Source organism: Blautia hominis, from assembly GCA_002270465.1.
Lineage (GTDB): Bacteria > Bacillota > Clostridia > Lachnospirales > Lachnospiraceae > Blautia > Blautia hominis.
The window spans coordinates 1,097,788-1,155,458 of record NQOF01000001.1; the positions used below are offsets into that span (position 1 = coordinate 1,097,788).

At 47.5% G+C, this 57,671-nt stretch carries 46 protein-coding genes (1 of these 46 running past the window's edge); 6 read left to right on the plus strand and 40 right to left on the minus strand.

Features of this window, described 5'->3' with window-relative positions:
• On the minus strand, positions 1-948 hold the 5' portion of the coding sequence (locus CI595_RS04940) for a thiamine pyrophosphate-dependent enzyme (RefSeq protein ID WP_205728109.1). Its footprint begins 1,278 nt before the window's first position; only the first 948 of its 2,226 coding nucleotides appear in the window; the start codon lies at positions 946-948; its stop codon lies beyond the left edge, outside the window.
• On the minus strand, positions 948-2,042 hold the full coding sequence (locus CI595_RS04945) for a 2-oxoacid:acceptor oxidoreductase family protein (protein WP_095172161.1): 1,095 nt from the start codon (positions 2,040-2,042) through the stop codon (positions 948-950). Before CI595_RS04945 ends, CI595_RS04940 begins: the two co-directional genes overlap by 1 nt.
• Before the next feature lie 136 nt (positions 2,043-2,178).
• On the opposite strand from CI595_RS04945, the gene CI595_RS04950 reads away from it, so the two are divergent.
• Positions 2,179-2,568: a desulfoferrodoxin family protein gene (locus tag CI595_RS04950; protein ID WP_095172162.1), complete on the plus strand. Its 390-nt coding sequence runs from the start codon at positions 2,179-2,181 to the stop codon at positions 2,566-2,568.
• A gap of 90 nt (positions 2,569-2,658) precedes the next feature.
• Here the strand turns inward: CI595_RS04950 and CI595_RS04955 are convergent, their stop codons facing one another.
• From CI595_RS04955 to rhaB, 7 genes are all read right to left on the minus strand, one after another.
• Positions 2,659-3,723: a GNAT family N-acetyltransferase gene (locus tag CI595_RS04955; protein ID WP_095172163.1), complete on the minus strand. Its 1,065-nt coding sequence runs from the start codon at positions 3,721-3,723 to the stop codon at positions 2,659-2,661.
• An 8-nt stretch (positions 3,724-3,731) separates the two neighbouring features.
• Complete coding sequence (locus CI595_RS04960; RefSeq protein ID WP_095172396.1) at positions 3,732-4,661, minus strand: DUF2156 domain-containing protein; 930 nt, start codon at positions 4,659-4,661, stop codon at positions 3,732-3,734.
• 217 nt (positions 4,662-4,878) lie between these two features.
• Positions 4,879-5,913 (minus strand): Gfo/Idh/MocA family protein, encoded by a 1,035-nt coding sequence (locus CI595_RS04965; protein ID WP_095172164.1) that lies wholly within the window; start codon positions 5,911-5,913, stop codon positions 4,879-4,881.
• A gap of 41 nt (positions 5,914-5,954) precedes the next feature.
• Positions 5,955-9,233, minus strand: a complete 3,279-nt coding sequence (locus CI595_RS04970) for a hybrid sensor histidine kinase/response regulator (protein WP_095172165.1) — start codon at positions 9,231-9,233, stop codon at positions 5,955-5,957.
• A 165-nt stretch (positions 9,234-9,398) separates the two neighbouring features.
• Complete coding sequence (rhaD, locus tag CI595_RS04975) at positions 9,399-10,226, minus strand: rhamnulose-1-phosphate aldolase (protein WP_095172166.1); 828 nt, start codon at positions 10,224-10,226, stop codon at positions 9,399-9,401.
• 68 nt (positions 10,227-10,294) lie between these two features.
• Complete coding sequence (locus CI595_RS04980) at positions 10,295-11,548, minus strand: L-rhamnose isomerase (protein WP_095172167.1); 1,254 nt, start codon at positions 11,546-11,548, stop codon at positions 10,295-10,297.
• Positions 11,549-11,594: 46 nt separating this feature from the next.
• Complete coding sequence (gene rhaB, locus CI595_RS04985) at positions 11,595-12,995, minus strand: rhamnulokinase (RefSeq protein ID WP_095172168.1); 1,401 nt, start codon at positions 12,993-12,995, stop codon at positions 11,595-11,597.
• A gap of 215 nt (positions 12,996-13,210) precedes the next feature.
• On the opposite strand from rhaB, the gene CI595_RS04990 reads away from it, so the two are divergent.
• A complete protein-coding gene (locus CI595_RS04990; RefSeq protein WP_095172169.1) occupies positions 13,211-14,185 on the plus strand; it encodes an AraC family transcriptional regulator in 975 nt (324 codons plus the stop codon).
• Positions 14,186-14,259: 74 nt separating this feature from the next.
• Here the strand turns inward: CI595_RS04990 and CI595_RS04995 are convergent, their stop codons facing one another.
• The 9 genes from CI595_RS04995 to CI595_RS05035 all read right to left on the minus strand — a co-directional run bounded on the left by CI595_RS04995 (position 14,260) and on the right by CI595_RS05035 (position 23,560).
• Complete coding sequence (locus tag CI595_RS04995) at positions 14,260-15,312, minus strand: HD-GYP domain-containing protein (RefSeq protein ID WP_095172170.1); 1,053 nt, start codon at positions 15,310-15,312, stop codon at positions 14,260-14,262.
• 216 nt (positions 15,313-15,528) lie between these two features.
• Complete coding sequence (locus tag CI595_RS05000) at positions 15,529-16,398, minus strand: DegV family protein (RefSeq protein ID WP_095172171.1); 870 nt, start codon at positions 16,396-16,398, stop codon at positions 15,529-15,531.
• A 60-nt stretch (positions 16,399-16,458) separates the two neighbouring features.
• Positions 16,459-17,640: a S41 family peptidase gene (locus CI595_RS05005; protein ID WP_095172172.1), complete on the minus strand. Its 1,182-nt coding sequence runs from the start codon at positions 17,638-17,640 to the stop codon at positions 16,459-16,461.
• A gap of 267 nt (positions 17,641-17,907) precedes the next feature.
• A complete protein-coding gene (gene ftsX / locus CI595_RS05010; RefSeq protein ID WP_095172173.1) occupies positions 17,908-18,819 on the minus strand; it encodes a permease-like cell division protein FtsX in 912 nt (303 codons plus the stop codon).
• Entirely contained in the window at positions 18,809-19,495 is a 687-nt protein-coding gene (ftsE, locus tag CI595_RS05015) for a cell division ATP-binding protein FtsE (protein WP_018595098.1), read from the minus strand. The genes ftsX and ftsE overlap by 11 nt, the downstream gene beginning before the upstream one ends.
• Positions 19,496-19,535: 40 nt before the next feature.
• Entirely contained in the window at positions 19,536-20,624 is a 1,089-nt protein-coding gene (locus tag CI595_RS05020) for a PucR family transcriptional regulator (protein WP_065544814.1), read from the minus strand.
• 225 nt (positions 20,625-20,849) lie between these two features.
• Positions 20,850-21,722, minus strand: coding sequence for a YitT family protein (locus tag CI595_RS05025; protein WP_095172174.1), 873 nt, complete (start codon positions 21,720-21,722; stop codon positions 20,850-20,852).
• Between the two features lies 1 nt (position 21,723).
• Positions 21,724-22,425: a WecB/TagA/CpsF family glycosyltransferase gene (locus CI595_RS05030; protein ID WP_095172175.1), complete on the minus strand. Its 702-nt coding sequence runs from the start codon at positions 22,423-22,425 to the stop codon at positions 21,724-21,726.
• 142 nt (positions 22,426-22,567) lie between these two features.
• On the minus strand, positions 22,568-23,560 hold the full coding sequence (locus tag CI595_RS05035; RefSeq protein ID WP_095172176.1) for an alpha/beta hydrolase: 993 nt from the start codon (positions 23,558-23,560) through the stop codon (positions 22,568-22,570).
• A gap of 201 nt (positions 23,561-23,761) precedes the next feature.
• Between CI595_RS05035 and CI595_RS05040 the strand changes: the two genes are divergently transcribed.
• Genes CI595_RS05040 through CI595_RS05050 form a run of 3 tightly spaced genes read left to right on the plus strand, consistent with a single transcriptional unit; the run spans position 23,762 to position 27,959 of the window.
• A complete protein-coding gene (locus tag CI595_RS05040; RefSeq protein WP_095172177.1) occupies positions 23,762-24,700 on the plus strand; it encodes an AAA family ATPase in 939 nt (312 codons plus the stop codon).
• Positions 24,697-25,785 (plus strand): DUF58 domain-containing protein, encoded by a 1,089-nt coding sequence (locus tag CI595_RS05045; protein ID WP_095172178.1) that lies wholly within the window; start codon positions 24,697-24,699, stop codon positions 25,783-25,785. Before CI595_RS05040 ends, CI595_RS05045 begins: the two co-directional genes overlap by 4 nt.
• A complete protein-coding gene (locus CI595_RS05050) occupies positions 25,782-27,959 on the plus strand; it encodes a transglutaminase TgpA family protein (RefSeq protein ID WP_095172179.1) in 2,178 nt (725 codons plus the stop codon). The genes CI595_RS05045 and CI595_RS05050 overlap by 4 nt, the downstream gene beginning before the upstream one ends.
• Before the next feature lie 21 nt (positions 27,960-27,980).
• On the opposite strand, the gene CI595_RS05055 is transcribed toward CI595_RS05050, so the two are convergent.
• The 4 genes from CI595_RS05055 to CI595_RS05070 all read right to left on the minus strand — a co-directional run bounded on the left by CI595_RS05055 (position 27,981) and on the right by CI595_RS05070 (position 37,256).
• Positions 27,981-30,482, minus strand: a complete 2,502-nt coding sequence (locus CI595_RS05055) for a sensor domain-containing diguanylate cyclase/phosphohydrolase (protein WP_162291811.1) — start codon at positions 30,480-30,482, stop codon at positions 27,981-27,983.
• A 2-nt stretch (positions 30,483-30,484) separates the two neighbouring features.
• Positions 30,485-31,120, minus strand: a complete 636-nt coding sequence (locus CI595_RS05060) for an endonuclease III domain-containing protein (protein WP_095172181.1) — start codon at positions 31,118-31,120, stop codon at positions 30,485-30,487.
• A gap of 88 nt (positions 31,121-31,208) precedes the next feature.
• Positions 31,209-33,260: a methyl-accepting chemotaxis protein gene (locus CI595_RS05065; RefSeq protein ID WP_095172182.1), complete on the minus strand. Its 2,052-nt coding sequence runs from the start codon at positions 33,258-33,260 to the stop codon at positions 31,209-31,211.
• A 126-nt stretch (positions 33,261-33,386) separates the two neighbouring features.
• Positions 33,387-37,256: an ATP-binding protein gene (locus CI595_RS05070; RefSeq protein WP_243135101.1), complete on the minus strand. Its 3,870-nt coding sequence runs from the start codon at positions 37,254-37,256 to the stop codon at positions 33,387-33,389.
• Positions 37,257-37,488: 232 nt separating this feature from the next.
• Between CI595_RS05070 and CI595_RS05075 the strand changes: the two genes are divergently transcribed.
• Positions 37,489-38,934, plus strand: a complete 1,446-nt coding sequence (locus CI595_RS05075) for a GntR family transcriptional regulator (protein ID WP_243135102.1) — start codon at positions 37,489-37,491, stop codon at positions 38,932-38,934.
• Here CI595_RS05075 and CI595_RS05080 read toward each other — a convergent pair.
• The 18 genes from CI595_RS05080 to rpmJ all read right to left on the minus strand — a co-directional run bounded on the left by CI595_RS05080 (position 38,928) and on the right by rpmJ (position 57,377).
• Positions 38,928-40,619 (minus strand): methyl-accepting chemotaxis protein, encoded by a 1,692-nt coding sequence (locus tag CI595_RS05080; protein WP_095172184.1) that lies wholly within the window; start codon positions 40,617-40,619, stop codon positions 38,928-38,930. The two genes, CI595_RS05075 and CI595_RS05080, sit on opposite strands and share 7 nt — an antisense overlap.
• Positions 40,620-40,770: 151 nt before the next feature.
• A complete protein-coding gene (locus CI595_RS27300) occupies positions 40,771-40,923 on the minus strand; it encodes a GNAT family N-acetyltransferase (protein ID WP_095172398.1) in 153 nt (50 codons plus the stop codon).
• A 78-nt stretch (positions 40,924-41,001) separates the two neighbouring features.
• Positions 41,002-41,433, minus strand: coding sequence for a GNAT family N-acetyltransferase (locus tag CI595_RS05090; RefSeq protein ID WP_095172185.1), 432 nt, complete (start codon positions 41,431-41,433; stop codon positions 41,002-41,004).
• A gap of 62 nt (positions 41,434-41,495) precedes the next feature.
• Positions 41,496-41,867 (minus strand): hypothetical protein, encoded by a 372-nt coding sequence (locus tag CI595_RS05095; protein ID WP_095172399.1) that lies wholly within the window; start codon positions 41,865-41,867, stop codon positions 41,496-41,498.
• 559 nt (positions 41,868-42,426) lie between these two features.
• Positions 42,427-43,434 carry a PDDEXK nuclease domain-containing protein gene (locus CI595_RS05100; RefSeq protein ID WP_095172186.1) on the minus strand — a complete coding sequence of 336 codons (1,008 nt, stop codon included), beginning with the start codon at positions 43,432-43,434 and terminating at the stop codon, positions 42,427-42,429.
• A 57-nt stretch (positions 43,435-43,491) separates the two neighbouring features.
• On the minus strand, positions 43,492-44,157 hold the full coding sequence (locus CI595_RS05105; RefSeq protein WP_095172187.1) for a hypothetical protein: 666 nt from the start codon (positions 44,155-44,157) through the stop codon (positions 43,492-43,494).
• Between the two features lie 652 nt (positions 44,158-44,809).
• Complete coding sequence (gene rlmD / locus CI595_RS05110) at positions 44,810-45,970, minus strand: 23S rRNA (uracil(1939)-C(5))-methyltransferase RlmD (RefSeq protein ID WP_095172400.1); 1,161 nt, start codon at positions 45,968-45,970, stop codon at positions 44,810-44,812.
• 146 nt (positions 45,971-46,116) lie between these two features.
• On the minus strand, positions 46,117-47,898 hold the full coding sequence (locus CI595_RS05115; protein ID WP_095172188.1) for a cobaltochelatase CobT-related protein: 1,782 nt from the start codon (positions 47,896-47,898) through the stop codon (positions 46,117-46,119).
• A complete protein-coding gene (locus CI595_RS05120; protein ID WP_095172189.1) occupies positions 47,895-48,815 on the minus strand; it encodes an AAA family ATPase in 921 nt (306 codons plus the stop codon). Before CI595_RS05120 ends, CI595_RS05115 begins: the two co-directional genes overlap by 4 nt.
• 279 nt (positions 48,816-49,094) lie before the next feature.
• Positions 49,095-51,209, minus strand: coding sequence for a glutamine synthetase III family protein (locus CI595_RS05125; RefSeq protein ID WP_095172190.1), 2,115 nt, complete (start codon positions 51,207-51,209; stop codon positions 49,095-49,097).
• A gap of 334 nt (positions 51,210-51,543) precedes the next feature.
• On the minus strand, positions 51,544-52,098 hold the full coding sequence (locus CI595_RS05130) for a manganese efflux pump MntP (RefSeq protein WP_065543173.1): 555 nt from the start codon (positions 52,096-52,098) through the stop codon (positions 51,544-51,546).
• Between the two features lie 61 nt (positions 52,099-52,159).
• Positions 52,160-53,080: a diacylglycerol/lipid kinase family protein gene (locus CI595_RS05135; RefSeq protein WP_095172191.1), complete on the minus strand. Its 921-nt coding sequence runs from the start codon at positions 53,078-53,080 to the stop codon at positions 52,160-52,162.
• A gap of 772 nt (positions 53,081-53,852) precedes the next feature.
• Positions 53,853-54,389, minus strand: coding sequence for a bL17 family ribosomal protein (locus CI595_RS05140; protein WP_095172192.1), 537 nt, complete (start codon positions 54,387-54,389; stop codon positions 53,853-53,855).
• A 91-nt stretch (positions 54,390-54,480) separates the two neighbouring features.
• Positions 54,481-55,440, minus strand: coding sequence for a DNA-directed RNA polymerase subunit alpha (locus CI595_RS05145; RefSeq protein WP_018595063.1), 960 nt, complete (start codon positions 55,438-55,440; stop codon positions 54,481-54,483).
• Between the two features lie 26 nt (positions 55,441-55,466).
• Entirely contained in the window at positions 55,467-56,060 is a 594-nt protein-coding gene (gene rpsD / locus CI595_RS05150; RefSeq protein WP_065543176.1) for a 30S ribosomal protein S4, read from the minus strand.
• Between the two features lie 18 nt (positions 56,061-56,078).
• Positions 56,079-56,471, minus strand: coding sequence for a 30S ribosomal protein S11 (rpsK, locus tag CI595_RS05155; RefSeq protein ID WP_018595061.1), 393 nt, complete (start codon positions 56,469-56,471; stop codon positions 56,079-56,081).
• Between the two features lie 97 nt (positions 56,472-56,568).
• Positions 56,569-56,940: a 30S ribosomal protein S13 gene (gene rpsM / locus CI595_RS05160; protein ID WP_095172193.1), complete on the minus strand. Its 372-nt coding sequence runs from the start codon at positions 56,938-56,940 to the stop codon at positions 56,569-56,571.
• Positions 56,941-57,263: 323 nt separating this feature from the next.
• A complete protein-coding gene (gene rpmJ / locus CI595_RS05165) occupies positions 57,264-57,377 on the minus strand; it encodes a 50S ribosomal protein L36 (protein ID WP_003022746.1) in 114 nt (37 codons plus the stop codon).
• Positions 57,378-57,671 lie beyond the last annotated feature (294 nt).

The window sequence follows — 57,671 nt, forward strand, 5'->3', positions numbered from 1 at the left end:
GGTCACTGCGCTTTTGCACAGCTCGTACAGTTCCTCTGCCGGGAACGGCCGCAGAGCGTGCAGGGTCACTACGCCTGCCTTGATGCCCTCCTCCCGCATCCGGTCAGCCGCGGTCTTGGCTGTGTGGTAGGAAGAACCCAGCAGAAATAAGATCACTTCCGCATCCTCATTTTTATATCCCTCTGCCAGAGGATATTTCCTTCCTGACAGGGCTTCATACTCTGCAAACACCTGGGGGATCACTGTACGTGCCTGTTCCATAGCCAGATGAAGCTGGTATTTATTGTTCAGAGTATCCGGTTCGTTCATATAGGAGCCGATGGATACCGGATGTTCCAAATCCAGAACGGAATATTCCGCATCATACGTCCCAATAAAATCCCCCACTGTTTTTTCATCCTCAAACACATAGCACTTCTTCTTCTGGTGGCTGGTAAAAAAGCCGTCAAATGCCACGATCACCGGAAGTCTGACTGCCTCTGCAATCCTGAGGGCACACAGGTTCATGTCATAGACAGCCTGTGGTGTATCCGCAAAAAGGATGATCCATCCCGTATTCAGTGTGTACATAATATCACTGTGGTCCCCTTTAATGGACAATGGACCGGACACGGTCCTGCAGGCCACGTTCAGCACCATAGGAAACCGGGTCCCTGACTGGACCGGAAGCTGTTCCAGCGCATACAAAAGACCATTGGCGCTGGTGGCATTGAAAACCCTCGCCCCCGCGGCTGACGCGCCATAGCAGATACCTGCCGCACTGTGCTCCCCCTCCGCTGCGATCAGGGAAATATCATGCTCCCCCTCCGCCTTCATCAGATCCAGGAACTCCGCGATCTGTGTGGACGGGGTAATGGGATAATACCCCATCACATGATAATTGATCTGTTTCGCCGCATAGGCAGCCAGTTCATTTCCGCTCTCAAATAATACTTTCTGCTTTTCCATCAAACCAGCCCTCCGTCTATTCTCCGCTCTTCCAGATAAGAATCACTTGTGACCCAGGAATTTGCCCCTGCATCCTCAAATTCCAGGTGGTCCACGATTAAATCCTTATTTCTCACAAACCATTTTTTGTCAGGATGCTCTCTCTCAATACCCTGTACAAGCGCATTCACCGGGCAGACATCCACACACCGCAGGCATCCCTTGCAGTGGTGATAATCAAGTCCCTTATTTACCATTGCCTCTTTCCCCCTATACTCTCCCTTCTCAAACCGGAAGACCATATCAGGGCATGTGGAATCACACAGGCCGCAGTTTATACATCTGTCCTGGATAAACAGGGGAATGTAGCCTTCTCTTGATGCGGAAAGGTCATTGGATACCGTGCTTCCATAACGGGTATTGACACCGCCGTAAGGAGCATTTTTATATCCCCACTGATTTTCAGCTTCCTTGTAGGGGACCTTTTCATATCTGCCGTCAGGTGCAAAATATTCTTCCTCGGCCGCCTCATATCCTCGCTTCACGCCCTCCAGATTCCGTTCCAAAAGCGCGGGATATTTCTTTCCTATGGTATCCCTTACCAGGTCATATGCCCGCTCAAGAGCTATGAACCCCGCAGCTTTTACAACCGCCCCCAGCATGACCATATTCACACGGCTTTTGCTCTCCATGGCGATCTTCAGGGCGTCCACTGCATAGATACTTCCCCCATAAAGCTTCAGCCTCTCTCTCAGGTCATTGGGGGAATCAGGGGAGTTGATCACGATCTTGGTCTCCTCCCACACACCAGCGGTAACCGGCAGCTTGCCTGCCAGCGCCTCATGAAAAAGCCCCAGGATGTGTGGCTTCTCCACCGGACTGCTGATGCGGATTTCCCTGTCAGGCTCACACCAGCGGATAAACGCTTTCACCGGTGAACCTCTTTTCTCAGAACCATAGCTGGAAAAACTGGATGCATTAAGCCCCAGATAGGATGCTCCCAGCTCTCCCAATAACTTTCCGCACAGGTTTGCTCCCAGACCGCCTATACTCTCCAGACGAATCTCAAAGCAGCCTTCCTCATTGACAATGGGCAGATTTATTTTTTCATCCATTTGCATTCTCTCCTTCATCTCTGTTACCATTTATTATCCATAAAATAAGAAAACTTATGCAGAGTATGTCCCGATATACACATAAACCTTACATTCTGTGGGAATGACTATAAGGCAGACAAGGAGGTAATAGATTATGAATGAACCGCGTTTTTACAGCAAAGAAGGATGCAGCACACTGATCGAAGTCATCAGCGCAGACCCGGGAGCAAGTTTTTCCTGCTGCGGCAAAGAGCTGACGGAATTGAAAGCCAACACATCGGAGGGTGCCTCTGAAAAACACCTCCCGGTTGTGGAACAGAATGGAAATACGGTCACAGTTAATGTAGGCAGCATTGCACATCCTATGACAGAGGAGCACAGCATTGGATTTATCTGCCTGGAGACGGAAAAAGGCCTGCAGAGAGTTCCCTTAAAAGCAGATGGAGACCCCAAAGCCTGCTTTGCCCTCACAGAGGGAGACAAGCCAGTTGCAGCCTATGCGTACTGCAACCTGCATGGATTCTGGAAGACAGAGATCCGCTAGACGATCATTCCTGCCGATGCAAAAACCTCCGATTCAAAAAGGACAACCCTTTTGAACCGGAGGTTTTATTATTGATAATTCCCATCACCGTCATACCACTTCATCCAGAAACACACCCTGAATGGGACGGATGAATTCTGCTGCAGCCGGAAGTTCTTCAGGCATACCATAGCCGAAAAGCCAGGCGGTCAGTCTCCGGATGTGAATATTTATCACCCCTGAGATCTCACCTTTTCTTTCTGCCTGTTCTCCCGCGGACACCTGTTCAAGCGCAGAGGAATGCCTGTCAACGGTCCAGTAAAACGCTCCTTGATTCTCCTCCAGCAGTTCGTCCTCAACTTTGATATAGAACGTCATACACTTTACAGGTGTCTCCTCTTTCAGTCGGATAGCCTTCATAAAATCCGGAAGGCTCACGATCCGCCCCATGACAGCCGGCTCTCCCCCGTCCTTTTCCCGGATCAGAGGCGGTTTTGAAAACAACAGCCGCTGCTCCTGCTTCTCAAGTCCCCATGTTCCCAGAAAACCGGCTGTTTTCCCATTCTTTCGGATCTCTTCCAGGATTCCGTTCTCACTCTCCATCTCTTTTAAAAGGCGCCTCAGATATTCTGTATCACGCTTGGCAAAAACTTCATATCTCTGCCTCAGCCAGGCATTCATCCATCCGGCTGCCCTCTCCACAACAGCCCCCGCATCCAGACTGCTGACCCGGCGGACTGCCAGCGTATTGTCCTGGGTACGCATCTCGGGCAGCTCCCATTTGGGCTGGTCAAAAATGTAGGTAAATCCAAAGGGAAGATAAATCGCTTCTGCCGCAGGCATGAGAAAACAAAAGGGCATCCCTTCTGCCCTCATATCTGACAAAGCTCTCTCCATAAGCCTGCGCATGTATCCTCTGCGGCGTCCCTCTTTTGCTGTGGCAACACCTACAATATAGTCGCATCTCCACATCCGGTCTCCCACACAGATATCATAGGGGTTTCTGTGGAGCATGGAAAGGATTTTTCTATCTTCCTCCAGGACCAGAATTTGGTTGTCCTTTGTTTTCTCTTTCATATAATACTCTAGAAAGGCCGGGGAATCCTCCGGGAAAGCATCCTCCCAAAGGCTTCGGCACCGTTCTTTCTCAGAACTGCTCAGATACCGTACTTCCATGGTACACCTCACACTTCCGGTTTGAAATCAATCTGTCTGACTTCGTATTTTCTGGCAAACCCCACAGGATTGTAGGACATCTTTGCTTTTCTCAGCCCTTCTATACCCAGGTCGTCCTCGCGGTTCACAAGAGCTGCCTGCGGAAACTCAGCCAGAAGGAACTGCTGGTTAATAAACTGATACAGTCCCCGAATCTCGGGATTGGCTTTTTCTATATGGATCACCGCCATATTTTCCAGCGGGTTAAAGCTTCCGATGGTAAACGCCTCCAGTTTATCATCAATATAGACACCGCCCATGCGGACCTGAAGGTTGGAGCAGTTTTTCAAGATTTCGTGTATGCCTTCCACCTCATAGTCAAGATGTTCCTCCACCTCTTCCCCTTTCTGTTCTCTCCAGTGATCCAGGAACTTCCACACATCACCTCTGTCGGAGCAGCAGAGACGGCGGTATTCATATCTGCCCTCATAGGCCCTCTTAAACCCATTGAGATGGTTTTTCTTTTTATGCAGTTTCTTTCCGGACAGGCTTCTCATGGCATCCCCGTCATAGAGATAATCCTTTAAATCTTCCTGTTCTGTCACAAGAAACCGCTCCTTCTGCTCCATTAATCCCAGAGCCAAAACTGCCTCCTCGTCGGCGAGATGGATATATAAAGGCTTTTGCAGCACGGTATTAAAATACTCTGTGATCTCATTGAAATAATGCTCCAAATCCTCCTGGCTGCAGATCGGCATGGCAGTCCCGGCCACACCTTCATTGTCCATGAGCCACTGGATCGCTTTGCCATCGCTGACAGCAAACTGTACGCCGTAAAGCTTGCTCCATATGAAACTGTCCAAAAACACACTGTCACAGGTCTTATTTGGCCGCCTGCAAAAAAGCGGGGTCAGTCTGTCTATATCTTCTGCTTCTACCGGTTTAAATTGTAAATTCATTCTGTCCTCCATATCTGAAATCTGTATCTCTGTCCATACATGAGACGGCACGCATGGTGTGCCTTTCACATAACGGTCCGGCAGGCCGGCACATTGAGCGCTGACCGTAAAATACACCGGATTGTTATCTTTTTATTATGCCATACTATTTATGGTATAACATTTTTTTCAGATTATATACTATATTCAGAAATATGGAAAGGGACTTCGTCACATTTTAATCATAATTCACGTCCACAGGCATTCCTTTTTCCGCTGATTCCATGATCGCCAGGATGGCTATAGCCGTTCTTCTGGCATCCTCCATGGAGACACGGAATTCCCTGCCATCCACCAGCCGGTCGATAAAATCCCGGATACTCTCATAAGACAATCCTTTACAGCGGTCAAACACACGGTTGGACACCAGAATGTCCGGGGTGCTGGTATTTACCTCTGTCACCTCCTGGATCAGGTTATGGCTGGACAGATCCATATTGATCATGCCTTTTGTGCAGAGAACACTGAATTTGTAATCATTCACATTGGTATTTCCATTTGGCGTGATCCATCCGTTTTCCATGTGTGCAATGCCCCCATGTGCAAACTCAATGGTAGTGAGGTAAATATCGTCCGTATCCACGCCCATTTCCTCCAGGATCCCTTTCCGCTTGACCGCATAGACACGTTTTACCTCATCTCCGAAGATCCACCGCAGGGTGTCAAGGCTGTGACTCCCCAAAAACCAGAGAATGGAAGACCGGGAAGCCCAGGAGAGCATATCGGTTGCCACCCATTTTACATCGCTGTGCCGGATATATCCGGTATATGGGGTGCCCAGTTTTCCGGATTCCACCTCCTGCTTTGCCGTGTTGAAGGGCGGGTTCCAGCGGTTGTGCAGGTCCACCATGCAGCGCACCTTATTTTCCCGGACAGCCTTACAGATCCTCTCAATATCTTCCCTGGTGGTTGCCAGTGGCTTTTCTATCAGAATGTCCTTGCCTGCATTTGCCATTGCCACCGCAATATCCGCATGGGCAAAATCCGGCGTCACGATGGCCACAGCGTCCACATCCGGGTCCGCGGCCAGACTGTGATAATCTGTGTAGACCTTCTCAATCCCATACTTGTCTGCGATCTCCCTGGCACGTTCCTCCCTGCTGTCGCAAATAGCCACCGGGCAGGCACAGACATGCTCCGCGTAAATGGATGCGTGTGTCTGTCCCCAGGTGCCAGCCCCTACAATACCCATTCTGATCTGCTTCATCTCCATAAATTTACCTCCTGTTTGATATGATCTTTATTCCTTCTGTTCTACTGCCATATTGCCTGCAGTTCCTCCAATAGAGCCTTTACTTCCAGCGGTTTCACCAGATATCCGGTCATTCCGGCTTCATAGGCCTGGGACTTGTCCTCGTCAAACGCATTTGCCGTCATCGCCAGGATCGGTGTCTCTCCCCCTGTCTTCTTTTCCAGACTCCGGATCCTTCTTGTGGCTTCCAGACCGTCCATGACAGGCATGCGGATATCCATCAGGACCGCGGAGTAATACCCTTTGGAAGCTTTTGCATACATATCCACAGCTTCGGCCCCGTTTTCTGCCGTATCTGTCCCAATCCCATGCATCTCCAGAAGGGACTGGGCGATCTCCCGGTTCAGGTCATTGTCCTCCACCAGGAGCACCCGGCGGTCCGCAAAGTCCTGCTTCTCCATCTCGGCTTCCCTGCCGGCCCCGCAGGCGGTTCCCAGCTTTGAAAACGTATCAAAGATAGTGGAGCGGAAAAGAGGTTTAGAGATAAAGAAATCAGCCCCTGCCTGTCTGGCCTCCTCCTCAATACTGCTCCAGTCATACGCTGATATGATGATGATCATGGTTTCCGTCCCGGTCAGCGCCCGGATGCGGCGGGTTGTCTCCACTCCGTCCATATCCGGCATCCGCCAGTCTATCATAGCCACATCTATGATCCTTCCCTCCGAGACAGCAGTCCGCACCTGCTCCACCGCCTCACGGCCGGATGTCACCCATATGGAATGGGCGCCTATCTCCTCCAATATGGCTGATGTCTGTTCACATACAAGTTCATCGTCATCCACCACCAGGACTTCCACATCCTTCATAAGCTCCCTTGTCTTCCGTCTGCACTCTTCCTCCTCGTCGTCCTCCATCAGGCCCAGCGGGATGGAAACCGTAAATCTGCTTCCCATATCCTTTTTACTCTCCACCCGGATCTTTCCGCCCATAAGCTGGACCAGATTATAGACAATGGAAAGTCCAAGACCGCTACCCACATTGTTCCTTGCACTCTCCACGCTTTCCTGTTCAAAAGGCTGGAAAATGCGATCCTGAAATTCCTCGGACATGCCAATCCCGTTATCCTCAACTGTAAGTCGCACATAGGCATATCCATTGGTGCGTTTTTCCTCCTGGGTATTTACCACGATCTTTCCCCCGGCAGGTGTGAATTTCAGGGCATTTGACAGTAAATTCATGAGGATCTGCTTTATCCTCAGGGCATCGCCCACATAATAATGTTCCATAGGCTCCGTCTGACGGGCTTCAAATTCAATCATAGCCTCCAAAGCCTGGGGATAGATGATGGAAGATATCTCCTCATACAGCTCGGCAAAATTAAATTTTCTGCTGTTGATCTCCATTTTTCCGGTCTCTATTCTGGACATGTCCAAAATATCGTTGATCAGGGAAAGCAGATATCTGGATGAGGCGTCTATTTTCCTGAAGCAGTCCTGCACCCTGGGTGTGTCCTCTAATTTCATCTGTCCGATGGTGCTCATTCCGATAATGGCATTCATGGGAGTCCTGATATCGTGGCTCATCCTGGAGAGGAAATCAGACTTGGCACTATTGGCCGCTTTTGCCGCCGCCAGAGCATCCCGCAGAAGCTGTTCCTGCCTGGCCAGTTCCGCCCTCTGGCTGTCCAGCACTTTTACCAGCTCGATGGCCAGCATGTCTGCTCCCACAGGATTGTCCACATAGATAAGCTGTATGGAGATCCAGTGGTATTTCCCGTCATAGCCTTTTTCCTGCAGCTCCATGTAAAGTTCCCGCTCACCGTTTTTAAATCTTTTCTTCATCTGTTCCCTGGAAACAAATCTTTCAAAATCCTCCCTGTAAGAAGGGTAGACGTCAGGCAGCGCCCTGCTCTGCATTTCATCGTAATTCCCGCGCCTCTCGTACGGAGATTTCTGCTCTTCAATAAAGCAGTTGTACGTGTTTTTCGTAAGATTGATGCTCATGATCAGGGGATACGCCGTACAGGTAGCTGCGCGCAGACACTGGTTTTCAATCCTCTGCTCCTGTTCCTGCGCAGCCTGCAGAAGATGCATCTGTGTCACATCCGTAAAGATAGCCTGCACCACATCTGCGCCGTCCGCGTTGACCAGACGTTCCATGATCACACTGATCCACATGGGGGCTCCATCCTTTTTCCTGCTCTGCCTTGTGTATGTGATGGTGCCGCTCCCCACATGCAGGCCCCGGATTTTTGCCTCGATCTGATCCCGCTCATGTTCCAGGACCATTATGAGAGGGTTCTGTATTTCGTCCCGAAACGTATTTTCTGAGGAAAACCCATAGAATTCCCAGACACTCCGGTTAAAATTCACAATGCGGTATGGGAATTTCGGCTCAAACTGAAGGATCCCGCAGGGTATGGAATCGTAGAGCTGGGTCAGAAAACGTGTCTGCCGGGCAGCTTCTCTTCCCGCCAGTTCTGCCTGCTGTTCCCGTTCCTTTTTCTCAGATATATCCGCAATGAAACAGTAGATCACTTCCTCCCCATCCTGGTCAATAACCTTTTTCCCCATATCCGATGCCCAGAACCAGGTGCCGTCCTTTCTGAGAACCCGGTACTCCACATAGTAGAGATCCCCCTCCCTCAGACTTTCTTCCGCCTGCACCTGCATCGCTGCATAATCCTCCGGAACTATAAAACCCCGGCAGCAGTTCCCGGTATATTCAACGTACTCCTCCGCACCTATATAGCCAAGAAGATGACTCAGGGTTTCACTGATCCATTTCGTAGAATACCGGTCATCTCTGCGGCAGATCATCATTCCGCCGGGAAGCTGGGACAGCATCAGTTCTATCTGCCTGTCTCTGTTGGCCAGGCTTTCCTCCAGTTTTTTGTATGCATCTTTTCCGGCCTGCACCGGAAAAAGTTCACCTTCCTGGATATCGGAAAAATCTACGGAATTATGGATATGAACCGTCTTCAGCGCATCCCCTGTCAGTCGGAAGATAAAAGTGATCCTCTGGTGTGTCTTAAAATACAGTCCGGTCTCCTCCCTGGGCTGGATCCAGCTGTCCCCCTCACACAAAAAACAGTCTCCCGAAAGCGCCCTGGTCACGTACTTCTCCCCATACATATGGCAGGGTGCCAAATCCTCCCTGCCCTCCAAAAAACAAGCCGCCACTGCCTCCTTCCCCTCTGCCTGCTGCTGAGGTCCTGCCCCCAGCCAGACGATATCCTCATCAAATGTAGATATGAGAAATTCCACGTCGGATTCACAAAAATATCTTCTCAGTATCAGGGAAGCAAACCCTTCCACTCTCTGCAGCATCTCTTTACACATATTATAATCTCCTTACAGAATCGGCACTTTGACTTGTCCCAATATCCCTATTGTTACTATTGTATCATTTAATTCTGCAGGATACCATAGAAAATCCGGCCCCGTTCGCCGATTTTACGGAAAACGAAGCCGGATCCCCGGTGCACAGACCTCTGCCCCCGCACCCTATTTCTCGTATAAAAACTTCTCCGGCAGATTCACATGAAAATCTACCGCCAAATCCCTGAAATTCTGCGCTGTGATGGTCTGCAGCTTATCCGGTCTCATGGACAGCATTTTCACAAGGATCTCCGCTGACTTTTCCACGGTATGCATCAGCCCAAACGTCAGATCGAAATCTTCCCCTGAACAGAACATGCCATGGTGCGCCCAAATTGCCACATCATACTTCTTCATCAGCTCACTGGTGGCAACCGCGATCTTACTTCCCCCCGGCACCATCCAGCCCACAACGCCCACACCATCCGGGAATACCACAGGACACTCTGTTGCCATTTCCCACAGCTCCCTTGTAAACACTTCATCCTTTAAGGGCAGGACAAAGGTGAGTGCAATGATATTGGTGGTATGCGCATGATATATCACCCGGTGCTTACCGCCTGTTGCCTGCATTTTCACCTCATGGTTCATCAGATGGGAGGGCAGCTCGCTGGTAGGTCTTCCGCCGTTTACCAGCCCCCAGCAGATGCGGTAGTTCTCCCCCTTGTGATCCAGTTCTATGATGGCAATAGAGTCTTCCGGGTCGCTCATGACATTGCGGAAGTATTTCCCGCTTCCTGTCACCAGAAAATACTCCCCGGCAAGGGCCGGTACCGCTGTGCCGATCTCCTTCCACGCGCCGTCTGCTGACAGATCTTCTCTGACAAGTTCCACCTCTTCTTTCTTTATACGGTAGGTCAGATTTCCGCCGTTTCTCTCGTGCCATCCCTGTTGCCAGCCGTCATCTGCCATTCTCATAAAACCCTGTACAAATTTTGCTTCCAAAACTCTCATTTTTTCTGTTCCTTTCTATCATCCCTTACGGATATCCATGTCTTCTGCAGCGTACCACGCGCTTTTTGCTATGCGCGTTTACTCAGCACCTCTTTTTCGTACTGCTGTACCTCTTTAAACCAGTCCTCTTTTTGGGGGACTTTGCACTGTTCACAGAAATAATTCCACACATCTCCAAACGGAAACAGCTTCAGCTCCTCCTGAAGCATCATAAGTTCTGTAAATTCACTGTTATTCTGCAGTTCTTTCAGTTTATCATTTGGCTGGAGAAGTGCAAACAGAAAAGCTTTCTGCATATTGCGCATTCCCACCACCCAGGCACTGATCCGGTTAATGCTGGCATCAAAGAAATCCAGTCCTAAGAATACCCGGTCAATGGCATCATTTCTCACAATTTCCTTTGCGATCTCTTTTGTCTCATCATCAAACAACACTACATGGTCGGAATCCCAGCGCACCGGTCTTGTCACGTGCAGAGCCAGTTTCTCATTAAATAAGAGCATAGCCGGGATCTTATCGGAAACCACCTCTGTGGGATGATAATGTCCATTGTCCATCAGACTCAAAATACCGTTATTGGCAGCATAATTAATACAGAATTCGCTGGACCCCACCGTGTAGGACTCCATGCCAATGCCAAACACCTTGGATTCCAGGCAGACATATACTTTTGACTTGTCATAGTCAATGGATAATATCTGATCCAGGGAGTCCTTGAACCTGGCCCTTGGCGCAAGACGGTCAGCCGGCACATCCTTATAGCCGTCGGGAATCCAGATATTCATCACACAGGGCTGTCCCAGCTCCTCTGCAAAATACTGGGAGATGCGGATGCAGGCCTGTCCATGGCGAATCCAGAACTGGCGGATCTCCTCATCCGGGCTTGAAAGTGTAAAGGTCTCTGCCTTCTCATGAGAGAAAAATGTGGGATTGAAATCAATTCCCATCCCCCTCTCTTTCGCAAACTCTGCCCATTTCCTGAAATGCACAGGCTCCAGGGCATCTCTGTCCGCAAACTGTCCCTCCTCAAAAATGGCGTAGTTTGCATGGAGATTCAGTTTATGCTTACCCGGGATCAGGCTTAGGGCTTTGTCAATGTCATCCATAAGCTCCTCCGGTGTCCCGGCTTTTCCCGGATAGTTGCCTGTTGTCTGGATCCCTCCGGATAATGGTCCCTCGTGGTCAAATCCCTGTACATCATCCCCCTGCCAGCAGTGCATGGAAATGTGGATGTCCTTCAGTGTTTCCACTGCTTTGTCTGTGTCAACCCCTATACTTTTGTAGATTTCCTTTGCGGATTCATATCTCTGCGCTGTAGTCATATTCTTTTCCTCCTGACTTTACATTTAATCCTTTTGCATCTCTTATTTACGGTTCGTATATTTTAATCTCAAATGAGTCATAGACGCACTGCCTGGCTGCCTCTAAGTCTGCCAGCACACCCTTTGCCATGAGCTGCACCATCAGGTTGCCGATGGCCGTGGCCTCTGTGGGACCTGCCAGGACTGTTTTTCCGGTACTGGCGGCTGTGAGCTGATTGAGATACGCTGCGTTTGCGCCGCCTCCCACCACGTGGAGATTTTTATACCGTACCCCTGTCATCGTCTCAATCTCCCGCACCGTTTTGCCGTAGCAGTCCGCAAGACTTCTATATATAACGCCTGCAAGCTGTGCCGGGGCTTCGGGCACCTGCTGCCCTGTCTCTTTACAGTATCCCTGCACTGCCTCTGTCATAGACTCCGGGGCCAGAAAACGGCTGTCATTACAGTCCACCAGGGAGGGGATCCTCTCCTGGGATGCCATTTCACATAGCTCCGCAAAAGAATACGCATCCTGCAGTTCTTTCTTGAGAGACTGTATCATCCACAGCCCCATAATATTTTTCAGATAACGGAACCGGTGATCATAGCCGCCCTCATTGGTAAAATTCAGCCTGCGGCTCTCCTCCGTACAGTCTGCCTCTTTTCGTTCCACTCCCATCAAAGACCAGGTCCCTGAGCTTATGTACAGGGCGTTTTCCTCGTTGGAAGGCACAGCCAAGACCGCGGAGCCTGTGTCATGGGTGGCAGGCAGAATGACCTGGCAGTCAAAGCCCACTTCCCTCCGGATTTCTTCCGTGAACGTCCCCAGCACGGTACCCGGTTTTTTAATAGGCTGAAAAATATGTTTCGGATACCCCAGCATTTCAATCAGTTCAAAATCCCAGTCCTTTGTTTTTGGACTTACAAGCTGAGTTGTGGTGGCATTGGTATACTCTGACGCCCTTTTACCGGTGAGCAAAAACTGAAAATAGTCCGGTACCATCAGCATGGCCTCTGCCTTTTCCAAATGATCGGGATGTTTTTCTTTTACAGCCATAAGCTGGTAAATGGTGTTAAATATCTGTTTCTGGATCCCGGTCCTTCCATACAGCTCTTTCTCGGGAATAACCCGGCGGACAAGCCTGTCCATCCCCTCTGTTCTTTTATCCCTGTATCCCACCGTGTTTCCAAGGACCTGATCGTTCCCGTCCAGAAGCACAAAATCCACAGCCCAGGTGTCAATCCCCATACTCACAGGTATCTTCCCGGCCTTTCCACACTTTTTAAGACCAATCTTGATCTCCTCAAACAGCTGTTCCAGGTCCCAGCAGGCTTCCCCGTCTTTTACGGTCAGTCCGTTATAGAAACGGTGCATCTCCTCCATCACCATGCGGCCCTGCTCCATATGTCCCAGAATGTGACGGCCGCTGGACGCGCCGATGTCCACCGCCAGATAATATTCTGTCATGATTTCCGACCTCCTTATATTCTCATCTTATCGGAAAAGAGGACAAAGAAAAAGTACACCGTTTGCATAATTTTATAACCTTATTTGCAGTCTGCCGATTGCATTATTTTCTCTGCCGTATTACTATAAATATAGCTGTTCAGTACCTTCACAGTTACCGAAAAACATAGAACTGCTCTCTATGGGCAGACAGCAGAAAAAAAACGGAGGAAACCATGAACCAGGAATTGTTAAGAGAATTGAAAAAAATTACGGCGGAGGAACAGGCCCTGCTGAACGGGCAGAAGCAGATCAATCCCTCCATTTACAATCTGGAACATTCCATGACCATTGACAACAAAAAACTTCTGGAGCACGGAAAACTCCTGCAGATCCGTCCTCACACCCGGTTCGTACATTTCCCAAAACACAACCACAATTACGTGGAAATGATCTATATGTGCTCAGGCAGCACCCGTCATATCATTAACGGCGCAGAAGTTCTGCTTGGCACCGGGGAGCTTCTCTTTTTAAGCCAGACTGCCACCCAGGAAATCTATCCTGCAGGGTACGATGATATCGCCGTCAATTTCATCATACTGCCTGAGTTTTTCGGGCAGCCCTTAGATATGATAGGCACAGAGGACAATATGCTGCGCACCTTCATCATTGAATGTCTGAAGACCGGCAGCCAGAATGTAAATTACCTTCATTTTAAAGTGGCAGACATTCTGCCCATCCAGAATCTGGTGGAAAATCTCATCTGGACTCTGCACAACAAACAGCCAAACAAACGCAGCTCCAATCAGGTCACCATGGGACTCCTCTTTCTGCAGCTCATGAATTACATCGACAAGGCTGAGATCGGCCAGGAAAACTATGAACAGGAACTGCTGCTCACGGTCTTCCGATACATAGAGGAACATTACAGTGACGGGGAACTGTCAGAGCTTGCAGGGGAACTGGGTTATGACCTTTATTGGCTGAGCCGTGTCATCAAGCGGCACACAGGGAAAAATTACAAGGACCTGCTGCAGGATAAAAGGCTGAATCAGGCTGCCTACCTGCTTCAAAATACTTCCCTGTCCGTAACAGATATCGGACTGAACGTGGGATATCATAATTTCAGTTATTTCTATAAGATATTCAAAGCCCGCTTCGGAATGTCCCCCCGCTGCTACCGCCTGACCAGAGAACCGGAATCCCGCTGACCTTACGGCAGCACTATCAAAAAAGGTGCATCCCCCGGCGTCCATTCATCCAACGCCGGTGCGGATGCACCTTTTTATCCTTCTCTCTTATAAAGAGCTTTCATCTTATCCTTTGCTCTGCTGAGTCCTTCCATCAGAAGGGGGCTGAAACAGCCGCATTCCCCATTCCGTATCATCTCATAGGCCGTGTCATGAGGATATGCCTTTTTGTATACACGGTCACTGACCAGGGCATCATAGACATCCGCCACAGACACGACCTGCGCCTGTATGGAGATCTCATCACCCTTCAGTCCGTCCGGATACCCGCGTCCGTCCCATCGCTCATGGTGATGACGGCAGATATCATACGCATATTTGTATACAGGGTTCTCACGGAACCGCGGTACACTGTCCAGAAGCTCACATCCCCGTACGGTGTGTGTCTTCATAATCTCAAATTCTTCAGCAGTAAGCCTGCCCGGCTTGTTGAGAATACCGTCAGGAATGGCAATCTTGCCAACGTCATGCATGACTGCCGCGTCTGCTATCATAGGCAGATCATTCTCCTCGATCCTGCAGGAGGGGTCCAGATCTTTGATGACATGCAAAAGGATCATGGTCAGATCCCGGATTCTGGTAACATGCTCCCCGGATTCGCAGTCTCTGAACTCAATGGCAGTGGAGAGGGTCTCAATGATGGAACTGTTCAGTTCCCTGATCTCCTGTGCCTGTTCCCTGAGCAGAGCTTCCTGTTCATTCACAATGTTGTTAAGCCGTATCACATTGCCGATACGCCGACGGATAAAGAAAGGAATGATAGGCTTTCCGATAATATCCACAACACCCAGTTCATATCCTCTCTTCAGAACCTCCTGAGAGTTCTCAGCTGTGATCAAAAAGACAGGGATCTTATGCGTAAGGTCCAGTTTCTGCATTTCTTCCAACACTTCAAACCCGTCCATAACCGGCATAACTACGTCAAGCAGTATGGCTGCAAGCCTGTCCTGCTGCTCCATGATAAACTCCATGGCCTGCTTTCCGTTCTCAGCTTCTAAAATTCTGTAATCTTCCGAAAAAGTAGCGTCCAGAATCGCACGATTCATTTCCACATCATCTACAATCAGAATTGTCTGTCTGCTGTTCATAAACGCCCCAATGCCTCCTCCCGAAAAATCCCAGAAGAACTCCCATGTCTATTCTCCATCGTGCATATATCCTTTCATACACTTTTTCCTTGGTAAATCCTTCACTTCTATCAGTTTAACTTCTCTTGCTAAAAACTGTCAAGCACTATCTCCAATATTACAAATTTTGTAACCGCACAAGTTACTGTACACAGGCCACTGTCCTTAACCGTAGGACTATCTGTACTCCCCAAGGAAAAACAGAGCTACCGTGCCCGGGCCGGCATGTGCGCCTATGGTGGCGCCTATGGGGTTCATCATCACATTGGTAATGCCAAATTTTTCCTCCACAAGCTTTGCCACGTACGCTGCATCTTCCTCACAGTCACCATGGCTGATCAGGACGATCTCATTTTTACCCCTGTAATCTCCAATCCGGTCCTCCATCATGGAAACCAGGGTTGCCAGTGATTTTTTACGTCCTCTGACCTTTCCCACAGGTATCAGTTTCCCTTCGTTATCCACATGGAGCATTGGTTTGATATTGGCCAGAGTCCCCAGTACCGCTGTGGCTTTTGAGACACGTCCGCCCCGGTAGAGATGGTTTAAATCATCTACGGTGAAGACATGGCAGGTGTGAAGGATGTTCTCCTTTACCCACTGTGCCACTTCCTCCATGGACCTGCCTTCCGCTTTCATCTTTGCGGCATACCATACAAGCAGGCCTTCCCCCATGGATGCAGCCAGGGTGTCAATCACCTCTATCTTTCTGTCAGGGTAAGATTCCCTTAACTCTTCTGCGGCAACGCGGCAGCTGTTATAGGTTCCGCTTAAGCCGGATGAAAATGCCAGATACAGAACATCTTTGCCCTCTTTGAGTACAGACTCAAAGATCTCCTCCGCTGCTGTGGGATTTACCTGTGATGTGGTGGGCATGGAGCCCGCTCTCATACGCCTGTAAAACTCTTTATCTTCTATAACATGCTCTTTGTCGTAGATTTCTCCGTCCATGTTACAGGACAGACAGAGATAATCCACCTGATGTTCCTTAAACCATGACAAGGGCATATCCACTGTATTATCCGTCATAATTACATATTCACTCATACGCTGTCTCCCTCACTTTCCCATTTTTAACAGTTTACCACGGATTGACCGTCTCTTCAACTACATTCCCTTTACCACTTCTATGGCCTTCTGAAGCTGATTGTCCTGGGATTTCTCTATTGTCACCTGCTGGCGGAGGCTGTCATCCAGCTCCACTTCCACATCCGGCTCGATTCCCGTACCGTGGATGTTGCGGCCATTCGGTGTATAATACTTGGCAATGGTGAGCTTTACTGCGCTTCCGTCTGTGAGGGGAATGGGCATCTGTACGATCCCTTTTCCGTAAGTGGTGGTGCCTACCAGTTTTCCGATTCCATAATCCTGTACTGCACCGGAAAAAATTTCCGCCGCACTGGCACTGTTGTCATTGACAAGCACTGTCAGCGGAATCTGCAGTTCATTTTCCCCGTCACAGGTGTATTCCTTTCTGTTCCCATTCTTATCTTCGGTATAAACGATCAGTCCTTTTGGCAGAATCTGCTCCAGGATATCACACACGGAGATGAGCAGACCGCCCGGATTATCACGCAGGTCCACGATCAGGCGCTCCATCCCCTGGCTCTGCAGATCCTGGAATGCGGATTCATACTGGGCAGCCGTCACCTCCGCAAATTCATAGATCTGGATATATCCGATATGGTCCTCCAGCATCTCATGCTCCACCATGGGCACTTCCACGTGTTCCAAAGGAATATCCAGGCTCACATAGTCACTCTCTCCTTCTCTGGCGATCTCCAGACGGACGGTCTCACCCTCTGAACCTTTGATCAATTTAACGATCTCTGACAATTCCTTATCTGTGGTCGTCTCCCCATTTACGGTGTAGATCACATCCCCCGGCAGAAGCCCTGCCTTGGCTCCTGGTGCTCCTTCGTAACATCTGGTGATGGTGACGATACCTGTTCTCGCCTCCTGCTGCAGCACCACGCCCACACCCAGATATTCACCTTCTGTGCTCTCGTTGAGCTTGGCGTACTCCTCAGAGGTGTAATATCCGGAATAAGGGTCACCCAGTCCTGCCACCAGTCCTTTATACAGATAGGATTCCAGTTCTTCCTCGTCAATGTCCTCCAGATAATACTCATCTATGATGTCCTCGATCACTTTTGCCTTCTTCACTGTAGAACCATTCAAGACACCTTGCTGGTCCTGAAACCACAGAAACCCCAGCACTCCGCCGCCTATGAGGGCTGTACAGAGAACACCCAGCAGAAAACCTTTGATATATTTCTTTCTGTCCACGCTTTCAGTTCCTTTCCGTAACTATTCAGTAGGTCTGCGCATTCACTGCGCTGGCCGTAAGAAAGTGTACCACGGCCAAGCAAAAATCCCATCGCCAAAGGCGATCTTGCATGGATTTTTGCCTGCAACTGTGAGGGTACTGAACAGTTACTCCTTTCCTTATAAAATTGTCTTTGTCAAAACAAAAAGAAGACACTGCCAAACAGATCCTCCCGCTAACGCGGGAGGAAACATACATTCAGCAGCATCTCTTCTGTACTTTATAACTTATACCCTTAAATGTTTCCTTACGGAAATCATACTACCAATGAAACCAATGCCGATACCAAGTCCCACACCTACCGGCAGCAGGATCTGGAACACATGGGATACATCCAAAAACTGAAGGAATCCTGACAGTAAATGGAATTTTGTCATTACAAACTCTATGACTCTGTTATAGAGCACATAGAGAATTCCCATAGGGATCGCTGCCCCTACAACACCCAGCAGAATACCCTCGATCACGAAAGGTGCTCTTACAAAGAAGTCGGTCGCTCCGATCAGTTTCATGATCCCGATTTCTTCCTGGCGTACAGAAATACCCATGGTGATGGTATTACTGATCAGGAAGAAGGCAACTGCCAGCAGGATAAATACAATTCCCAGAGACACATAACCGATCAGCTTATTAAATGTGGAGAGGGTCTTCTCGGCTGACTGTGACTGGCTGACACTGCGCACACCGTCAAGGGATTCAATATACTCTACAAGCTGGCTCTGCTCCTCAACATTTTTCAGATATACCTGATAGTTTGCTGAGTTGGCAAGAGGATTATCCTGGTTTCTGAATCCTTCTGCCAGTGCCTCGTCGCCGCCCAGATAGTCATCGCGGAACTCTTCCCATGCCTGGTCAGCAGAGATGTATTTTACTTCCGCAACCTCATCACGGGCCTGGATCTTCTTTCCGATATCATCAATCTGTTCCTGTTTTGTTCCCTCATCAAAATATACAACAACTGCTACGCCTTCCTCCGCTGTGTGGACGATATATCTGAAGTTCATTACCAGTGCAAGAAACAGTCCAAACAGGAATATACATGCGGACATGGTGGCGATAGAAGCAAGGGAGAATCTTAAATTTCTCCAGATGTTCTTCACACCCTGTTTTAATATGTATGCTATTGTACTAATTCTCATACTGATATCCACCTTCTTGTTCGTCGCTTACAATGACGCCTTTCTTCATGGTAATCACCCGCTTCTTGAATGCGTTTACGATTTCCCTGTTGTGTGTAACGACAAGAACGGTTGTACCGCGCTCGTTGATCTCTTCCAGCAGCTTCATGATCTCAAAAGAGTTCTTAGGGTCCAGATTACCGGTTGGCTCATCCGCAAGCAGGATGCTTGGCCGGTTCACCAGTGCCCTTGCCAGGGCAACCCTCTGCTGTTCACCGCCGGACAGCTGGTCCGGACGGGATTTGTATTTTTCAGCCAGGCCCACTAAGGTGAGCACCTCAGGCACGCGCTTTTTAATGACACGTGTGGGGCGCTCAATGACCCGCTGCGCAAATGCTACATTTTCATAGACATTCCTGTCACGAAGCAGACGGAAATCCTGGAACACAACACCGACTCCCCTGCGGTATTTTGCCACTTTTCTCCGTCTTAACTTATCCAGGCGCTGTCCGTTTACCGTGATGGACCCGCTTGTGGGATCCAGTTCCTTCAAAAGCAGCTTTATCAGAGTGGATTTACCCGAACCGCTGTTGCCCACGATAAAAACAAATTCACCCTTCTCTACGTGAAGCGACACATTGTTAAGAGCCGGCTGGCCCTTACTGTATGCTTTACTCACGCCCTTTAAATCAATCATAAATATCCTCCTGTGTTCCTGACACCCGCTTCCCCGGATATCAGTAATCAAGTGTCTCCATATACTTCATATATTTTACCACCATCAGGGCTATCTTAAATGTTATGGCATCTTCAAACACACGCAGGTCAAGGCCGGTACTCTTCTGGAGCTTATCCAGACGGTATACCAGAGTATTCCTGTGTATGTACAGCTGTCTTGATGTCTCTGAGACATTCAGGCTGTTTTCAAAGAATTTGTTGATGGTGGTCAGTGTTTCCTCATCAAAGTCATCCGGTGATTTTCCATCGAAAATTTCACGGATAAACATTTTACAAAGAGGAATCGGCAGCTGGTAGATCAAACGGCCGATGCCTAGGGAACTATAAGCGATCACTTCTCTGTCTCCAAAGAAAATCTTACCAACGTCCAGAGCCATGCGGGCTTCCTTGTAGGAGCGTGATACTTCCTTTAACTCCTTCACAATGGTACCGTAGGCAATGTGGGTCCTGCCGTCCTTCTCGATACCGAGAGTGGTCAGGATCATATTAGCGATCTTGTCCACCTGCGGATAATTATCCGTAGCAGTCAGCTCTTTCACAATGATAATACTCTTCTCATCTACAGCAGTGACAAAATCCCCGGTTTTGCCGCCCAATAGATTTTTAATATTTTCCAGGGAGCCGTAATCCTTATCCTGGTTTGTTTCCAGAATAAATACAACTCTGCGCACATCCACTTCGATATGCAGCTTTTTCGCGCGGTTATGGATATCCACCAAAAGCAGATTGTCCAAAAGCAGGTTCTTGATAAAGTTATCCTTATTGAACCGCTCTTTGTATGCGGTCAGCAGTCCCTGGATCTGGAAAACCACAAGCTTTCCAAGTGTATAGACATCGTCTCCGGCGCTATTGATAACCAGCACATACTCAAGCTGATGGTCATCGTAGATTTTAAAGAACTGATATCCTTTAATCACTTGACTGTCTGCCTGGGAATTTGCAAAAGCTAGGACTTCCTCCTGTGCACAAACATTCTCAGAAAAAGTAGATGCCATCACTTTCCCTTCCATGTCCGTGATGTAGAAGTCTGTTCTGGATATGCTTTTCAGCCCGTCCAGAGTGTTTTGTAGTACCTGGTTTGATATCATTCTCTTTCCTTCTTTCATTATATAGTGTTCTTCTCTGTTTCCATCCCATAAAAACAAAAAACCCTACACTATATACTAATACAGAATCGAAAAAAAATAAAGAGAAAATGTTAAATATTACATCTTTTTTTCAAAATGTAACATTTTGTTCACATTTTCCCTTTTCTTTTCACAACTCTGTTTACGCCCAAATCCCCCTGTGGAAGCGGCTTCTGGAAGGATTCCTTACATCTCCTCCCCGCTGTGGAATCCTTCCCCGATCACCTCACGGGCATCGGTCACGATAACAAAGGCTTTGGGGTCTGTCTTGGTCACCAGCTCTTTTAAGCGCACGATCTGCTTCTTACCGACCACGCAGAAGAGCATGGTTTTCTCCTCACCGGAATACATGCCTCTGGCAGATATGCCGGTCAGGCCCCTCTCCAGTTCCTCCATCAGGCTATTTGCCATCTCTGTGTGCAGGTCAGTGATGATAAATGCGATCTTGGCAAATTTCATACCTTCCAGGAAGCCGTCAGTCACTTTCGTGGTGACAAAAATAGCGATCACCGCGTAGAGTGCCCTCTGCAGCCCAAAGATAAACACGCCCAGTATGACGATAGCCCCATCCACCACCTGGAGGATCTGTGCAATGGAATAATGGCGCATCTTGTGCTGTATCAGCGCGGATACCATATCGGTTCCGCCTGTGGTACCCTGTCCCAGGAAAATAAAACCGATCCCCACGCCCATGATCACACCCCCGAACAAGGCTGCCAGCAGCATATCATCGGGTATGATGGGAAGTTCCGGTATCAGAAAAAGCCAGAGGGACAGAGCCAGGGCGCCGAAAATAGACTTTTTTGTAAATCCCCATCCCTTGATGCTCACCCCAAGGAAAAACAGGGGGACATTCAGTACCGCATTGGTGAGCCACAGGGGGATCCCGCCGGGCATCAGATTCTCAGTCAAAGATTTTATAATGATGGCTAAACCGGAAAAGCCCCCGGTCACCATCTGCATATGGTCGTAAATAGAAGTGATTGAGACGGCCATCACAGCCGTCCCAATCAGTATATACACATATGCCCGCCAATTTCCTTTTTTCTCAGCAAGCATGTTACTCTTCTCCTTTTCCCGAGTCCTCATTCTCCTCATTATACTGTGAGACCAGCTTTTTAAATGTACTCTTTTCCAAAAGTTTTCCCAGCCAGCCCTTTTTTAATCCGACTTCTTTCTGGATTTCCTGACGCTCCCCGAGACAGAACAGGATCTTTGTGTTCATCATCTTCCTGTTATCTGCCACAAAACGTTCGATCCCCATGTTTCTGGAACAAGTCAGGACCGCCTGGGGACTGAAAGAGTTGATCTCATTGATAATCCTGTCTACCTGGTCCGCATGAGCCTCCTCCAGACTGTCTTTTCCCAGTATCACAATATCAGGATACTTATCCTTCACATAATGATAGAATGTCTCCGTATCCTCCTCGGTCTCTCCGAGTAAAAAGACCTGGTTCTTATAATGGGACAAAAACCAGAACAGTGTGGAAAAGAAGCCATGCTTGGCAGCCTCCTCCTCAAGCCTTTGGTCCTCAACCCCTGCCGCTTTTAAAACCTCCGGCTCATCCACCACAGCCTTGTCCAGGATCCCAATATATTCTTTCAGCTTCTCATCCTCCTGGGCAGCCATGAGCAGCTTCATATTGATAACACCATAAGTGGAAAGCGTCTCGTTAAACCAGTTCTCATTGACGTATTCCATCACGTCCTCCACATAACATTTCTCCACGGAAATGCCCAGTACCTCTATTCTTTCATGCATAATATTTCTCCAGTAATCTTATTACAGTACCTTGTACAGCACCTCACACGCGCTTTATCTACCTACTATAGCAGACAGGCAGAGATTTTTCAAGCCGCACATCCAGGGATTCTTCCCTTCCCTTTTCCTACACTTTGTATTTTCAGCCAAAACCGGTCATTCCATGCGTTTCCAGAAAAGAAAATACGATTTCGTAGTATTCTTTTGGTGCCTTGTCGGGTGCCTGTGCATGGCCCGCGCCCTCCACGATCAGGATTTCTTTTTCACAGTCCGCCGCATCGTACAGTTCATAAGCCATCTCCACAGGTACAAATGCATCCTCCTCCCCATGAATGATCAAAAGGGGAATGGTGCTTTTTTTCACAGCTTCCAGGGCAGAGGCCTCTTTCAGACTATAGCCACCGCGCATCTGCAGCATGAGGCTGGCACCGTCCACCAGGGGAAATCCGGGGATATGGAACCAGTCCTTTAACTGCTTTTTAAAAATACTGTAAGCATCCGTATACGCACTGTCGGATACTGCCGCGATCACATGTTCCGAAAGCTCCTCCCCGGCCATCATCAGCGCGCAGGCACCTCCCATAGACTGTCCGTGTATGACTATCTGTGCACGCTCATCCATATCCAGGATCATCTCAAGCCACAGCTGATTATCCAGTCTGTCGGTCCATCCCATACCGATGAAATCGCCTTGGCTCTCACCGCTGCACCGCATATCCGGCACCAGGACCTGATATCCTCTTTTGGCATACTCATAGGCAATGGGGTACATCTCCTCTTTCCATCCGGTATAACCGTGGAGCAGCAGGACCCAGTTATGGCTCTCACCTTCCTGGTAAAACGCCCTGCTGATCAGACGGTATCCGTCTTGCGTTGTCACAGACAGCTCCTGGCTGTCAGATGTCTGCGCCCACTGGTTTGCTTTCTCCAGACTGGACATCCTGTTCTGTTCAATGTCATCTGTCTGGACAAGGGCTTCGTAACTGTCCTTGGTTATATCTTCAAAAGCCTGGGTCTGTTCCATCTTCTCCGGAACCAATGCCAGATCCACCACGATATTCGCTGCAAACACCAACAGCACAAGCAGTATGACCAACACAACAGCCCGTCTTTTTATCCATTTTTTCTTCCGCATATTTTTACTGTCACCTTGTAGTATTTTGTCATATTTTATACATTATACCTGTTTTTTTTCTGCTGCGCAATAACCATTGCGCTTCACAGGGCAGCCCGCGGACAATAAGCAATAATGGGCAGATAAAAGCTTTTTTAAACATTTACACTGTTCCTTTACTTTGTTATTATAATACTATACGAAAAACAAGGGGGATCTTATATGCCTCAGTCAGAAATATTGAAAAAGATCATGGACAACATGGAATCTGCCATTGTGGGGAAACGCAGGGTCATAGAACTGGCACTGGTCACCCTACTTTCCGACGGCCACCTTCTTCTGGAGGATGTACCCGGAGTGGGAAAGACAACCTTGGGAAAAGCGCTTGCCCAGTCTATTCAGTGCAGTTTTGCCAGAATCCAGTTTACCCCTGATACCCTGCCGGGGGACGTGACCGGCATGTCCATGTACCAGATGCAGACCGGGGAATTCCGTTATGTTCCCGGTGTTGTAATGAATGACATCCTGCTGGCCGACGAAATCAACCGCACCTCCCCCAAGACCCAGGCAAGTCTTCTGGAGGCCATGGAGGAACAGCAGGTCACAGTGGACGGCACCACATATGCACTGCCTGAGCTTTTCATGGTGATCGCCACACAGAATCCTGTGGAACAGCTTGGCACCTACCGTCTGCCGGAGGCACAGCTTGACCGGTTTATGATGAAGATCTCCATGGGATATCCTGAGACCCCTGCAGACGAGGCGGATATTGTGCGGCGCATGGTAAACGGAGAACCCCTGAAAAAGCTCGGCCCGGTCAGTACCAGGGAGGAACTTATAAGTATCAAAGAGGAGATCAAAACAGTCACCGTACACCATGATGTGATGGCTTACGCGGTAGAAATTGCCAGAAATACCAGAAAAAGCAGATATTTATCCCTGGGTGCAAGCCCCAGAGCCGCCATTGCCCTGGTGCGGGCTGCCAAAAGCCGTGCCTATCTGGAGGGGCGCATGTATACCACGCCTGAAGATATTGCGGCTCTGGCGCCTCCGGTGCTCCTGCATAGGCTGATCCTGTCTTCCGAGGCCAGGCTGGAGGGAAAAAAGGAAAAGGAGATGCTGCAGGAAGCCATGCGCGCAGCTCATGTACCTGTCCTGTGAAAAAAGCCGCCTATCTGCTTTTTCTCATAGGCAGCACCGTGCTGGTCAGCTTTCAGGGCAAGGCAGTTTCCTATCTGCTCTTCTACTTTGCCCTGCTGCTGCCGCTGCTGGCCCTGCTTTACTCTGCCTATGTGTATTACCGTTTTAAGATCGTCCAGGATGTATCACACCTTGTGGTAAAAGGAGAGAAAGTACCCTACCGCCTTATTCTCGGCAATGAGGACTTTCTGCCATTTACCGATATTACCCTGCACTTTTATACGGATATGGTCAGAATGCAGCATGACAGCTCAGAACAAAAAATGGACCATCTCTGTCTTCTCCCCCATACGCAGAAACAGATGGATACGAAAATGTACTGTAAATACAGAGGCACCTATCCCGTTGGTGTGAAAAGTGTCACCGTCACGGATTTTCTGGGTCTTTTTACCATCACTTATCCTATGATGTCCCAGGTCCGCCTGACCGCTAAACCACGCATTCTTCCTCTGGAGCGCCTGAATCTAGCACTGCAGAAAAAGGACCCGAAAAACACGCTGTTCCCCACCACGCGTCTGCAGAACCTGCCCGACTATGAAGTACGCCGCTATCAAAGCGGGGACTCCAAAAAATACATACACTGGAAAAATTCTGCCAGGACCGGAGAACTTCTTGTCCGAAAACAGATGCCGGAGGAGTTGTTTGAAACGATCGTTATACTGGACTTATATCCAATCCAAGGGGATACGGAAAAACGGCTGCAGACAGAGGACAATATACTGGAAGCTGCCCTCTCCTTTCTGCAGGACTGTTATCTGAAAAAGATCCCGGTCCGGGTGGTCTATATGGATTCGGAGCTCAGGGAATTACTCATAGATGTCCGCTCCGGTTTCGACGCCTTTTATGAAAAATGCGCAGATATGGCCTTTGAGTCCCCGCTTCCCCTTGAACAAGTGTGGAGCCGGTATGCCGCCCGCCTGGCAGGTACCGGGGCATACATTCTCATCACCGCCTCCCTGACACCGGCTCTTACAGAGGCTGCCCGGGAGAGCCGCCTGCTTGGAAACGAAGTGCTGTGTATTAATGCAGGAGAGTTGCGTTTATGAAAAGATACCGTGAATTGATTGGAAGATATCATGAAAGTCTCCATGGAGCCTGTCTCTGTACAGGCTTTCTTTTGCTGGCTGATTCTTTCTGGGATCTGAACTGGCCTTCACTGCTTTTGACTGTGTGTGCCGTACTTTTCTGTTTTCTTCTCCACTATGCGGTTCAGAAAGAGGCTGTCATTCCTGCCGGTCTTCTTCTGGTCATCCTGCATTTTGGGGTTCTGCTCTTTTTCCATTTCACCCACAGGGACCCGCAGTTTTTCCTGCCCTTCCTGGCAATGGAAACCGCCTGCATCGCCGCGTCCGTTTACTGTTATTTTGCAGTCCGCCGCCTGTATTTGGCCCTGCCTCTCCTTGCGTCAGAACTGGCCTGCCTTATTTATTACGGGGTCGAAGGAATTCCTTTGTCAAAGTGGACTATCTGCCTGGTATTTTTCTGCTGTATGTTGTTTCTGGCGGAAGCTGCAGGCCGGAAAAAGGGAGTGGGAAAACAGGATGTGTTTTTCCTTGCCCCGCTTTTTCTGGCATCTCTTCTTCTGCTCAGCCTGCTCCCTGTAAAGGATACCCCCATCCGCTGGGAGAGAATCCGCAATGCGGCGGACGCAGTACAGGAAAAAGCCGCTGCCCTGATCGTAAGCCTGGATTATCTCTTCTCCGGCACCTCAGGTACTTATTCCCTGGCCCATACCGGATACAGTTCTAAGGGAAACCTTGGCGGCAGTCTGGTCCAATCCAATAAAGCCCAGATCTCCGTTGCCGGGGACCGGACCAAATCGCCCCTGTACCTGAAGGGAACGGTCTACGACACTTACACGGGAACCTCCTGGGAACAAGGCCCCCTCTCCCCCAAAAACGGCACGAGAGAATACCGGGAACAATACAGGCAGATAAACGAAGCACTGACCACTTCCGGGCTGACAGATGAGGAGATCCGCTCTCTGACCCATCTGTGTACAGTGGAAATAAAATTCGAGGGACTGAAAACAAAAAGCCTGTTCCACGCGCCGAATACCTGGCGGTTTCATCTGCCGGACGCGCTGGAACCGGACACTTTTGGGGGCACCATTCTTCTTCCCAAAGCCAAAGGGGTTGGATTTACCTATGAAGTGCAGTTTCTGGAAATCAATTATGAAAGTGACGATTTCCGAAAACTACTGACAGAGGCCCCGGCCTCTCACAGCGATAGATCCTGTACTGCCCTTCCCGAAGACCTTCCTTTACGGGTTTACGATCTGGCCAAAGAGATCACCCGCGGCTGCGGGACCCCCTACGAAGAGCTGGAAGCCATCCGCACATACCTGAGCAGCTATCAATATACCACCACTGTGGACTCTCCTGAGGAGGGCAGGGATTTTGCAGATGTCTTTCTCTTTGACACAAAGACCGGCTACTGTACTTCCTTTGCCACAGCCATGGCCATACTTGGGCGCTGCCGCAGCATTCCCACCCGATACGTGGAGGGATTTGCCACAGACCGTACCTGTGACACGGAAAACACCCAGATACATCTTGGGGGGTCCAGTGCCCATGCCTGGGCCGAAGCTTATCTGGAGCCAATAGGCTGGGTGCCTTTTGACCCCACCCCCGGATATTCTTCGGACACGGCTTCCGGCTGGGAGGAACATGCCCCCGAGGACGCTTCTTCCCCTTCATCTCCAGGCACGCCCGGCAGTATGGATGGTTCCCCTGCACAGAACAGAGAAGAGGACACCCCTGCGGATGAGCCCCGGACAGCAGCAGGCCTATACAAAGGATTTCTGCGCACACTTTTAAAGCTCCTTCCCATTTTTATCCTTCTGGCTGCTGCCTGTGTTCTTGGGACTGCTGTTCTCCTGTTCCGGAAATTCATGCGGCACAGAGCCTATGCCTCTATGGATGACTACCAAAAGATACTTTTCCTCATGGATAAACTCTTCCGGCTTGGAAAACTGTCGAACCTGCCATTCCAGGAGGGAGAAACCCTTCTGGAATATGAAGAAAAGGCCGCCGGTGCCCTTGATGCGCCCGATGCAGCCTTGACTGATCTGTTCCGGATCTTCCGCCAAATCCGCTATGGAGGACAGAAGGCTTCACCGGAAACCGTCTTATATATGGAAGCCTATATCCGCTCCCTGGAAAAGCAGTATAAAAACAACTGCTCCCGCACAGGCCGGATGCTGTACCGCCTGCGGTAGGTACGGCATCCATCCGCTCACTCAGCGGATCTCAATGATACCGTCCCTGACACATCTGACAAAAACAGGCACAAGCCTGGGATCAAACTGTCTGCCGGATTCCTCCTCCAGATTGCGGAGGGCATCCTCCACCTCTATTCCGGGCTTGTAGCTTCTCACAGTGACCATGGCGTCAAAGGAATCCGCAACACACAGAATTCTGGCCATAAGGGGAATCTCTTCCCCTTTTATGCCTCGTGGATACCCTTTTCCGTCATATCTCTCATGATGGCCTATCACAGCCGGTATAACATAGTCCAGAGAGGGCAGGTGCCGGATAATGCCGATGGAAAGTTCCACATGGGATTTCACTTTCTCATATTCTTCGGGGGTAAGCCTGCCCGGCTTATTCAAAACGCTCTCCTCAATCCCAATCTTGCCGATATCGTGAAGAAGCCCTGCCTCATAGATGATCTTAAGCCCCTCCTCATTCATACCGTAAGCTCTCGCCAGTTCCCTTGCGTAATAAGCCACATTTTCCGAATGGCTGAAGGTATAGTGGTCCTTAGCATCAATGGCAGCTGTCAGCGCATAGATGGTCGGCGCGTAGTCGGAATAAACACCCGGCTGGTACCCCATCTGTGAAGGGCGCTCCCCGCCGTTGCCTTCCTTATAAATGACTGTCCTGTTTTTCCCGGCCTTCTTTGCATAATAGACCGCCGTGTCTGCATGGCCGATCAGATCGTGGAAATCGTGGATGGGACAGACCCCCAAAGCAATCCCGCAGCTCACGGTGAGGATCTTCATGGCATTTTCACCGGATGTAGAATTCATCTCCCGCACCTGCTCTGATATCCTGTCTGCAACCGCCTTTGCCTCCTCCTCCGTGGTCCCGGGAAGCATGACGGTAAAAACTTTACCGGAATATCTGGCCACCATTCCCTTTTTTCCCACCTCTGCCTGGATGATCTCTGCGATCCGCTTCAGGGCATCATCCCCCGCCCCCGTGCCGTAGAGTTGGTTGTACAGCTTAAAATCATCCACATCGATCATAATGATGGAGCCAAAGGCATAGGTCTGGCTCTCACAGCACTGTTCCAGCACCTCATAAAAATATTTGCGGTTGGCTGCTCCGGTCAGATAATCCCTCCTGGCCTCCTGATACGCTTTCTCATAAAGCCTGGAATTCTGTATGGCGATAAACGCTACTGAGCTAATTGATTCAAAGAAATTCAGGTCTCCGGCAGTGTATTTCTCCCCGTTCTTTTTCCCGGTCAGAAAGATCAGTCCCAGATATTGTTCATCATCTTTTATTCCGGCAATACACTCAATCTTATATTTGGGCATTTTTCTGCGTATCTCAGCCATGAATTTTTTATATTCCGGTGTATTCCTGTGCTCTCTTGAAAGAATGCATCCCCCGGATTCTCTCAGCAGGCCAAAAACCTTCTCATCCTTTGGTATGACACAGGATATTTCCTCTGTCTTTTGGTTTCCCTGTGTCAGCACATAATCCCCGGCTTCATCTTTCAGGAAAATAAGGACCGCCTCAGCCGGCACTGCTTTTTCTATGGTCTGCATCAGCTGTCCCAGGATCTCTCCCACATTTGTCAGATAGGAGACCCCTGTACTGAATTCTCCGATACACCTGGACTGCGTGATCTCATCCTTTTCAAAGACGGTATCAAGGGCTGCCTTGATGATAAAATAGATCAATACTGCTGCCAGGACCATACTGAGTGCTGCGACCATGGTAAGCTGCGTCTCTTTAAATCCAAAATATTTCTCTAAAGCCGCGTTATAATTCGGGATGAAACTATAAAAAATGAGCGTGGAGATCACAAAGGCTGCCACAAAACAGTTAGCCTTTGACACCAGAAGGTCAAGACGGAACAGGCGCTTCTGATATAACGCATAATACACACAGACCGCCATGACAATACCCGAACATATATCAATGGGAAAACCACGAAACACCGGAAGGGCAATCCCTATCTGTCCCAGTGCCAGCGCCCCGATCCCCAACCACACCGGCCTTAAACTTTTTCCTGCAAATTTATTTTCTCTGCTGTTCTCATATACCATGCGGCTGCATGCAAACAAAGCCCCGCCCTCCACCAGAAACGGGATCACCACCTGCCAGCGCAAATGGTAAACATAGGCATTACTGCCGTTTCCCAGGCTCAGGACCTCCGGGGGCTGCACAAAAATACTGTATTTGTAATTCACCAACAGCATGAGAATGATCGCTGCCGTCCAGAAATGGATATGGTACGACTTTTCAACACGCAGAAATCTTTTCAGAAAGCGGTAGAAAACAAGCGGAATCATCAAAAGCCCCGTGAGGGAAACATGAAACCAGAAACCCTCGGAGGGCCAATAGGCAAGCCTCATAAAGAGGGAACCGCTGGCCCATATGACCATGGTCAGCAAAAGTTCCATAAAAGCGTAGATCGCCGCATCCTTCTTTGCTGCCAAGAAGGATATCAGCAAAAATAGGTAACAGAACAGCGCAATGATCGGTACAATCGTAAAACTGCTCATCCTCACACACCATTCTTCTGACAGATATCCTGCAGGCAGCATTTTTCACAGTAAGGTTTTGTTCTGGCTGTACACACATCTCTGCCGTGGAACACCAGCCTGTGGCAGAAATCGCTGCCCTCCTCAGGGGGGATCAGCTTCCAAAGGGCCATCTCCACTTTCTTAGGGTCTTTTATGGCGTCCACAAGACCTATGCGGTTGACCAGGCGGATACAGTGGGTATCTGTCACGATCGCCGGTTCCCCGAACACATCCCCCATGATCAGATTGGCGCTTTTGCGCCCCACTCCCGGCAGTTTCAGAAGGGCATTAAAGTCAGAGGGCACCCTGCCGCTGTACTCATCCCTCAATATTTTCATGCAGGCACTGATATCCCTGGCTTTGCTCTTTCCCAAGCCGCAGGGCTTCACGATCCGCTCAATATCCTCCACATCTGCCTCCGCAAGTGCATTCACATCTGGATATTCTGCGTATAGATCCTGTACTACCACGTTGACTCTGGCATCTGTACACTGGGCTGCCAGACGGACACTGACAAGCAGCTTCCATGCCTGGTCATAATCCAGGGTGCATCCCACATCAGGGTATTCCTTTTTTAACCGTTCCACTACTTCCAGTGCCAGTTTCTCTTTCGTCATAGTCTCTTTTCCTTTCTAATCGTTGTTCAGGCTGCATAAGATGGGGCTATTTGAATAGTTTTTCCGCTTTTCTCCTTTTTCTGTTACGTTATTTTTTGATACTGAATTTTCCAATCAGTTCTTTTAAGATCTGCGCCTGGGCGGAAAGCTCCTCGCTGGCGGCAGCACTCTCCTCCGCGGTACCGGAGTTTACCTGGACCACGCCGGAAATCTGCTCTATCCCCTGTGATACCTGTTCTGCGGAATGGGCCTGCTCACCGGATGCCTCTGAGATCTTGTAAATGGCGTCAGCCACCCCGCCAACTCCTTCTACCACACGTTTCAGTGTCTTTGCGGTTTCGTCCGCAAGCACCGCTCCATTTTCCACGGCTCTCAAGGAACTCTCTATCAGCACCGTGGTGTTTCTGGATGCCTCCGCGCTCTTGTTGGCAAGGTTTCTCACCTCCCCTGCAACTACAGCAAATCCCCTGCCGCTCTCCCCGGCTCTGGCTGCCTCCACAGCGGCATTCAGCGCCAGTATATTGGTCTGGAACGCAATGTCCTCAATCGTCTTGACGATATTGCCTATTTCCCGTGAACATTCTCTCAGCTCCTGCATTGCCGCCAGCATTTCCTGCATACGGGTGTCGCTGGCAGCCGCCTCCCGGCCCACATCCGCAGCTCTTTGGCTGGCCTTTGCGGCGCTCTCCGCATTAGCGGCGATCTGTGCGGAGATCTCCCCGATACTCTCTGCCAGCTCTTCCACTGCGCCCGCCTGTTCCGACGCGCCCTGGGCAAGGGACTGGGCACCTTCTGAAACCTGCTCTGAACCACAGGACACCTGTTCCGCGGAGACATTGATCTGCCCCAGCGTTACATTCAGTGACTCAATGATCTGTTCCAGCGCCTCCCGGATGAACCGCAGATCACCGATGTAACTGCCATTTACCGTCACATCCAGATTGCCATGTGATATCTCACTCAAAATATGAGTGATATCATGTATCATTTCTTTCAGCGTACTGACAGAGGAACGGATGCTGCCAGCCATACGTCCAATCTCATCATTGCCGTATTCTTTGATCGTAACCTCCAGATTCCCGGCGGAAAACTCCTCCATATTGCTGCTGATCTCCGCAAGGGGCTTCATCATCCTGCTGGTAACGGCTATCACAATAACTGCCAGGAGTCCGAGTATGACAGCAGACAGCAGCACAAGTACAGCGATCAGATGATTCCGGGTTGCATTGACCTCTGACAAAGGCAGTGTGGCAGCGGCCAGCCAGCCTGTTGTTTCGCAGTTTCTGAACATGGAGATATAGGCAGTATCACTGTAATGAAAATCCACAACTCCATTGTAACTGCTTTTTACTTTTTCTTTGTAGTCATTGGATATATCCAGTTCCTCCACATTTTTTCCCATTGCTGTGGGGTCATCGCTGTATATGTAATCTGAATCGTCGGAGATCACCTCCAGATATCCCTCTTCCCCCACCTTTATCTCTGAGAGAAGCTGTGACAAACTGCTCACAAAGACATCGAAACCTGCATAACCTGCAATATCCACACCGTTTTCAGAAAAAACCGGCGAAACCACAGACACGATCGATTCTCCTGAGGCGGGATCCAGGTAAGGCTCTGACACCACAGTTTTCTTCCCGTCAAGCAGGGACTGGCGCCATATGACGTTTTCCAGATTTGCATCCACTGTCTCACCGCTTGAAAGAAAGTATCTGTCCGTCCTCTCGTCCGCAGACCATACCTGCATAACCATCTGGTCAGACATACGCTCCAATGCCCCTGATAGTTCTTTTATCACCACATCCCTACCCTCATACCGGTCGATATCTTCCGCCGTATGCACGGCTTCAAAGTAATCCTGTAAAACAGCATTCTCCTCAAACATACTGACTGACGCAATTTTACTGCTGAAAAAATCATCCACAACAGAAACCGCATAATCTGTCTGCACATCCAAAAGTTTTTCATTAAGGTCTGAGATAGCACCCGCTGCCATTATGCAGGAAATAACAATTAAAATAGCCAGTGACGGAGTCAGCACCAACAGCAGGCTCCTGATGATCTTCCCGGAAACAGATTTTTTTCTCTTTTTCACAGGCTCGTTACCATATTTATTTTCTCTACTTGAAATATCAGACATTGTTCTCCTCCAAGATCATGGCATCGGCCGGTCCTTCCGGACAGCAGCTCAATTCCAGTCAGAATATTTAACTTACATACAAAGTATTATACCATGTGCCCAACAAAAGGCCAATAGATTCCGGTGTCAATCCGTGTATTCCCCGTCATCGCCATAATGCCGGCTGAATGCTTCTGCCAATGCAGACTGCAGCATCTTCATGTCAATGGGCTTCGCCACATGGGCTGTCATCCCTGCCTCAAATGCCGCTTTGATGTCCTCCGCAAATGCATTGGCAGTCATGGCAATGATGGGAATTTTCTTTGCATCCGGATGGTCCAGATTCCGGATCGCGCGGGTGGCTTCATAGCCATTCATTTTCGGCATCCGGATATCCATCAGTACGGCGTCATAGGTTCCCGGCGCTGCCCGCCTGAATGCCTCCACTGTCTGAAGGCCATCCGGCTGCAGGTCAGAGGATGCTCCCTGCATCTGCAGAAGCTCACATAAAATTTCCGCGTTTATGTCATTATCCTCCGCGATCAGGAAATGACGTCCCTCAAATATCTTCGTCTTTCCCTTGCCTGAAAGCCCGGTTATCCTCTCCTCTTCTCCCCCAGCGTCTTCCGCCCTCTCAAATTCCAGGTCCACAACAAACTGAGACCCTTCCTCTTTCCTGCTCTTTACTGAAAGTCTGCCTTCCATTAAATCTACCAGGCGTTTTGTAATGCTGAGTCCCAGACCGGTCCCCTCCAGGTTTCCCACTGCCTGCTCACGGATAAACGGTTCAAAGATCCGGTCCAGAAATCCTTCTGTCATTCCAATCCCTGTATCTTTAACAGTAAACCGGTATCTGACATATCCTGGCTGCTTCTCAGGGCTACTCTCTTCTATGAGGAAATCTACGCTGCCCCCCGCCGGAGTAAATTTAACGGCATTTCCAAGCAGATTGATCAAAACCTGGTTGATCCGCAGGGGATCTCCATAGAAAAAAGTATGTACTATATTTTTCCGGCAGACGGATAAATGCACACCCTGCTCTCCGGCCTGGGGCATGATAATAGCTGTAAGCTGTTCCAGCAGATCAGATAAATGGATCTTCATACGGTTTAAGGTTATCTGGGATTGTTCGATCCGGCTCATATCCAAAACATCATTGATAAGGCTTAACAAATGCCTGCTGGAAACTGTGATCTTCTGCAGACAGTCCTCTATACGGCTGCGGTCATCCATATGTGCCTCTGCCAGAGTGGTCATGCCCACAATGGCGTTCATGGGTGTCCGGATATCATGGCTCATGGCGGACAGGAAATCACTTTTTGCCCGATTGGCCTCCTCCGCCAAACGCAGTGCTTCTTCCAGTTCTTTCTTTGTACTGCGCTCTGCTGCGATCATATCTGTCACATCTGCCCGGACCACACAGACTATACTGTGATTCTGGTTTCCCCAGAGTACATTAAACTGCTTATAGCGAATACTGCCGTCCATCTCATAGGAAGCCACAAAATCATAACCTGACGGTTCTCTTTCCAGACGGGCAAGGACGGAGGTCAGCCGAAGCTGTGTCTGCAGTGTCTCCTCGGATTCCTCCAAAACAGAGGAGCCGGCAAAAAGCGCAATGGCATCGGCATACTGTTCGATCACTTCCGGCGGCAGATTTTCCAAAACTGTTTTTCTGGTATACATGGTAAAACTGCCGCTGTTCACATCCAGAAATCCCATGAGTTCAAAGGTGTACGCAAGCATATTCAAAAGCCCCTGCTGTTCCCTGACGGAATCCGTTATGTCGGTACACACAAGACAGTAACGCTCCAGCCACGGCTCCACGGAAGCAGCCGTCATTCTCTTAATGCGGATATTTCCATTGCTGTCTGTTATAGAATAAGTAAAAGTATAAGGTCCCTCTTTCAGCGTCCTGCGGATCTCATCTGCCTTCAAAGCCTCCGCATATGATCTGCTGTCCTTTGGCAGTACCACCGATCCGGCCATATAGGCCACTCTCTCTGAATGGCAGCCGCTCAGTGCAGGGGCCCCCACAGCACCCTCTCTGCGTGTCAAAACGGTGTACGTGTCATGAAGAAGATCCACATCCATAACATAATCATAGCTTGTGACTGTGAGCTGCCGAAAGATCCGTTTGGAGATGGTTTCCTCTGTAATATCCGTAACCGTAAGAATCCCAATGACCTCTCCCCCATCCGGCCCAGACAGAAGGTTTACCTTAAACCGGACATAACGCCCGTGTTTTTCCTTTGGCAGACGGATAAAGCATTCCATGGTCTGCTCTGTCTTATTTTCCGCAAATGCGCGCAGCATTGCATCATTCCAAAAAAGGTTTAAAAATTCGCTTCGGTCCTTCTCCCTTATGATAAGCCCTGCAAGTCCCTGATAGAGTGCTTTCCTGGATGTTCCAAACCGCTTCAGGAGGGCGGAATCCGTGGAATCCCGTATCTCCACCACCTTGTCCTTGGATATAATGCTGTGGCCAAGGATCAGTTCATTGGCCCCCGGTTTGTGGTAATGCTCCAGAAGCTGTTCTTCATACTGGCGCTGCAGCCGCCCCTTTTCCTCCATGGTTTTGCTGATATCCGTATAAACAATGTATATTCTGCGGACATTGCCTTCCGATGGCAGCATTGACAGCGTACTGCTGACCCAGATATAGCTCCCATCCTTCCGCTCCATGCGGGCAATAAGTTCACAGGATTTTTCTTTTCCCGCTAAAAAGTGCTGCAGCCTGTCCCGGTTTTCTTTTATATCCTCAGGATAAATTCCCGCAAAGATATTCTCATCATACAGCGCTTTTGCCTCCTCCACTGTCCGCTGCATCATGGCAGCAAAACCGCGGGAGATAAATTCCAGCTTCATGGCACCGTCCGACTGATAGGTCATCATGGAGATACCTCCTGGAAATTGCTCCACCATGCTTCTGAAATAAAGGTCCAGGCGCTCTTTCTCTCTGCGTGTCTGAACAGACTCCGTAACATCCCGCATATATTTTACATAAGCGGGAATACCGTTCCAGTCTGTTTCCCGGTAGTATGCCTGAAAGATCTGCTCGGTCCCGTCTTCTTTTTTCTCATGCTCCTCCCCCTCCATCTTTCCTTTTGTCATACTGCAGAATTCACAGGGTGCATTTTTTTCATACAGTGCAGTGTAACATTTTTCCCCCAGACAGTTGGGCTTGTGTGAAAAAAGTCCCTCTGTTTCATTTATATAAAGGAGTTCATAGTTGTCTTTTGCTATAACATAAATGCCGTCTGCCGTCTCATTGGTAATATTCTGGAACAATCGGCTCTCGGAGGACATTCCGGTAAAGACCGCATAGAACCGGGTGCTGTCCGTACCCGTTCCCATGCGCCGGCCATTTAAATGGATCCAGATCAGACTGCCGTTTTTATGGCGCATCCGGTAAGATACATCTAAGACTTCCCCTGTCTCAAACGCCCGCAAGGCGGCTGAAAGCACCCGCTCCCTGTCAGCCTTATAAATGACATCCAACGCGTCATGCTTTATCATCTCTTCATATTCTTCCCTGGTATGACCTGAAATTTCCATAACACCATCTGAATAATAGAGAGGGATAAAACGGCTCCCCTTAATCTCGTAACTGGCAATCCCTCCGGGAATAGAATTGACCAGGTGGTCCAGCTCGCACTCCACCTGTTTCTGCCGGCTGATATCCGCAATATACTCAATATGCGCCGGACGTCCTGCCCAGTCAATATCCCTGCCCGTAAAACGATAGGTATGCCCATTCTCCGGAATCAACAGTTCACGGAGAATCGGTTCATCTCCCGCCATTCCCGCAGGACATGCTTTACAGGGCGTATCATAACCAAATGCCTGATAGCAGGTCATCCGCTTTCCTCTGTATTTGGGGGAAATCATGGTCCTGGCCGCCTGATTGGCATAGAGAAGCTCCCTGTCATCCAGGGCACTTATAATAACAGATGTGGGTGAGTTATCAAGTATGGACTCAAGCTGGCCCATGGAAAGAATCACATCTTCCGTCACAGCAGGATACCTCCTCGTCTAATCAAATAATATAATACTTATGCATCCTTTGTTCACATACATAAAAATACTATTGCAAGTATAACAAAATACGCGAAAAATAGCAATATTCCGGGGGGATGTGCACGGAATCTCTGCATGGCGCACAGCTTGATCCTGTGGTAAAATATTTATGTTCATGCTATACTGATTTAAAATACTGATGGAAACAAAAGGAAATGAGGTAAGACTTGTGAAAGATGATACAGAACTGTGCAACGTAGTTTATGGTGTGTTAAAAACACACATTCAATTCGGGGTCTACCATTATGGCGATGCGCTTCCCACAATGGAACATGCTGCAGGCAGCTTTTTTGTCTCACTGGATACCATACGCCGGGCTTATCTGCGCCTGCAGAAGGACGGCTATATTACCATCTCCCAGAATGTAGGGTCTGTGGTCATAAAGGATTACAGTGAACAGCAGATAGAAGACCATGTCCAGATCTTCTTTTCCCAGAGAAAAAATGCCCTGATCGATTTAAGTAAATCCATAGGACCGCTGACAGGTCATGCCCAGTGGCTCGGACTTAAAAATGCGCCTGCAAAGATGCTAAACAGTACGCCTTTGTCGGATGCCAACCATACATATCCTCCGACTTTTGCGTTCGACTACATTATGACAGCATATGCGTCTTTGGGAAATGATCTTCTCCTTCGGCTGCTGTGGCAGATCTTTACCTTCTTTGAGGCACCTTTTTTCAGTACACCCAAAAATCCTTGGCATATGTCAGTTGTCACGGAATATGCACCGCGCTCTTTAGAATTTTGCCTAAAAAAAGACTGGGATTCTCTGCGCGGATCCATCCGCAGCGCACAGGACTCCATTTCCCTGTCTCTATGCCGGTTTTATGAAGAGAGGATCACCATGCCCGGTCCGTCCCAGGAGATCCCGTTCACATGGAGCCCGTATAAAAAGGCATCACAAATATGCTACTCACTGGCAATGGACCTTCTCACATCCATCAGCCGGGGCCAGTATCCTGCAGACACCTTCCTCCCTTCTCTGAGTCAGCTTTCCAAAGAGAGAAATGTATCTGTGAGCACGGTCCGCAGGGCACTTTCCCTGCTCAACGGCGTAGGTGCCACCAAATCCTTCAAGCGGATTGGAACTAAAGTGCTGTCTTACAAGGAGACAGCGAAAAACTGTGATTTTACAAAACCTGCTGTCCGAAAACGGATGTTAGATATGGCACAAAGCCTGCAGATCCTGGCCTTATCCTGCAGGGATGTTTCGGAGATCACCATATCCTCGCTGGATACCGATGCCATACAGGATTGTCTGAAACGCTTGTCCGGACTGAAAGAACGTCAGCAGTATGAGCTGATCACTTATGCCACATTGGATATGCTGAGACAATATTCCCCTTATGAGGCTGTCCGTACCGTTTACACGGAGCTGCTGCAGCAGCTTTTCTGGGGATACACACTCTACAGTATATGGAAAAAGAGCGATGATAAAAAGGATCTGTATATTTCCTGCTTTGAAACCTTCAGCCGTTCCCTGAAAGAAGCAGATGCCGTCCGTTTTTCCGAGAAACTGGAAGAACTTTTGATGCATGAGTTTCATTTCACGATCAGCAATCTGGTCCGATCAGGAATAAAAGAAGCGGAAGAGCTTCTGATCCCTGATCACTGACAGGCGTCTGATTCCAGACGAAACTGTCCGGTCAGATCTTTCAGAAGCTGTGCCTGCGCTGACAGCTCTTCACTGGCAGCCGCACTTTCTTCCGCTGTAGCGGAATTCGTCTGCACCACCTCAGAGATCCGTTCAATTCCCTGTTCTACCTGAAGGATGGAATCTGCCTGTTCTATGGAGGACGCTGTGATCTGCCCAATGATCTCGGTCACAAGCCCGACACTTTCCAGCACCGCGTCAAGTGAGTTGGCTGTCTCATCCGCAATACGTGTACCGCTCTTGACGGTATTCAGGGAATTCTCGATCAATGCGGCAGTGTCTTTGGATGCTGCCGCTGACTTTGTGGCAAGATTGCGGACTTCCGCTGCAACCACGGAAAATCCTCTGCCTGCTTCCCCGGCCCTGGCTGCTTCCACTGACGCATTGAGTGCAAGGATATTGGTCTGGAACGCAATATCTTCAATTGTCTTAATGATCTTACCGATCTCTCTGGAACTGGTGCTTATATCCGCCATGGCTGATACCATATCCTGCATCCTGCGGTTACTCTCACCTGCCTCGCTCCCCGCCGCATTTGCCCGCTGGTTTGCCTCTTCCGCGTAGTCTGCATTATGTTTTACATGATTGGAAATGCCTCTGATGGTCTCCGCAAGTTCTTCGATGGAGGATGCCTGCTCTGCTGCCCCCTGCGAAAGAGCCTGTGCTCCTGATGACACCTGGTCAGCTCCCGATGATACCTGGTCAGAAGACAGATTGATCTGCATCAATGTATCGCTTAATGAAGTTTTGATCCGTTCAATAGATTCCAGCACTTTTCCAAAGTCCCCTACATACTTTTCCTCCGCTTTTGACCGCACATTAAAATTACCGTCTGCCATTTCTCCCAGCATGTTACCCTCATCCTGTATGATGGTCAAAAGTGAATCCACCACACTGCGCATACTGTCAGCCAAATGGCCCAGTTCGTCTTTTGCCGTATAACCGATAGCTGCAGCCCTCAGGTTTCCACGGGCCAGGTTATCCGCAGCCTGTTCCAGTTCCGAAACCGGCACAGTGATAGCCCTGGTAATATAACTGCCGAACAGAATACTGATCAAAATACTGCAGATTCCCAGAAAACTCAGCATAATTATAGCATTCCTCTGGTCTGCACGTATGTTTTCTATCAGCTCCTCTGCTTTGAGATCGCCATTCTCGATCAGAAGATCCAGTTCTTCCTGGGCCGCTTTTATGGTGGGAATATTGTTTGCCTCCATATACTCTGCCGCTTCCCTTGTTTTATTCTGAGATGCCAGTTCCAGGACCTGCTGTCTCATAGGGGCCAGCTTTGTGAACTGCGCCTCCAGCCTGGTTATGATCTGTTTGTCTCCAATAAAATGTTCCTTAACAATAGGAAGCTGTTCCTGTATTATCTTGGCTGACTCTTTGGCATTTTCTATGGCCTCACCGGTGATTGCCTCATCCTCATTGGCGATTGAACGGTACACCGCTTTCTGCATTCTCTCAAAATTGGAGTTGATCATATTCGCGCTGCCTTTTACAAGAAACGGCCCGTCATAAAATGACTCAATCTGTTTGCTGAAATCTACAAGATTCACAATACTGACGGCCATTCCTGTAATAAGGAACAGAAGTATAACAACATAAGATATAACCAACTTTTTACTGATTCTTAAGTTCTTCATTTTCACCTTCCCCGAGCTAAAAACAATTGTCCCCATCTTTGTTCATATACATAAATATTATTTTAAGTATAACAAACCATGGTAAAAATAGCAACATTTTACCATGGCTTCTGTTTGTTTCTTCTGTAGTTCCGGTTTGTTTTTCCTCCAATTATCGGAGAATATGTGATTCCATCGGCGTATATCTTATTCCGTGGGTGATTTGTTCCGAATCCGTATCTGTGAATCCCAGATGACGGTAGAAGCTCCTTAATAGGGTAGGTGAGGTTTGATCAGTGACGTAAAGATGTGGATACGGCTTAATGGCAGCTTAATGGATTCATTTAGATAAATCTTGTTTCTGTCCGGACCGCAAAGCTCCATGTTATGTAAATCTATGAAGCTACAGACGAAGTATTAGTTTCTGGCACGGATAATCGAATACTGTCAATTTTTCATCATCCGTAAACCCGCAGGCATGATAACAAGCTCTTGCAGGAATCCCTTTGGGATCTCCATCCTGAAATGTGATTACCTCAATGATATCTCCCGCTGTAAACCATCGTGACATTTCCGAAATCAGCCTTTTCGCCACACCCCTTTTTCTGTACTTGGGATGGACAGCAAGAAAAGTCAGTTCTTTTTCTTTTTTAGAACACATAAGCAGACCTGCTATCCTGCCGTCTTCCGTCTCCACGATTGCTTCCTCATTGCTGACAGCATTGTGTACTGCCTCTAAAAATTCCTTTTCTTTGTACCCGGCGAAGTCATCTTTTACCAGTTCCATCATGGATAATATTTGACTTTCATCGCTCTTTACCGCATATCTGATCATTTTCTTACCTGCTTTCTGATTCTGCTGCTGAGTGATACGCAGCAAGCTGTATGTAGTATATTTTACTTTACTTTGTAGACTTTGATTTTGAATTTTCCGGTAAAATTATTACACTGTGCATTTAATGTATAGATATCTGTTTTTTCCAGGGTGTAAAACGTTTCTAATTCTTTTGCCTTATCTAATCGGTATACTTCCCTGCCCCCAGAATCATGCAGGATCATTTCCAATTCCCCCTCCTTTACATTAGATGCCAAGGAGAATTTTATTTTATCCCCTGCCTTCCCTGAAAATGAAATGGTGGAAGTTATGGTTTCCTGCTCTGTATAATTGCCATTTATGTTGCCTAATGATTTCGGGCGGGTCAGTAGGTAAATGCCTGTTATAAGAATAATTATACATATAGTGCTTATGGTTATGATTTTCTTTTTCAATTTTTTATACCTCATTTATGAATCATAGCTTTTACATAGAATTATTATCTTCCAGATTGCTCAATCCTCTTTAATATCACGACATGAATCAATAAAATCTTTACTCAATCCATGCTGCTGAAACAAAGTCAGTATTTTTTCATCTCTCAGTAAAGCATCCCTTATCAAATTGTATGTGCACTGATATTCGGGGGAATTATCATTTACCAAACCGTATTGTGATTGAATCAGTTCAAAATATGAGTGACCTTCGTTTAAAATTTTGCGCAGTTTTTCTCTATCATCTTGAATAATTTGTTAAAACACAACTCCATTTTCTCCAAACAACCCCGCAAAAATCAAGGCTTCCGCACGAGAAGCACGGCGGTTTCAACGTGCGGTGGAACGTATATTTTATACTACATGGCAAAAGTATTTCCATTACATAATGGTGGGATAAATTTCTTCATCAATTTTACCCCTCTTACCCCTTTTGAACGAAAATCACCCCTTTATTAATAAATTTGTCCCTTTCAATAACCCTCCCACAAAAATCACACTTTCTTTAAGTAAAGTAAAGTTATTTTGATTTTTCTTTATCATATTCCAATGCTCTGTACTCTCTTTGCAATTCCTGTAACAGCTCTTCTTCGCTTGGAAGGTATAGCTTATACTTTGACGCAAAAATCTGTATTTCATTTTCTGGCAATGTATACTTTACTACAGATTCACTTTTATCCGCACAAAGTACAATTCCTATCGGTGGATTATCCCCCTCATTCATCAATTCACGTTCGTAATAATGGACATACATCTGCATTTGTCCCAAATCCTGATGTGTCAAATCTCCGATTTTTAAATCAATTAATACAAAACATTTCAAAATATAATTATAAAAAACAAGATCTATTCGGAAATGCCGGCCATCAAATGTAATCCTCTTCTGTCTGGCAACAAAAGAAAATCCTCTCCCCAATTCTAAGAGAAACTTTTGCAAATGCGTTATCAATGCTTCTTCAAGATCACTCTCATAAAAATCGTCTTTTGGATTCAATCCCAGAAACTCTAAGACGTATGGATCGCGGATAATATCCTCTAGTACTTTTGCAGACTCCAATTTCTGGATTTCTTCCGAAACTTTTTCTTTATTTTGGCTGGATAACAGCCTTTCATAAAAGAAAGAATTAATTTGCCTTTCCAACTGCCGTGTACTCCAATTTGACTTTATTGCCTCTTCTATATAGAACTGGCGCGCGTTTTTATTTTCCACACGCATAAGCAGACGATAATGTGTCCAACTCAATTCGTCACGCAGTGCGTGACTATTTGGAAATGTCAGATAAAACTGTCTCATGTATTTAAGATTAGTCGGTGTAAAACCTTTACCAAAATCTACAGTCATTTGTTTGGATAATTCCGCTATTAATCTACTCCCATATTCTGCTTTTTCATAGCCATCCTGCTGTTCCACGATACTTTTCCCTATATTCCAATATGCTTCCACCATTGCAAAGTTTGCTGTTTGATATACTTTGTTTCTGGCTTCTAAAAGAATTTTTTTAATTTGTTCATAGAATTGTTGTTCCATGGCTTCTCCTTTTATCAAACTCTATCTTTATTCTTTGTATAAGATATGATAAACTCTCTAAAAATAAATTGCAAAATGGAAACAGTCTTTCTCATTTCCTAAAAACATACAATTATATTCTTCTTTTTTATAACCTATAGGACTATATGGGAGTTTTTGATAAGCCAATCCATAATTGTATTCCAAATCAGAACTATAGGTGGGAATCTTTGGTCTATGTAAAAAAGGAAAATAGCATAATCTGCTTTCATTTACAAGAGGATGTCCTCCACTTCCGATACCGAGTTGGATTATTTTTGAAATTGAACTCACACAATTAAACCATCCTAAGATAAACGCCACTTTCCCCTTATTACCATTATCAATTTCAGTTAATAACCAATCAAAATCATCTTGATATTCCTTCCATCTCTTACTTGCAGAATATTTACCCGAAGTCCCCTTCCAATTTTTCAAATATTTTACTTCTATCTTAAATTTTTTTGTCTCAATGCATAAATCATGGTTAACTTTTTTTGAAATACCTTTACATCCTTCTCCAACAGTGTAATGCACCATTTGCTTAAATGGATATCCAATCCTTACAATTATATCCATCTCATTAAATTTCGTATCAGCAATTTCTTTTAAATCCTTCTTACTATAATTTTGATATGAAGTATTTAAATCATCTATAATAAATAAACATGTTGATAATAAATACTGGTCAATATGTGGTTCCACCCTATTTATCCCCCTTTGCCTTATATGTTCTATTTATTACCTCTATTGTTTACACAATTCAAACTTCTAGGCATTAAAATATAGCGTTTAATATTTTATCTGAATTAACACAAAGAAATATTCTACATCAAGCCAAGATGTTAGAAATCTAATTATTATCAAATGATAATGAAGATGCCTGATATTATTATCACAATAATAGATCAGGCAACTATCCTCATTCAATATAAATAAAACTATTTTTTCAATCCACAGGGGTATGGGTATTTCTCCTGACATTTTTTATTATATCACTTTCACAATAAAATTCAATAGGTTTAATAGTTTTATATATAAACATTTGTGATGTTTTTCTGTTTAGAGAAATTGAAATATTCTAGCAAATCAATGAACGACTATAAGTAAATACAGATTTATTAAAAGAACACTTTTTATACCTCCCACCTTTTCTTTTTGATTTTATTTGCTATACAGTTTGTTCTTTTGCCAAATAGTAAAGGTTCTGCCGGATTGTATCTTATGTCCAACAAAACCCTCATTTTCAAACTCTCCGGCGTTATCCTCGTCCCCACTTATGGGGAAACTTATCCATCTCACTTCCCGTAAAAACACAATTCCATTTTCTCATATAATCCCGCACCCCCGCCTAGAATCAACCTTTCCGCACGAGAAGCACGGCGGTTTCCACATGCTCCGTCCAAGCAAACATATCATAAGGCACCGCCCTCACCGCCTCATACCCCTTCCTTACCAAATACCGCAGATCCCTTGCCAGAGTCTCCGGATTGCAGGAGATATACACCACCTTTTCCGGCCCCAGTTTCACCACAGAAGACAGAAAGGCTTCATCACTGCCAGCTCTGGGCGGGTCCATGAAAACCACGTCCGCCCGCTTTCCTTCTGCGGCCATCTGCACCATGAATGCCCCGGCATCTCCTTGGAATACCTTGAAATTTTTACTGCCATTTCTCTTTGCATTGATTCCCGCGTCGCGCACTGCATCCTTATTTAATTCCACACCGATCACTTCCTTCGCATGTTTAGATGCGATCAGGCCGATGGTACCAATACCGCAGTATGCGTCAATCACCCGCTCTTTGCCTGTAAGGCCCGCAAATTCCACAGCTTTCCCATACAGTTTTTCCGTCTGCACAGGATTCACCTGATAAAAAGAAGAAGGCGAGATGCGGAAAATACAGCCGCAGAGCTCATCCTCAATATATCCCTTTCCGTAAATGGTAATGTTCCTCTCCCCCAGCACCATGCTTGTCCGCCTATCATTCACATTCAAAATAACCGTTGTGATCTCCGGATGCAGTTTTCTCAGAGCCTTCACAAAATTATTCTTTGATGGAAAAATAGGTGAGACCAATACTAAAACCACCATAATTTCCCCACTTGTAAATCCCCTGCGCACCATGACATGCCGCAGAAGCCCGTATCCGCTGTCCTCATTATAAATCTTGATCTTAAATGACCTCAGAAGCCCCCGGATATCCCTCACAATGGCGTCTGCTTTCTCATCTTCGATGAGACAGTCATCCACAGGCACGACTCTGTGGGTTCCCTCCGCGTATTTTCCGGAAACAACACTTCCGTCCCGAAGATGCGCAAACGCAGCATGTATCTTATTCCTGTAATGATAAGGATTCTCCATCCCCACAATAGGCTCCACTTTGCAGATTCCTTTTAAAAGTTTCCGCACCTGTTTTTCTTTCATATCTGTCTGTTCTTTATAAGAAGTCCCCTTGCAGCTGCATCCTCCGCATTTTTTCACTACAGGACATTTTTTGATCTCCAATTTATTTGCCATACATAATAACCTTTCTTTCCTTTGCTTTTTCACCACGCAGTTCACATCCCTGCTGCTTTCCATCTATTATATCTGTTAATCTTGCCCGCGTCCATATAAAACAACGGCAGATTCCTCCGTATCACCGAAGGCCCCTGCCGTCTGCACTACTCCTCTTTCTCCAGCTGCCGTATCAGATATCTTCCCACAACTTTTGAAAATCCGTTCACATCATGGATATAAGCAAAATCCTTTCCAAAGATTTTCTTCTCTGCCGGCAAATCTTTTTCTTCCCCGGCAAAAACACCGAGAACACACACACCCTGGTTCCTCAGCCTCCGCACCTCAAAAGCGGTATCCGATATGGCGTATTTTCCCTGGTATGGCTGCGGATTTCTGGCGTTTGGGCGGTTCAGGATCACATCGTATGGCCGCCCGTCACTTAACACGATCAGTACCTTATGCTCCTCATCCCGGTTCAGCAATTCGTGACCCGCGGCTTTCAGAGCCAGACCGTCCCTGTTGTTGGAGGATGTAATATATTCAAAAATGTTGCTGTTTGCACTCCTGTCATCTTCATAACTGCGGAAACGCTGCATAATAGTGTAGTCCCAAAAAGTACAGAAACTCATGACCCGGTGAGGAATATTCACATTACTCAGTGCTTCGCTTAAAATGTAAGCCTGCATGGCAACCTGTCCCTGCCTGCTTCTCTGAGACCCGCTGGCGTCAATCAACACATCTACCACAAAATCACTGTTATCCTGCTTCAGCTCCCGCACAAAAAATTTTGCGTCCTGTGTCCTGCCGATCCGCCACAGACGGGAGGGAATGATCTTTCCTCTGTCTGAAAGCACTTCATCTGTTTCATCCCGCATGGTAAATGCCTTTTTCAGCATATCGGTGAGTGTCCAGATATTATTCTTCACCATCCTGTGATTGTTGTGGTAAGCATATAGATTTTTATCTTTCTGCTTTTTGGCGTATTCATATTGGTAATTGCGGAGAACGGGATTCTTTAAAACCCCCTCCGTAAAATACAGGCTGCAGTCCGCGTGGATACCTCTGCACAATAAATAATTCAGGCGTTTTTCCTCCGGCTCGGTCAAATAGGTCTTCCCGTAATTTCTCTGTACATAACTGTACATACGTTCCAGGGCTTTTTCGTCAACCAGCAGAATCTTTTTCTTATTGGTGCTCTCCTCTTCCCTGTCCTCCTCCTGTTCCTGTTGTTTTGCCTGCTCCATCATGTCCAGGTTTGTCATGCTTTCCGTCACTTTATCCAGATAAGCGGAAAAGGTCTCCTCCAAAGCCTCCTCCTCCAGATAATCTTTCCAGGAAAACTCTGTCAATTCCTCCAAAGTGACTGCCAGCACGCGCTCCAGAGAACCGTGCTGCTTTACAAACTGAGGGTCCACAATCTCATTATAAAGAAAATCCACTATCCGTATGACTTCCATGGTGTCCACAGCATTTTTCAGCTCATAAACTCTCTCCATAAAACCCCGAAGTCTGTTTGTGGCCGGTTCCTCCCCATTCAGAGCTTCCTTAAAAAGGGATATTTTCAGCCGGCCTGCCTCATACCCCACTAATTGGGAAAAATCCAGCTCCAAGGTGTCCTCAAAAGCTTTTGTCCTGATCTCCCCTACGCCTTCCCTCTCCTCCATGATGCGGTCACAGACCGCCCACTCAATACAAAGCTGTGCAAGGCTGATCAATTCCCCTTCCTGGGCGTGAAGGTATATTTTCTTAACCAGATACAGGGAAAGCTCTTCCCGGTCAAAATAGCGGGCAAAGGCGCCCTGTTTGATGCCGTCATAAAGGGCGATATACCTGGAACGCCGGAAACTCTCCAAATCCGGTTTTACATCCAGGGTATAGTCCCCGCTTACCGTCCACATCAGGTTGCGTATTCTGTTTTCCAGCTCCAGCTCAAACTCTTCTCTCATTGAAATACATCCCCTGTGGTCCAGGATTCCGGTATCCGTGTCATGACCACATCCTGGACAATCTCTTTTTCAAACACATCAAAACATTTGTTAACTACACCCATGCGCACCGCAAGCGCCGGATGGAGTCCACAGGAAACTGCCTTCAATGCTCCCAGCATTCCCCGCAGATCCAAAGACTTTGTGGTGATCTCACTGTTGCCTGCCTTTGTCTGTAAATCCATGAAAAGTCCGATCCACTGCTTCAGCGCATTTTCTTTGATCTGTGGAAATTTTCTGCGGAATATATATTCCAGGGTCTCCTCATTCTGAGGCGGCATGTCGATCACAAGGAAACGGGAAACCAGCGCCTCGTTCAACTCTTTTGTACCTGCATATCCGTAATTCATGGTTCCGATAAAACGTGCGGCGTCATGCAGATCTATCTTGTCATATCCCGGCACATCAATACAGCGCCTGTAATCCAAAGAAGCGTGAAGAACAGAAACCGCATCATTCTTTGCCATGTTGATCTCATCCAAAACCCCAAAGCCGCCGAATTCCGCGCATCGGTAAATACTTCCCTTGCGCAGTTCCACTTCATTATTCACAAAGGTGTCTGTGCCGATCAGATCACCGCTGTTGGTATTTACATGGAAGGAAACATTGTATACCGGCCTGGCGAAAATCCATGCCAGATTCTCTGCCAGCATATTTTTCCCTGTAGCCTTAGGACCTGTCAGAAGCAGGTTCTCCCCCTCCAAAAGTGCGGCAATACCCATTTCCAGCACTTCTCTGCCGTAAAATGGCATGTCCGGGCAGATCACGCGCCCTTTCGCCTCCTCCGCCACGTCATACCTTGACCGAAATTCCTCCACCCCGTCAATGAGGCCGCGGTCCACACCCTGTTCCCGTAAAAATTCCAATTCTTTATCCATTTTCAATTCCTCTCGTCTGCTCATTCTTCTCTTGCTTACTCTGCCCAAAGCGCAGCTTTTATAAATAATAACTCATTCTTGCTGTTCACTGACACGATCCCGGTTTCTCTTAACACGCATTCGCATCATTATCAAACACTTCCTATATCTAATATGGCACCTTCACTTTTATCTGATTATAGCATTTCATCTAACAGCCGTCTGTTGCATCTGCAACACCGCATTTTTATTATAACACAAAAGGTGCTCCGAATCTGCATCCGGAACACCTTTTCTGAATTATACATCAAACAGCAAATCCCCATAAGAAGGCATTGGCCACATATCTTTATCCACGATCATTTCCAGCTCATCCACCGGACGGCGCAGAGCCTCCATTGCGGGCATTACTTTCTCCCGGTAATAGAAGGCACGTTCTTTTCCTTCCTCCATGGCTGCGGCTGTTTTTGCCACCTCTTTTAAATGATTCAGAGCATCCCTGGTATCCTTCAGAAGGGCAGATGTATCCCTGAGCAGCTCTGTCTGCACATCCACATCCAGGATTCCTGCGGAAACCACGGCATTGATGGAATCTGCCAGATTCTTTGTATATCTGATCACTGCGGGGATGATCTGCTTACTGGCAATATCTATCATAGTCCTGGCCTCAATATTGATGGCTTTGGAATATGTCTCGTATTTAATCTCTTTTCTGGACTCCAGCTCTGCCTTTGTAAAGACGCCAAACTCCTCGAACAGACTCACAGACTCCTCATAAGTCAGAGCCTCCACAGCTTCCACCATGCATCCGATATTTGGAAGGCCTCTCTTTGCTGCCTCTTCCACCCATTCCTCAGAATATCCGTTGCCGTTAAACACGATTCTCTGATGCTGGGTGAAGTTCCTCTTGATCAGGTCATGGACCGCCATATCGAAGTCTTCCGCCTTTTCAAGCACATCACAGGCTTCCTTGAAGGACTGGGCCACAATGGTATTCAGCACCATATTGGCAGGGGCAATGGAATCCCTGGAACCAACCATACGGAATTCAAACTTATTACCGGTAAATGCAAAGGGTGAGGTCCTGTTCCTGTCTGTGGTATCACGCATAAACTCAGGAATAGATTTCACGCCTGTCTCCAGCTTCTCACTCTCAATACTGTGGTCAGCCATACCTGTTGTGATCAACTGATTCATAACATCCGTAAGCTGGTCACCCAAAAATACCGAGATAATAGCCGGGGGAGCCTCATTTGCCCCCAGACGATGGTCATTTCCCACATCCGCAGCAGATTCCCGAAGCAGAGCAGCGTGTCTGTCCACAGCCTTTAACACACAGCTTAAAACAAGAAGAAACTGGATATTCTGGTGGGGCGTAATGCCCGGGTCCAGCAGATTCACTCCGGTATCTGTAGTCAGAGACCAGTTGTTGTGCTTACCTGAACCATTCACACCGGCAAAAGGCTTCTCATGGAGCAGGCATTTCATTCCGTGCTGGGAAGCGATGCGCTTCAATGTCTGCATAATGATCTGATTGTGGTCAACTTCCACATTGACTTCCGCATAGATAGGTGCCAGCTCATGCTGTGCCGGAGCTGCCTCGTTATGCTGTGTCTTGGACGTAACACCCAGTTTCCACAGTTCCTCATTTACGTGCTTCATGTATGCAGATATTTTCTGCCGGATGGTTCCCAGATAATGGTCATCCATCTCCTGCCCCTTCGGAGGCATAGCGCCGAAAAGCGTGCGTCCCGTAAAGGTCAGGTCCTTTCTCTGCATAAAATTCTTATCACTCACCAGAAAATATTCCTGCTCCGCTCCCACGGAGGGGGTAACTTTCTTGGCCGTTGTATCACCGAAAAGGCGGATCAGGCGCAGTGCCTGTTTATTAATAGCCTGCATAGAACGCAGCAGCGGGGTTTTCTGATCAAGGGCTTCCCCTGTATAGGAACAGAACGCTGTAGGAATACAGAGTGTGGCACCTGCCGCATCATGCCTTACAAACGCCGGAGAAGTACAGTCCCAAACCGTATATCCTCTGGCCTCAAAGGTGGCGCGCAGTCCGCCGGACGGGAAGGAAGACGCGTCCGGTTCCCCTTTGATCAACTCTTTGCCTGAAAAACTCATCAGGACTTTCCCGCTAGGAAGCGGCGCAGTAATAAAAGAATCATGTTTCTCAGCAGTCACGCCCGTCAGCGGCTGAAACCAGTGAGTATAATGTGTTGCCCCTTTTTCCATAGCCCATTCTTTCATCTCATGGGCAATCACATCCGCGATCTCAGGGGACAGTTCTTTTCCCTCCAGGATTGCCTGTTTCAAATCCTTGTAAACCTTTTTCGGAAGACGCTGCTGCATGACCGTGTCATTAAACACATCCTCTCCGAAAATTTCAGCTACGTTTGTATACTCGCTCATATGTTTTTCCTTTCCTTACTGTGTTGCCCCATACTACATCTCTCCCAGGCCCCATATTTTTTCCCTTATAAGCCATACATCCCCGCACCTGAGAGCCGCGGAGATACCTAGTACAGCGTTGCATAAGTTCCAGTGATATAGCACCCGCTATTTACGCCAGTGCCGCGTTGCCGAAGCTAGTCGTAGGAACCGCGCTACGCCATCGCTTCGGCGCCTTACACTGACGAAAATATCAGGCACTCTATCACCGAAACTTACGCAATGCTGTACTAGTCATTGAAACTGTTTCTACGATACCGCAAAAACAGCCAAAAATCAAGAAAAAATTTATGATTTAGCCACGCAGGGAGCCAATAGCCAGCAAAAGAAGACACACTCCGCTGAGCCAGGACAAATCCCGGTTCAAAATGTGCCGGGTTCCGTGCCCAAGCATCCAGCCGGCCTCCATCACAACAATACCTGCCAGAAAAGAGCCAATAACCAGCAGCACCTGCCCGGACTGCACCAGCCCGGTCCCAATCCCCACTGCAATACTGTCAAGGGACAATATAAAAGCAAGCCCCAGACCTTCCAGCAGATTCAGCGCCTTCACCTTTTCCGACTCCGCTTCCCCTTTCTTCAAAAAATAGGAGAAAAGCCTGTAACATCCAATACCAAACAGCAGAAGAAACCCAAGCCTCCCCGTAACTCCTTCCGGAAGCAGCGAAGCCAGACGGCTTCCCATAAAAATGGCTGTACCTAAGATCGTACTCATCAGCAGGTTCATACAAACCACAATACCCAAAGGCATTTTAGTCTTACTAACCCCATAAGCAAAACTGACCACGAAAGAATCCATGGTCAGTGCAAGAATCAACAATATACCCTTTAAAACAGCTAGAGAATTCATTGCACACCTGATTAGTTTCTGTTTCTATTATAGTATTCCGGTGTGTGCAGAAATGGTATCCCTATACCTGCGTATTGATCAGAGGAACCGTATCATCCTCCGCGATCATGATCTGTACCGCATGTTTCATATTTGTAATCTCCACCTCCCTGTGTTCGCCTCCAAATTCCCCATCCAGAGTCCAGGAAACAGGTCCCTCGCAGGAAATTTTCAGTGATGACGTCTTAAACGACTCGATCAGCTTTGTATCCGCTCCTCCCAGCAGAGATGCAATGATCTCATTCAGTTCCAATATATTTTTAGGTCTGTGTACCAGCATAACCTCAAACACCCCGTCATCCAGCATCACATCCGGCCCTGTCAGCTTCCGGAATCCGCCCACGGAGGTAGCATTACTCACCATCCCAAAAATAAACTCCCCATCCATGGCACATTCCCGGCTTTCAATCCTCATATTATAAGATCTGATATTAAACAACCTCTGCGTTCCTTCTAATATATAAGCCGCATGTCCCAAAATATTCTTCAGATCCTGGTTCGTCTCATAAGAAACATCTGTAAACAGCCCAAACGCCGCAATATACACAAAAAAGTCATCATTAAACTTCCCCACATCAAAAGCGTGAGCCCTTCCCTCCACAATATCCACAGCCGCCTCCAGCATATTTTTAGACACATGCAGGCTGTTAGCAAAGTCATTCGTACTCCCCGCAGGAATATACCCCACCGGCGTAGAATGCCCCCCTTCCATGATCCCCGTCACGATCTCATCCAAGGTCCCATCTCCTCCGCTGGTAACCAGCAGATCATACTCCCCGCCCTTACGCCGGGCCACTCTCTGTCCATCCCTGTAAGCCTGCGTAGGATGCACGGTCACCTCATACCCAGCCTTCACAAATATATCTAAAATATCCACCAGCCGGTTCTTAATACTCCCCTTCCCAGCCCTAGGATTAAAAATAAACAACATCCTCTTACCCATAACCAATCCTCCCTTTCCATCTCAGCTTATTTTACTACCGAACCCCCAAATATACAACCCACATTTCCCACCACCATCTTTTCCCTCCCCCAACTTTTCCCCAACACGACGCTCTTTCAACATCTATTCCTCCCGCACGATGCTCTTTCAACATTTCTTACCCAACACGACGCCCTTTCAACATCTATTCCCCCGCACGACGCTCTTTCAACATTTCTTCTCCAACACGACACCCTTTCAACATCTATTCCCCTGCACGACGCTCTTTCAACATTTCTTACCCAACACGACACCCTTTCAACATCTATTCCTTCCGCACGACGCTCTTTCAACATTTCTTCCCTAACACGACGCCCTTTCAACATCTATTCCCCCCGCATGACGCTCTTTAACCATCTCTTCCCCAACACGACGCCCTCTCTACATCTGTTTCCCCCGCATGACCCTCTTTCAACATTTCTTCCCCAACACGACACCCTTTCAACATCTATTCCCCCCGCGCGACGCTCTCAGGGGAACCCGCGGCAGGGTGTGGCAGAGGTAATATCCTGTGAACGGTGTTCACGGAGCGCCTGGGAGATCCACCTGCCTCAGTCGCTTAATGAGGAAGCCATTGCTGACGAGTTTAGCGAATGAGAGCAGGTTAGCTCCCTGGCAAGCGCAGTGCACCGTTCACAGGATATTACCTCTGCCACACCCTGCCGCGGGTTCCCCGTCCCCCCCACACACAAAAAAAGACCCCCAGGTTCCCCCAGAGGCCCAAAAATCCATATTAAACTAATTCCAATACAACTTCCATAGCAGCATCGCCCTTACGCGGTCCGATCTTAACGATTCTGGTATAACCACCATTACGATCAACATACTTCGGAGCAATCTCAGTAAACATTTTCTCAACCATGTCCACATTCTTGGTATTCTTCTTCTTACCAGCAGCTGCAGCCGGAACTTCCTTTACAGGATAGAAAACTTTTAACATCTGTCTTCTTGCATGTAATCTGGAAGGAGCATCTTTTTTGATCTCCTTTTCCACTTCGTCATATACGGTAACTTTCTTACCGTCAACAACTTCTTTTACTCTCTTTCCGTCAGCATCTTTGCGCGGAACCTTTGCCATAACTTTAACTGTCTCAAAGTTGTCTTTTTCTTTCACTGCCATAGCGATCAATCCGTCAGCAATCTTGCGAACTTCTTTCGCTCTGGTCTCAGTGGTAACGATTTTTCCGTGGTATAACAGGTTTGTCACCTGATTTCTCAGTAATGCTTTTCTCTGATCAGATGTCTTGCCTAATTTTCTATATTTTGCCATCTCAATATTTCCTCCATTTGTGGAACAATATGCCATGCTTCTTCGGTCTTACTGACATACTGCTTTTTGCCCATAAATTCTTATCAGAGGCTTACTCCTCGCTGGGATTTAACTGTAAGCCCAATTCTTTCAGCTTCGCAAGCACTTCTTCCAGAGATTTACGACCCAGGTTACGGACCTTCATCATATCCTCAGAAGTACGGTTGCAAAGTTCTTCTACTGTATTGATACCAGCACGTTTTAAGCAGTTGTAGGAACGAACGGACAGCTCCAGTTCATCGATATTCATCTCAAGAACTTTTTCTTTCTCGTCATCTTCCTTCTCGATCATGACTTCTGCAGTCTTTGCACTTTCAGAAAGGTCAATAAAGAGGCTTAAATGCTCGCTCAGTACTTTAGCCGCAAGGCTGACTGCCTCATCGGCGTCCAGGGTACCATTGGTGTAAATATCCAGTGTCAGTTTATCAAAGTCAGTAACCTGACCGACACGGGTATTTTCAACAGTCATGTTCACACGCTCTACCGGAGTATAAATTGCATCAACAGCAATCACACCAATCGGCATATCGTCTGTTTTTCCTTTGTCAGCGCTGACATATCCGCGACCCTTGGTAATTGTCAGTTCTGCATTGAATTTGCATCCTGTGCCGCCGTTTAAGGTGGCAATTACCTGTTCTGGGTTCAGGACTTCGATATCCTGGTCTACCTGGATATCTGCGCCTGTGACAACACCTTCGCCTTCAAACTCGATATAAGCGGTCTTGGGTTCTGTGCTGTCGCTTGTGTTCTTGATCGCCAGGTTTTTCAGATTCATGATGATCTGTGTCACATCCTCTTTTACACCCGGAATCGAACTGAATTCGTGCAGAACGCCGTCAATCTTGACCTGGCTCACTGCAGCACCCGGCAAAGAAGAAAGCATAATTCTTCTTAAAGAGTTGCCAAGAGTGATACCATATCCTCTCTCCAGTGGTTCCACAACGAATTTCCCATATCTCTTATCATCAGACATTTCTGTGATTTGAATTTTGGGTTTGTTAAAATCGAACATGCAAAGCCCTCCTTGCTACGTGCATATTACTTAGAATACAACTCGACGATTAACATCTCGTCAACAGGAACGTCGATTTCCTCTCTTGTCGGAAGTGCTTTTACTTCACCTTTCAGATTCTCCTGGTCCATATCTAACCAAGCCGGTACAAGACGTCCGCCTGTTGCTTCCAGTACGTCTTTATATCTCTGAGAAGATTTGCATTTTTCTTTGATTTCGATTGTATCTCCGGCTTTTACCAGGTAAGACGGAATGTTTACCTGTTTGCCGTTTACCATTACGTGTTTATGGTCAACGATCTGTCTTGCTTCTCTTCTGGTCCTTGCTAATCCCATACGGAAGATTACATTGTCCAGACGTGTCTCCAGCATGATCATCAGGTTTTCACCTGTCTGGCCCTGTTTCTGGTCCGCCTTCACATAGTAGTTACGGAAAGGTTTCTCCAGAACGCCGTAGATGAATTTAGCTTTCTGTTTTTCTCTTAACTGAAGTCCGTACTCAGACATTTTTCTGTTTGCTCTTCTTAACTGTCTGGTGGATTTCTTGTCAATTCCCATATATACCGGATCCAGACCCAGGGATCTGCATCTTTTCAGAACTGGTACTCTATTTACTGCCATGATTTCTTAACCTCCTAATTAGACTCTTCTACGTTTTGGTGGACGGCATCCGTTGTGCGGAACCGGTGTTACGTCACGAATACTTGTAACTTCCAGACCACAAGCTGAGAGCGCACGGATTGCTGCTTCTCTTCCTGATCCCGGTCCTTTTACGAAAACGTCAACAGTCTTCAGACCATGAACTAACGCTGCTTTTGTAGCAGTCTCTGCAGCCATCTGTGCTGCATACGGAGTAGATTTCCTTGAACCTTTAAATCCCAGACCACCGGCACTTGCCCATGATAAAGCATTTCCTTCAGCATCTGTCAATGTTACGATCGTGTTGTTGAAAGATGACTGGATATGTGCCTGTCCGCGTTCAACGTTTTTCTTAATACGCTTTTTTGTCACTTTTTTTGTAACTTTAGCCATTTTTAAACTAACCTACTTTCTCACTTAATCAAAAAATTATCATGTTTCTTATATCAACCGCAGAAAGCACGCCGGGCGTTCTTTCCATTGTCATAAATTATTTTTTCTTGTTAGCAACAGTTCTCTTCGGGCCTTTTCTGGTTCTAGCATTTGTCTTAGTCTTCTGTCCACGAACCGGAAGTCCTTTTCTGTGACGGATTCCTCTGTAGCATCCGATCTCCTGTAATCTCTTGATGTTCAGAGCGATTTCTCTTCTCAGATCACCCTCTACATTGATATTCAGTTCATCGATTGCATCACGGATCTTTCCTACTTCTTCGTCAGTTAAATCCCTGCAGCGAGTGTCAGGGTTTACACCTGCCTCTACTAAGATACGGTCAGCACTTGTTCTACCAATTCCGTAGATATAAGTCAGACCAATTTCAACACGTTTTTCTCTTGGTAAGTCTACACCAGCTATACGAGCCATGTACTTGTTCCTCCATTGTTCTTAAATAAATATTGTTCCTAATTGGGACACATAAAAATGACGGGTCTCTATGCATCCAGCCGCAAAATAAAATTTTACGCAGCCTTTCCGCCACGGCAGTGTGACGGTATTAAGCAATATTCTGCAATCGTCCTCTCGGCAGGACGACAAACGTGATATATTACTATATTTGATCAGTACGAACAACGCAACCGCGCGTTTCATACTGCAGCCGCACTAAAATAATTCACACAAATCACATCCATCAAACATTCACTCTAATCTCACACCTATCTGACAGGCATTCCATAAGAGTCTCATGCTTAACCCTGACGCTGTTTGTGTTTCGGGTTTTCACAGATAATTCTGATACTGCCTTTTCTTTTGATGACCTTGCATTTTTCGCAAATCGGTTTTACAGATGATCTTACCTTCACGGATAACCCTCCTTTCTGAATTTCTCTGCACATGGGCATAAAAAGTCCACGTACGAGCACAAAAGTACGTTTTTAATGATAACACTCTTTTTACAAGAACGCAAGCACTTTTTTAAATTTTAACCCCATTTTCTCTCCCTATTCACTCCCCTATAAATCTTCTCCAAAAAACCTCCCCAAAAACCCATTCCTTCTATATTATATTCCATCGCTTCCCAACCCCTCCGGCCCCCGGCTCCACTGCAAACAACCTGTATCCTAATTTTCAAGAACATCGACCATCATCTTATACTA

Bases quoted from the DNA above. Each gene is read 5' to 3' on its own strand.
- rpsD (WP_065543176.1), bottom strand. From the start codon at position 56,060: ATGGCAGTAAATAGAGTACCAGTTCTGAAAAGATGCAGATCCCTGGGT.
- CI595_RS05060 (WP_095172181.1), bottom strand. From the start codon at position 31,120: ATGACGAAAGAGAAACTGGCACTGGAAGTAGTGGAACGGTTAAAAAAG.
- CI595_RS05040 (WP_095172177.1), top strand. From the start codon at position 23,762: ATGCCTCAGTCAGAAATATTGAAAAAGATCATGGACAACATGGAATCT.
- CI595_RS05140 (WP_095172192.1), bottom strand. From the start codon at position 54,389: ATGGCAAAATATAGAAAATTAGGCAAGACATCTGATCAGAGAAAAGCA.
- CI595_RS05090 (WP_095172185.1), bottom strand. From the start codon at position 41,433: ATGATCAGATATGCGGTAAAGAGCGATGAAAGTCAAATATTATCCATG.
- rhaB (WP_095172168.1), bottom strand. From the start codon at position 12,995: ATGACAGAATATTATCTGGCGGTGGACATCGGCGCGTCCAGCGGCCGT.
- CI595_RS04980 (WP_095172167.1), bottom strand. From the start codon at position 11,548: ATGACTACAGCGCAGAGATATGAATCCGCAAAGGAAATCTACAAAAGT.
- ftsX (WP_095172173.1), bottom strand. From the start codon at position 18,819: ATGAGAATTAGTACAATAGCATACATATTAAAACAGGGTGTGAAGAAC.
- CI595_RS05035 (WP_095172176.1), bottom strand. From the start codon at position 23,560: ATGCGGAAGAAAAAATGGATAAAAAGACGGGCTGTTGTGTTGGTCATA.
- CI595_RS05115 (WP_095172188.1), bottom strand. From the start codon at position 47,898: ATGAGAGAAGAGTTTGAGCTGGAGCTGGAAAACAGAATACGCAACCTG.
- CI595_RS05065 (WP_095172182.1), bottom strand. From the start codon at position 33,260: ATGTCTGATATTTCAAGTAGAGAAAATAAATATGGTAACGAGCCTGTG.
- CI595_RS05145 (WP_018595063.1), bottom strand. From the start codon at position 55,440: ATGTTCGATTTTAACAAACCCAAAATTCAAATCACAGAAATGTCTGAT.
- CI595_RS05025 (WP_095172174.1), bottom strand. From the start codon at position 21,722: ATGCTTGCTGAGAAAAAAGGAAATTGGCGGGCATATGTGTATATACTG.
- CI595_RS04945 (WP_095172161.1), bottom strand. From the start codon at position 2,042: ATGGATGAAAAAATAAATCTGCCCATTGTCAATGAGGAAGGCTGCTTT.
- CI595_RS05000 (WP_095172171.1), bottom strand. From the start codon at position 16,398: ATGAGTGAATATGTAATTATGACGGATAATACAGTGGATATGCCCTTG.
- CI595_RS05120 (WP_095172189.1), bottom strand. From the start codon at position 48,815: ATGGATAAAGAATTGGAATTTTTACGGGAACAGGGTGTGGACCGCGGC.
- CI595_RS04965 (WP_095172164.1), bottom strand. From the start codon at position 5,913: ATGGAGATGAAGCAGATCAGAATGGGTATTGTAGGGGCTGGCACCTGG.
- CI595_RS05125 (WP_095172190.1), bottom strand. From the start codon at position 51,209: ATGAGCGAGTATACAAACGTAGCTGAAATTTTCGGAGAGGATGTGTTT.
- CI595_RS05030 (WP_095172175.1), bottom strand. From the start codon at position 22,425: ATGCATGAAAGAATAGAGGTACTGGGCATTTCCGTGGAGAAATGTTAT.
- CI595_RS04950 (WP_095172162.1), top strand. From the start codon at position 2,179: ATGAATGAACCGCGTTTTTACAGCAAAGAAGGATGCAGCACACTGATC.
- ftsE (WP_018595098.1), bottom strand. From the start codon at position 19,495: ATGATTGATTTAAAGGGCGTGAGTAAAGCATACAGTAAGGGCCAGCCG.
- rlmD (WP_095172400.1), bottom strand. From the start codon at position 45,970: ATGGCAAATAAATTGGAGATCAAAAAATGTCCTGTAGTGAAAAAATGC.
- CI595_RS05055 (WP_162291811.1), bottom strand. From the start codon at position 30,482: ATGAGCAGTTTTACGATTGTACCGATCATTGCGCTGTTCTGTTACCTA.
- rpsK (WP_018595061.1), bottom strand. From the start codon at position 56,471: ATGGCTAAAGTTACAAAAAAAGTGACAAAAAAGCGTATTAAGAAAAAC.
- CI595_RS04990 (WP_095172169.1), top strand. From the start codon at position 13,211: ATGAACCAGGAATTGTTAAGAGAATTGAAAAAAATTACGGCGGAGGAA.
- CI595_RS05135 (WP_095172191.1), bottom strand. From the start codon at position 53,080: ATGGGTAAGAGGATGTTGTTTATTTTTAATCCTAGGGCTGGGAAGGGG.
- CI595_RS04995 (WP_095172170.1), bottom strand. From the start codon at position 15,312: ATGAACAGCAGACAGACAATTCTGATTGTAGATGATGTGGAAATGAAT.
- CI595_RS04970 (WP_095172165.1), bottom strand. From the start codon at position 9,233: ATGTGTAAAGAGATGCTGCAGAGAGTGGAAGGGTTTGCTTCCCTGATA.
- CI595_RS04955 (WP_095172163.1), bottom strand. From the start codon at position 3,723: ATGGAAGTACGGTATCTGAGCAGTTCTGAGAAAGAACGGTGCCGAAGC.
- CI595_RS04960 (WP_095172396.1), bottom strand. From the start codon at position 4,661: ATGAATTTACAATTTAAACCGGTAGAAGCAGAAGATATAGACAGACTG.
- CI595_RS05080 (WP_095172184.1), bottom strand. From the start codon at position 40,619: ATGAAGAACTTAAGAATCAGTAAAAAGTTGGTTATATCTTATGTTGTT.
- rhaD (WP_095172166.1), bottom strand. From the start codon at position 10,226: ATGAGAGTTTTGGAAGCAAAATTTGTACAGGGTTTTATGAGAATGGCA.
- CI595_RS05050 (WP_095172179.1), top strand. From the start codon at position 25,782: ATGAAAAGATACCGTGAATTGATTGGAAGATATCATGAAAGTCTCCAT.
- CI595_RS05130 (WP_065543173.1), bottom strand. From the start codon at position 52,098: ATGAATTCTCTAGCTGTTTTAAAGGGTATATTGTTGATTCTTGCACTG.
- CI595_RS05020 (WP_065544814.1), bottom strand. From the start codon at position 20,624: ATGATATCAAACCAGGTACTACAAAACACTCTGGACGGGCTGAAAAGC.
- rpsM (WP_095172193.1), bottom strand. From the start codon at position 56,940: ATGGCTCGTATAGCTGGTGTAGACTTACCAAGAGAAAAACGTGTTGAA.
- CI595_RS05100 (WP_095172186.1), bottom strand. From the start codon at position 43,434: ATGGAACAACAATTCTATGAACAAATTAAAAAAATTCTTTTAGAAGCC.